Consider the following 57,671-nt stretch of genomic DNA (forward strand, 5'->3'; position numbering starts at 1 on the left):
AACCCTAAACCCTAAACCCCAAATGTCAAAAATAGAAATAGCCTGTTTTAACCCCGAATCTGCGATTATCGCTTTCGAAAACGGAGCCGACAGAATAGAATTGTGTGACGGATTAAACGAAGGCGGAACAACGCCAGACTTTGAAACAGCAAAAGAACTTAGAGAAAAAATAAATATTCCGATTTTTGTAATGATTCGTCCTCGTGGTGGAGATTTTACCTATTCTGAAGCCGAATTTGAGCAGATGAAAGAAGAATTAATTCAATTAAAATCATTGAATGTTGACGGTTTTGTTTTCGGAATTTTAGATGAAAATGATGAGGTGAATATGGATCAAAATAAAGAATTAGTTGAATTGGCAAACCCTCTTCCGTGCACATTTCATCGGGCTTTCGACAGAGCGAAGGATCTGGAAAATTCTTTAGAAAAAGTAATCGATTGTGGTTTTAAAACAATTCTTACTTCGGGTCAAGAACCAAATGTTTCTGAAGGGAAAGAAAACCTTAAAAAGTTGGTGGAATTGTCCAACGGAAGAATCGAAATTCTTGTCGGTGGAGGTCTGCGTTCAACAAATATTGAAGAAATCAGAGAGATTACAAAAGCCGGATATTTTCATTCTTCTGCGATTACGGATGGTGGCGCTTTTGCAAATGCGGATGAGGTTGTAGCTTTGAAAAATAGATAATCTTAAAATCAACGGTTTTTTTGTCATTCAGAACGGAACAAAGTGAAGCGAAGAATCTCCACTTAATATTCTTAAAAACTTAACTTTAATCTTAATGGTTAAATAGTAGTTTAGATTCTTCCTTCGTCAGGATGACAAACGTTACGTTACTCAAATACAATAATTCATGAACAAAACTATCCTTTTTGCTTTCCTTTTCATCCAGAATATAGTATTTGCACAGCTTTCAGAGAGAAATTTATCCTCTGGAAAATGGCAGTTCAAAAATGCAAAAGAAAATTCTTGGATGACCGCCTCGGTCCCGGGAACGGTTCATTTGGATTTGATGAATCATAAAATCATTCCCGACCCTTATAAAGATGAAAATGAAAAGAAAGTGCAATGGGTAGAAAATGAAGATTGGGATTATCAGACTTCATTTATAATTTCATTGAAGGAATTTGAAAATCAGAATATGGATTTGGTTTTTCAAGGATTAGATACGTTTTCAGAAATTTATCTGAATGGAAAACTGTTGAAGAAAACAGATAATATGTTCAGAAAATGGGAAATTCCGGTTAAACAAAATTTGAAAATAGGAGATAATTTACTGCAAATTAAATTCAAATCTCCGGTAAATGTAGGAAAGGAATTGGCGAAAAAAGTTCCCTTTACGATGCCTGAATCTCCAAGAAGTTTTGTAAGAAAAGCACAATATCAATTTGGATGGGATTGGGGACCGAGATTAGTGACAGCCGGAATATGGAAAGATGTAAAGTTGAATTTCTGGAATAACGCTAAACTTGAAAATGTAAAAATTGAGCAAAAAAAATTAACGAAGCAAAAAGCAGAATTAAATATTCAAACTGAAATTTTCGCTCAAATTGAAGGTAAATATTCGTTATCGATTAACAACAAAAAAGAAAATGTTCAATTAAAAAAAGGAAAAAACACAATTCAGGTTCCTTTTACAATTGATAACCCCAAGCTTTGGCAACCAAATGGTTGGGGCGATCCGAATTTATATGAGATAAAAATTTCTCTTCAAAAAGATGCAAAAATTATTGATAATAAAACTGAACGAATTGGTTTACGAACAATCGAATTAATCCAGGAAAAAGATGCTAAAGGAAAGTCTTTCTACTTTAAAGTCAACGGAAATCCAATGTATGCAAAAGGAACCAACTGGATTCCTTCCGACAGTTTTACACCAAGAATTACCAAAGAAAAATATCAGAAACTCATCAAAGATTCCAAAGAAGCGAACATGAATATGATTCGTGTCTGGGGAGGCGGAATTTACGAAGACGATGAATTCTATAAAGCCTGCGACGAAAACGGAATTTTAGTTTGGCAGGATTTTATGTTTGCGGGAAGTTTTTATCCATCTGATGAAGAATTTTTAAACAATGTAAAAGAAGAAGTAAAAGATCAGGTCAACCGACTTCAAAATCATGCCTCGATCGCTTTGTGGTGCGGAAATAACGAAATTGACGAAGCTATTGTTAATTGGGGATATCAAAAGCAATTCAGATATTCAAAAGAAGATTCTTTGCAGGTTTGGAAGGATTATAAAAAACTTTTTCATGAAGTGATTCCAAATGCACTCAATGAAGTTGCTGTAAAAGATAAATCGATTTACTGGCCAAGTTCGCCCTCAATTGGTTGGGGACACAAAGAAAGTTTAACAGAAGGAGATTCTCATTATTGGGGAGTTTGGTGGGGCGAGTTTCCATTTGAAATTTATAACGAAAAAGTAGGAAGATTTATGTCTGAACATGGTTTTCAGGGCATGCCGAGTCTGGAAGCTGTAAAATCGATGTTTTCGGAGAAAACTGTTTTAAGTTTAGAAAATCCAACAATAAAAGCACACGAAAAAAATGCCCGTGGTTTTCATATTATTGATGAATACATGAAGCGTGATTATATCGTTCCGACAGATTTTGTGAAATATAATTACGTTTCACAATTGCTTCAGGCTCGCGGAATGCAGATTGCGATAGAAGCACATCGCCGGGCAAAACCTTACAATATGGGAACGTTGTATTGGCAACTCAACGATTGTTGGCCGGTTATTTCCTGGTCATCGATTGATTATCTGGGAAATTGGAAAGCGTTGCATTATCAGGTGAAAAGAAGTTTTGAAAATCAGGTGATTTTGATGTCGGAAGAGAAGATAGAGCAAGATGAAATCTTAAATTTTTATGTAATTAATGATAATTTAGAAAAGGTTGAAGATTTATATTTAGATTTTAATATTATGAAATTCAATGGTGAGAAAAAAGGTTCCGGAGGATTAGCAGAGTCTAGTACTATACAGCCAAACGGGATATTAAAATTTTCTTTTTCACTTGAAGAAATCATTGGAGATTCAAATAAAGATGAAATTTTTCTCGACATCATTGTTAGAGATAAAAATGAGAAAATATTTGCTAAATCTAATTATTTCTTTGCAAAACCAAAAGATTTAAAACTTTCAAAACCAGCAATTAAAATCAAGAAAATTTCAACAACAGAAATTGAAGTTTCAACAGATGTTCTGGCAAAAGATGTTTATTTAATCGGAGATACTCATTTCAGCGACAACTTTTTCGATTTGCTTCCGCAAACTTCAAGAAGAATCACACTTTCAAAACCTCTGGAAAAAGTTGAGGTAATGAGTTTGTGGGACACGATGAATGAATAATAGTATAGAATGACAAAAGTTATGTAAATAATATCAGTTTTTATTACAAACTAAAAAATCAACCGTAAATTTGTGCATATTTCAAGAAGATTATGGTAAATTTTGTTTTGATCGCCGTTTGCATTCTGGCAGGAATGATCTTAAAAGGAACAAAATCTATTCATCCGGATGCGCACAAAGGTATCAACACCTGGATTATTTATCTCGCTTTACCTGCCGTTTCGTTTAAATATCTTCCGAAAGTTCATTGGTCAACCGAAATGTTGTTTCCTATTATTTCTACGTTTATTATTGCATTCGGAAGCGGTTTGTTTTTCCTGATCTACAGCAGACGGAAAGGATATTCCGGACGTTCGAGAAGCACGCTCGAATTAGTAAGCGGATACTGCAATACCTCATTCATCGGATTTCCGTTAATTTCTGCTTTTTATGGTGAAAGTTATCTAAGTATTGCAATTATTTGCGATCAGACCATGTTTTTTGCCCTCTCAACGTTAGGAATCATTGCTGCTGTAAAAGGCGGAAGCAAATCGGGACAAGTAAGTGCAATATTTATTTTAAAAAGACTGGTCACTTTTCCTCCGCTTATCGGCTGTATTGCCGCTTTGGTTTTATCTCAATTTGTCGATTTCACACTTGCCGAACCTTTTTTTGATAAATTGGCGGCAACCGTAAGTCCTTTAGCATTATTTTCTGTCGGATTGCAATTAAAATTCAACGGATGGAAAAAACTGATTCCACAAATGTCAGCTTCCATGTTTTATAAACTGATTTTATCTCCGGCAATTATATTAGGATTGGCATTGCTGATAGGAATCAAAGGAGATATTGCGAAAATTACCGTTTTTGAAGCCGCAATGCCGACCGTTCTTACTGCAAGTATTATTGCCGAGCAGTTTAGACTAAATACAAAACTCACGAACTTAACGATTGGATTCAGTATTATTGTTGGGTTTTTTACAACGACAGCTTGGTATCACATCATTGAGTTCTTTTTCTAAAAACTAATTACATATAATTAATATTTTTAGGAGCTATTTCCAGCTTTCCGTTACAATCTTTTTTTTCAAAAAAGGATTTCCACTGCAATCTGGGCTAGGAGTTTCGTGATCATTTTCAACTTTTGTAATAACCATCACATTTGTCATTTATTTTTTAAATTAATCAGCGCCAAGTTTGTCATTCCGGAGGAATCTCAGCAATTATTTTGTACATCAATCTCTAAAAATTAAGCTTAGATTTCTCCGGATGACAAAAAGCGCAAATATTTAAAACCTCCAATCTTTTTGATTTAGATATTCAAGAGAGTTTAAAATATTTACATGAATAAAAGTCTTACGATTTTTGCGTTTAAATAAATTAAAATTTAATTTTACATTTTAATTTTCCCCTTGCGATACGCTCAGATTATTTTACCGCTCAATTTAAAAGGAACTTTCACTTATAAAGTTCCGGAAGAATTAGATACCAACATTCAAGACGGAATGCGTGTTCTGGTTCCTTTTGGCGGAAAAAAAATCTATACAGGCATTGTTTTCGAACTTCACGATCAGGCTCCTGAAAGTTTCGTGACAAAAGAAGTCATCAGTATTTTAGATGATTATCCGATTGTTCCTTTTCAGCAAGTTAACTTTTGGAACTGGCTTTCAAACTATTATCTCTGCAATTTGGGCGAAATTTACCGCTTTGCTTTTCCATCTTCTCTGAAACTGGAAAGTGAAACGTATCTGAAGCTAAAACCGAATGCAATTATAGAATTTGAAAACCTTGATGTCAACGAGATGTATCTCATTCAGGCTCTGGAAGTTCGGCAGCTGATTAATCTGACTGATATTGAAGCGTTTATCCCGAAAAAAGAAATCATCAAAACCATCAATTCTCTGATTGATCTGCAATACATTGAGATTGATGAAAAAGTTGCCGAAAAATACAAAGCCAAAGAAGTTGCTTACGTAAAAGTGAAAGATGAGGTTTTGGAAAATCAAAATCTTACCGAAATTCTTCTGCAGCTCAACAGAGCCAAAAAGCAGAAAGAACTTTTCCTGAATATCATTGAAAAACAAACGGAAAATCCTGATTTCCATATCAAAAAATCAGAACTATTCGAAGACGGATATTTCGGAAGTTCGCATTTCAAAGCTTTGGCAGATAAAAATCTGGTTGAAGAATATTATCTTCAGAAAGACAGAATCGAAAGTTACGAAGGTGAAATTGAACAAATAGAAGAACTTTCAGAAGCACAGAAAGAAGCAAGAATTGAAGTTGATGAAGCGTTTGAAGAAAAGAAAAATGTTCTTCTTCATGGCGTCACATCATCCGGAAAAACCCATATTTATTTAGAAAAAATTGAAGAATGTATCAATGAAGGAAAAAATGTTTTGTTTTTACTTCCTGAAATTTCTTTAACGAAACAAATCACACAAAGACTAGAAAAAAAATATGGTCGACAGCTTGGTTTTTATCATCAGAAACTTACTGATTTTGAAAAAGTTGAGGTTTGGCGAAGAATTAAAAATAACGATATTAAAATTCTCATTGCAACAAGGAATGCCCTATTTCTGCCTTATCAGAATTTAGGATTGATTATTGTGGATGAAGAGCATGATTCTGCATACAGACCGAGAGAGGTTTCTCCATTTTTTAATGCGAAAGATGCGGCTTTAGTTTTGGCAGGTTTTTATGATGCAAGAGTTATTTTGGGGTCGGCAACACCTTCCGTGGAAAGTTATTATTTAGCCAGAAAAGAAAAATTACAATATGTTTTTTTGAATGAAAGATTCGGGAATGTGAAATTGCCTGAATTTGAATTGATTAATTTCAAAGAAGCTCAGGACTCCAAAAAGGTTTCAGGAAACTTTTCATTGCAGTTAATTGATGAGATTAAGAAAACTTTAGAAGAAAAAAATCAGGCAATCATTCTTCACAACCGTCGCGGTTATGCAAGTGTCATAGAATGTGAGACTTGTGGTTACGTCAATTACTGTTCAAACTGTGACGTTGTTTTGACCTACCACAAAGCTGCCAATGAAATGAAATGCCATTATTGTGGTCAGAGAGCTTCAAAGCCAAGAGCCTGCCCGAAATGTCATTCTGAGAATCTGAACGAAAGAGGAGTGGGTGTAGAGCAGATTCAAGAGGAAATTTCAAAGATTTTCCCTGAAAATGAAGTCGACAGAATGGATGTCGATTCGATGCGGAAAAAATTTGCCTACGAAAAATTATACGAGAAAATAGAAGACCGGGAAACGGATATTATCGTTGGTACGCAAATGATTTCTAAAGGTTTGGATTTTGATCATATCGAATTGGTGGCAATCCCAAAAGCTGATTCTATGTTGTATGTGCAAGATTTCAGAGCAGAAGAAAGGGCGTATCAATTGATTACCCAGGTTTCAGGAAGAGCGGGAAGAGTTTCCGGAAACGGGAAGATTTTAATTCAGACTTATAATCCGGATCATTCTGTATTCCAATTAATTAAAATGAATAATGTTGCGAAAATTTATAAATATTTTCTCACTGAGAGACAGAAATTTCATTATCCGCCTTTCACGAAATTAATAATGATCGAACTGAAGCATATTAAAGACGATAAAGTTAACCGTGCTTCACAATTTTTAGGCTCAATTTTAAGAAAATATTTGCCTGAAGATTGTATTCTCGGCCCGGAAAGAGCGCAGATTGCAAGACTGAATAATCTGTATCAGTTCCAAATTTTACTGAAGCTTCCACGAGGTAAAAACTATGATAAATTTAAAAACCTTGTATTGTTAAGTTTAAAAGAATTTGACGAAATTACTGCATATCAAAGCATTAAAAAAGAGGTTTTTGTGGATTTTTAACAATTTTTAACAAACTTTAAGCGGTTTTAGTATACTTTTATAGACTCCATTCTAACAATAATATCTACATTTGAACGTTTATTATGTGTTTGGATAAAAGCAAATGGTTTAACTTATCATATTTTATGCCATCCAAAGTATAACAAAAAGAAAAAATTGATGATAAATTACAGAAAGTATATTTCAGGTATTACGGTTTTGGCCACTGGTTTTTTCCTTGCCCAGTCTACCGTATCTACAGTTCTTTATTCTCCAAATTTCGAAAGTCAAAAGAGCGGATTAAATTTGCCTTCTCCCGTTGCTGCGGTTGAAAAGGCTTTTTTGTCTCCCAAAGAACTTGTGGATGTAAATGTAAACACAATGATGGCAGATCCTGTGTTGAAAAATGCAACCTGGGGATTTGTAGTCTACGATCCGAAAACGAAGAAGATTATCTCCTCGTATAACGAAAATACTCCTCTTGTTCCTGCATCTACTACAAAACTTTTGACTACAGAAACAGCTTTGAATCTGTTGGGTGAAAATTACCGCTGGATGACTCAGCTGGAATATTCGGGGACAATCGATGAAAATGGAGTTTTAAACGGAAATCTTTACATTGTAGGAAGCGGCGACCCGTCGTTGGGAACCAATAAAGCGGGAGCCTGGTCTTACAAAGAAATCGTTTCAGACTTCGTAAGCGGAATGTCTCGTGAGGGGATCAAAAAGGTAAATGGTGATATTATTATTCAGACAGCGCTTTTCAAAGGTAACATTTCGAGACTTCCGGAAAATGTTGTTTGGTTAGAAAACAATAATTACTATCTTCCGGTTGGTACAACCCGCGAGATCAATCCTGCAAACGAAAAACTGATCGTTAAAAAAGGAGCAAATGCTACTTCAGACAAAAAATATTTCTACGTTTCACCTTATGCCAACCAAATGGTTTATGCTGAAAAATATGAAGGTGACGGAATTTTAACGACTAAACTTCCTGATGCTCCTGCATTTTTAGCCAATACTTTCAGAGCAACTTTGGTGAAAAGCGGGGTCGGCGTTACCGGAAAAGTAACTCCAAAAATGACCGATGCAGCTCCTGAAGTGAGAAAAATGATTTCTGCTTATAAATCTCCGACTTTGTCTGATATTATTTATTATACTAATCAGCGTAGTGATAACGGTTTGGCAGAAGCTTTATTAAAAACGGTTGGTTTCCAGAAAATGGGTGATCAGACTTCTGAATCGGGAAGAATTGTTGTAAACGAACATTTGAAAGATGCAGCTTTCGATGTAGAAGGTTTAAATTATATGGATGGAAGCGGATTGTCAAGAAGCAACAAAGTAACTCCGATTTCTCAGGTGAAATATTTAACTTCATTGATGAATCAGAAATATTATAAAACTTATTTTGATTCTCTGCCGATTGCAGGACAGTCGGGAACTTTGAAAAGTATGTTTGTAACCGAAGGAAACGGACAGATTTTTGCTAAAACCGGAACTTTAAATAAAGTGAAAGCCCTTGCTGGTTATATTAAAACAAATTCAGGAAGAACATTGGTCTTCTCTCTGTTGGTAAATAACTACGCAGGTTCTGTAGCTCAGGTGAAAAGCAAAATGGAAAAAATTCTTCAGCCTGCTTTAGATCTTTAGAAAATTTATCGAATTGATATATAAACCTTTTAATCTCAGATTGAAAGGTTTTTTTTATCTTTAACCTCTAATTTGTTGATAATTAATTTGATTTATATTTTGATCAAAAACCATTTCATCTAGACAATCGTATATTAAATGGATATGAAAAAATTTTACTTTCTAATTTTAAGTGTTTTAGTATTTCAAAACGTCTTAGCCCAGGAAAATCTTGAAATGAAAGGATTGATGGCTAAAGAAATGAAGTCTTATGCTTCCAAAATGAATATCGGAAATACCAATCCGAATACTTTAAACTATGATCTGCAATATCAGCGAATGGATGTTTCTATCAATCCTTCTGTAGCTCAGATTTCAGGTTCGGTGACTTCTCATTTTAAGCCAAGTCAGGCAGTGAGCAGTATTTACTTTGATCTCAGCAATCAGCTGACGGTTTCTCAGGTAACTTTTCATGGTCAGCCTTTAGCTTTTCAGCAGTTGGCAACCAAAGAAGTTAAAATAGATTTTACATCTGCCCTTCCTGCTAACGTTTTAGATTCATTAACGATACAGTATAACGGGGCTCCTCCTACAAACAATAATGCTTTTTTTATCAATACACAAGGTGGAACTCCTGTTCTTTCTACTTTAAATGAACCTTATGGTGCACAAGACTGGTTTCCTACAAAGCAAAGTTTAAATGATAAAATTGAAAGATTTGATATAAAAGTGACTACACCTTCCCAATACAGTGTAGCGTCCAACGGAAAGCTGATGAGCGAATCGATTTTAGGAAACGGACAAAAATTAACATTCTGGAGAACTCAATATCCTATAGCTGCATATTTAGTGGCACTTTCAATTACCAATTTTGTTAAACTGAACGATACAATGGGAACTCCGCCTTTCCCTTTTGTCAATTATATTTATCCGGGAACAGCTGCTAATACGACGAGTATGGCAAATATCGAATGGACGAAAACGGTGATGAACATCTTTGAAACTTTCTTCGGACCTTATCCTTTCAGAAATGAAAAATACGGTCATATGGAATTTACTGCAGGTGGCGGAATGGAACATCAAACGATGACTTCAATGGGAGGCTGGACTAAGCAATTAATTGCTCATGAGCTTGCCCATCAATGGTTTGGTGATAAAGTTACCTGTGGTGCATGGAATGATATCTGGCTGAATGAAGGTTTTGCTACTTTTGGTGAGCATGTTGCCAATGAAAAGTTATTAATGACCAATACCCAGTTTCTGAATTATCTCCTCAATGAAAAAAATGTAATTACAAGCTCACCGGGAGGAAGTGTTTATGTTGCTGATGCCAATCTGGGTAACATAGGAAGTATTTTTGACGGAAGATTGTCTTACTCAAAAGGTGGATATGTGGTAAGAATGATCAAATGGATTTTAGGTGAAACCGTATTTTACCAGGCTTTGAAAGATTATCATGCAAGACCAAATTTAGCCTACAATTACGTGAAAACTTCAGACTTAAATGCTTCATTATTGCAATCAACCGGAAAAGATTTCACAGGATTTTTCAATGACTGGATTTACGGGCAGGGATATCCAACCTATGATATCCGATGGAAACAAACGGGGAATATATTGACTTTCAAAGCGGCACAAACGCAAAGTCATGCTTCTGTAAGTTTCTTTGATATGCCTCTGCCAATCAAAGTCAATGGAACAGGAGGACAGGTGGCTTATTTTGCTTTAAATAATACCTCTAATAATCAATATTTTACTGAAACGGTAGCATTTCCGGTTGCAAGTGTAGAATTCAACTATGAATATCAGATTTTAGAAAAAAACTCGACTGTGACGGAGGATAATACTTTGAGCACCTCAGAGATTAAATTTGATCAGTTTGCAATTTATCCAAATCCTGCAAAAGATGAATTATTTGTTTCAGGTTTGAAAAAAGTAACTGATTATTCGATTTTTACAGCCGATGGAAGATTGGTTAAAAAAGGAAATACTGATAAGAAAATTGATATTTCTTCTTTACCCAAAGGAGTTTACATCATTACTGTTGAACAAACCAATTTTAAATTTGTAAAAGAATAGCCTTTTAGAATTAATTAAAATATTTCAAAAAAAGAAAGCCTTCATTTTTGAAGGCTTTCTTTTATACTTTTAGTTTTCTCATTGCTCTTTGTGCGCGTTTTTCGGCAATTTTCACTTTGTAATTAAACCATTTTTCTTTAAAAATTTTTCTCATCGCATTATCAAAATGTCTGATGATAACCAGGTTTTTAAAGCCTCTCCATTTTTCAAGTGCGCTTGATGGCAACGCTCTTACAGACACAGAATAACCTTCCGTCTCATACTGAATATAATGCCACCATCCGGAAGGAATGTAAAGCGTTTCTCCGGGATGAATAAGGGCTTCGTAACCATTTAAATGTTTCAAAGCCGGATATTTTTCGTAATCCGGTTCCTGAAGATTGGTCAAACTATGGAAATTGTATGGCAATTTGTACATCAGATCAGACTGTTCCCACGGAAAAAGCCAGATTCTTTTCACTCCCTGAAACTGTGACAGAAAAACGTGTGACATATCAATATCAATGTGATTTCTCGTAATTGAACCTTGTCCTCCAAAAAACATAAAAGGCAGCCATTTTAAAATTTTTCCTTTTGTAACGTCTTTATAATGAATGTCATTTTTAAGTTCAGGTCTCAGACTTAGAAGATTGAATAAAAATAAGCGATGTTCAGTAATTTTGGTTGTAATTAAATCAAGATATTCTGCAAATGTAGTTTCACCAACCGGTTTGCTGGCAACACGATCGATAGATTCGATTTCGCTTCCGTAAACATTTACTTTTGTTTCTCCAGCAATTTCTTTAAAGTATTCATAATTCCATTTTTGAAATGCAGGACTGTCAGACTGTATAAAATCCTTTAATATAATTGGTTTCGAGACTTTCATATGATGTTGCAAAAAGTCATCGGCTTCTATATTATTGGCTCGGATAATCTGAGATAATTTCATACTTTAAAATTTAAAGATTCAAATATAATTATTATCCTATTAAATTAGTAGACTATTTGATTAAAAAATTCTATCAACATCAAATTTTACAATAATAAATAGGAAAAGCGAATAGTTTAAAGCCTTTTTGTTAAATTAGCAAACCTAAAAAATTATTATAATGATCTCTGAAAAGTATCTTGAAAATCTACAGAACGAACTTAAAAATATCGAAAACGACGGTCTTTTTAAAAAAGAAAGAATCATCACATCGCAGCAAAGCGCTGAAATCGAAGCCAACGGTAAAAAATTGCTGAACTTTTGTGCAAACAATTATCTGGGGCTTTCAAACAATCCGGAAGTGATGAAAGCTTCTCAGGATATGATAGAATCTCATGGTTATGGGATGTCTTCGGTACGTTTTATCTGCGGAACTCAGGATATTCATAAGCAGTTGGAAGAAAAAATCGCTCAGTTTTTAGGTCTTGAAGACACGATTTTGTATGCAGCTTGTTTTGATGCAAACGGTGGAGTTTTTGAACCGTTGTTCACTGATGAAGATGCGATCATTTCAGATGAATTGAATCATGCTTCGATTATTGATGGTGTGCGTCTTTGTAAAGCGGCAAGATACCGTTACAAAAACAATAATATGGCAGATCTTGAAGCGCAGTTGATTGCCGCTTCAGAAAAAAATCACAGGTTTAAAATCATTGTTACAGACGGAGTTTTCTCAATGGACGGAATTGTTGCTGATCTGAAAGGAGTTTGCGATTTAGCAGATAAGTATGATGCTTTGGTCATGGTTGATGATTCTCACGCAACCGGATTTATCGGTAAAACTGGTCGTGGAACTCACGAAGCCAACGAAGTAATGGGTAGAGTAGATATTATTACGTCAACGCTTGGAAAAGCTTTGGGAGGTGCTTTAGGCGGATTTACTTCCGGTAAAAAAGAAATTATAGATATGTTGAGACAACGTTCTCGTCCGTATTTATTTTCAAATTCATTGGCTCCCGGGATTGTAGGTGCAGCTTTGAAAGTTTTAGAGATGATTTCTGACGATACTTCGCTTCGTGATCAGGTGATGGAAAATGCAGAATATTTCAGAAAAGAAATGACGGCAAAAGGTTTTGATATTCCTGAAGGTGATGCTGCGATTGTTCCTGTCATGTTGTACGATGCAAAACTGGCTCAGAAAATGGCAGAAAAGTTGATGGATGAAGGAATTTACGTAATTGGCTTCTTCTATCCGGTTGTTCCTAAAGAAAAAGCGAGAATCAGGGTGCAGCTTTCTGCAGCACATACAAGAGAGCATTTGGATAAGGCAATTGTAGCTTTTGAAAAAGTAGGGAAGGAATTGGGAGTGATTTCATAAAATAATTTTCTACAATAGTGGAACAAAAACAGAATTTCTATATTTACAGAAATTCTGTTTTTTTATGATGAAAAATATTGTATTTACCTTGATCTCAATTTTCATTTTTACTTCATGTAAGACAAAGGAAATGAATCAATATATGAGATTTCCAGATAAAACACAAAAACGACAAGGCAAATGGAAAGAAGAATATTCTTCCGATAAAGGCACTTTAACGGCAGTCGGAAAATACAAGATAGGTGAAAAAGTAGGAGTCTGGAAAATCACTCTTGAAGATAAACTTTATCAAAAAGATAAAATCAGAAAAAGAGTTACCACAACAAAGCTGTATCATCCAAACGGAAAAATCATGGAAAGAGGTCAGTCGAAATTGGATATTTCAGATGCTGAAAGACATTGGTATTACTTTGGTGACTGGAAGTATTATGATGAGACTGGAAAATTAAAGTATATTAAAAAATATGCTGATGGGAAGAAAATTGACAGTATTTCTTTTTAAAAATAATTCTTTTTTTAAATTTAAATAATTCTCCCTCGAACACAGAATTATGTTATTTTTAGCAGATCAATTTGTTGAAAATATTCCATGAAAAAAATTCTACTTCTTATCTTTATTTTTGCTTTATCGAGTCCGTTTTCTGCGCAGTCTGAAGATTATAAATCTATAATAACCGTGAGTGCTTTTGCACCTTTGCGTGATCAGCGATATAATGTTGGCTACGTGCGAAAGTTATCAGAAAGATGGTGGATTGGTGCTGAAATAGCTTATGGTGCAGATGGTTTAACTCCTATAAATATTGGTAATTTTGAAGGTAAAAATCGAATTTTTGAGATCAGACCTGAAGTTTTTTACAGTTTGGCTCCACAATCAAGGCTAAAACATTTTGTTTCTGGAGAAGTATTTTATCTGAATCATGTCGGAAAAAGCGTTTCAGGGAATTATTATGACAGAAATAAAGATTATTATTATTTTAATTCAGCAGATTATAAGAGAGAAAAGTACGGATTCAATATCAACTACAGTATTTTACTGCATAGAGAAACGTCATGGTTTGGTTTTATGCCCAAAATTGGTTTTGGAATAAGACAGAGAAATATTTCTTACAAAAATATGATTGACAAAATGCCGGGTAATCCGTCGGTAGATGGTTTACCTTTTGACTATCAGATAAATCATGAAGGTCCAAATCTGGGTTTTAATTTTAATATTGATATGAAACTTATTTTTAAATTTTAGAATAATTCAATTATTATTCTTTAATCATCATTTTCTCATATAAAATTCACTTTTTTTCTGAAATAACCTATCTTTGCACACAAATTTTTACGATGCTGTACACCATCATCAAGGCGTTGCATATTATTTTTATGGTCAGTTATTTTGCGGGAGTTTTTTACCTCGTAAGAATTTTTGTGTATTATAAAGACACTGATGCTTTTGAAGAAGAGAAAAAGAAAATTCTCAGAGAACAGTATATTTTTATGGCTCGAAGATTATGGAATATCATTACCGTTCCTGCAGGAATTATCATGGCAGTTTGTGGTTTGGTTTTAATATTCCTGAACACAGGATTGATGAAAACACCGTGGTTTCATTTAAAACTGACATTCCTCATCGGATTAGCAATTTATCATTACTGGTGCTGGAAAAAAGTAAATCAACTTGCAAAACTTAACGGAAACACTTTAGAAACCCCCAACATAAAACTGAGACAGGCGAACGAAATTGCTACGTTTATTTTATTCCTGGTTGTTTTTACAGTGATTTTAAAATCCTCCGTAATCGAATATTGGTGGCAATTAATTACCGGATTTTTCGTTCTGGTGTTTTTGATCATGATGACAGTGAAATTGGTAAATAAGAATAAAAAAAATAAATAAAGCTTATAGCATATTGCTTACTGCAAATAAAAAAACTATGATTGCAATTTTTAAAAAAGAACTTTGGAGTTATTTCGGGAACTGGAGCGCATGGGTGATCATTGCGGCTTTCAGTCTGATAACAACCTTGTTTTTGTTTTTTTTCGAGAACGAATCTAATATTTTCGACATCGGTTTGGCTTCTTTACAAAGTTATTTTGTTTTGGTTCCGTGGTTATTGATGTTTATCATTCCGGCATTGTCGATGAAAACTTTTGCGGAAGAACAGCAGACAGGAACACTGAACTGGTTGTTTTCTCAGCCACTGAAAGTTTCAGAATTGGTTTTTGGGAAATTTCTTTCAGTTTGGGTTGTCGGCATTTTATGTCTGATTCCTTCATTGATTTACTTGTATACAGTTTACGTTTTAGGCGTTCCGGAAGGAAATATCGATTTTGGAATGACATTCGGAAGTTATTTCGGATTGATTATCCTGATCGCAGCATTTGCCGGAGTAGGAATTTTAGCTTCGTCACTTTCTCAGAATCAGATTATGGCTTATCTCTTGGGCGTTTTCATGTGTTTCATCATGTATTTCGGAATTGAGCAGTTGGCGAGTTACAAATTGTTGGGTGGAGCAGATTTTATCCTTCAGAATATAGGTTTTTACCAACATTTCTTAGGCTTTACAAGAGGTTTGATTGATTTTAAAGATGTCGCTTATTTTGTGTTTGTCATCGGTCTTACATTAGCATTGTCTAATCATTTTATCAATAAAAAGAAGTAAAAACATGAAGAAGATATCCCTAAAATCTCCATTCGGAATTTTACTGTTTGTAGTTTTACCTTTAAGCATCATTTTGATGTTTTCAGGAATTCGGTTGGATTTGACCAAAGAAAAAAGATACACGCTTTCAGAAAGTACGATCAAAGTTTTAGAATCGATCAAAAAACCGGTAACGGTAGATGTTTATTTGGAAGGAGATTTCCCGGCAAGCTTTAAACAGTTACAGAGCGAGACGAGATTTATGCTTGAAGAATTTAGAAAGATCAATCCTAAAATAGATTTTAAATTCATCGACCCCATCAAAACAAAAATGTCTCAGGACACTTTGATGGCAATGGGAATGCAGCCATCTATTCTCCCTGATATTAAAGACGGAAAAGTGTCTCAGATTACACTGTTTCCTTATGCGGTAGTAAAACAGGGACGAAACGGAGTTTCAATTCCTTTGGTTGTACAACAGGCAAACATCAATGCAGATGATCAGTTAAGAAAATCGATTGAAAATTTAGAATATAATTTAGTTTCAAATATTAAAGCAGTTTCAACCAATAAAAGAAAAAAAGTCGGAGTTTTGGTGAATCAGGACGAGTTGAGACCTGAAGAATTTCAGGGTTTTATGAATCTGGCTTTGGAAAGTTACGATGCAGGTCCGATCATTCCAAAAAATAGTGTCGAACTGACTTTAGCTGATTTACCATTATTAAAACAAATGAGCGCTTTGGTTATTGCAAAACCAAGAAAAGCCTTTACAGACGGTGAAAAAGTAATTTTAGATCAATACATCATGAATGGCGGGAAAACCCTTTGGATGATCGATGCCGTGAATGCCGAAATGGATACGTTGACAAGATCTAAAAAAGTAATGCCTTTCCCAGTTGATATTAATATGACGGATTTCTTTTTTAACTATGGCTTGAGAATCAATCCGGCTTTGGTAAAAGATGTGAAGAAATTTGCTTTGCTGAAATTGGTTACCGGTGAAGTAGGAGGGAATCCTCAATACACAAGTCTTCCGTGGCCATATTTTCCGTTGGGAATTGCTGAAAACAACAATCCGATTACCAAAAATATCAATCCTGTAAAACTTGAATTTCCAACTTCTATTGATACTTTAGGCGGAAAGAAATTTAAAACAAATGTTCTCTTTGAATCGAGCGAAAGAACTTTATTAAAGCAGGTTCCGAATTATGTTGAACTGAGCGAAATTGCAAGCGTCGACAGTCTCGGACAAATGGAAAAACCAAGCACACCGAAGATTTTTGCAGTTGCTTTAGAAGGGAAATTCTCTTCAGCATATGCATCAAGAATCGAAAGACAATCTTATCCCGGCTTTAAAGCAACAAGTCCGGAAAACAAAATGATCGTCATTGCAGACGGTGATGTTGGCAGAAATAAAACCCATAAAGGCGAACCTTTACCTCTTGGGGTAGATCGTTTGACCGATGAACAGTTTGGTAACGAACAGTTCCTTAGAAATGCCTTAGATTACCTTCTCGACGACAGCAATCTGATGGAATTAAGAAACAGAAACATCGAAGAACGTCTTCTCGACCGACATAGAATCAGTGAAGAGAAAAAAAACTGGCAATGGTTTAATTTATTACTTCCTTTAGCGATTATCGGACTTTTAGGAGGGTTGTTCTTCTGGTTAAGAAAAAAGAAATTTGGATAAAAATAGAAAAAGAGAAACCTTGGTTTCTCTTTTTTGTTTTAACTCATTTTATTTCAAAATTGCAGGTAAAATAAAATCTTTCACGATCTTTTCTGCTTGTGCATGTCCGTAAGGTTTGTTGTAAGCTTTTGAAGTAATAATAATCACAATCGGTAGATCCGTGAAGATGATAAACTCATTGCCACCATTTCCTGCACAGTAATAAGTTTCATAATGTTTTCCTTTGTACTCAAACGATTTATTCCAAAACAGATAACTATAAAATTCATTTTCTCTTTCAGGAATTTGAACCTGATGAGTGAAGGTTTTTTGTATCCATTCTTTGGGGAGTATTTGCTTTCCATTCCAGACACCATTATTTTTGTAGAGTTGGGCATATTTTGCATAATCCAAAGATCTCATTTGCAAACTTCCTGCTGTATTTGCCACATTTTGCGGAGTATATTGCCATTGATACTTTGTAATATTTAAGGGTTTAAAAAGTTTCTCATCTGCATATTTTTCTAATCCTTCAGGAACTTTTTTATCAAGAATGTCGCCTAAAAGTATTGTTCCTGCTGTGAAATAATCCCATTTTCCACCATTGGTTTTTGAAGGATCTATTGGTAGATCAAGTGTGAATTTCACCCAATTATCAGTAGGGTACATATTTTCTTCGTTGCCTGGAGATTCGCTGTTTGCATCAGAACCATTGAAAGCAGAACTCATCGTGAGGAGATCTTTTATTTTTATCTGATCTTTTTTAACATCATAATTTTCGAATAATTTTAAATTATAAAACTGATCCAGAGTTTGATCTTCATCTTTAATATAACCATCTTTTATGGCAATTCCCATCAAGGTTGAAGCGAATGATTTTCCTGCAGAACGGGGATCGTGTAATGTATTTCTTTCGGCTCCGTTAAAATATTCCTCAAGCAGAAGTTTATTATCATTAATTACAACAATACTCGTGATTTCTTTCAAATTATAAATTGCAATTTCTTTGTTAAGTGCCTCAATCTTCTTTTTATCAAATTTAAAATCTGAAATTTCCCAGCCACTATCGGCTTTTATAGATTGAGTGGCAATTTGCTCGGCTGTGGCTTCTGGAGTTTTTACAACAAGTTCTACCTGTCCTTCTGCAATTAAATTTCCGACTTTTGCTTCATCATTTTCATCGATTTTAATATAAGGTCTGATTTCAATTTTCAACTGATGTTGACCTTCTTTCAAAACTTTTTCGCCGCCGTTGAGTTGGAATCTTTCCCAAAGATGCAATGCCCAGAGATTTTCACCTTTAGAACTTGTCAGTGGAATTCTGAAAGTCGTTAATGTGTTTTTCAGTTCATTGGCATTACCAATCCAACATCCGGGATTGAGATTTTCTTTATAAATAAATTGACCATCAACATAAAATGCGAACTGCATATTTCCTTTTTCGAGTAATTGTTCTGCTGAAAGATCAGGAGCCAACTGATGAAGATAATTGGTAACCGAATTATCCATAAAAACTCGAATGTTGAGGTCAGATTTATACGTCAACGGAAAAGATTTCAGGAAGTCAGATTTTTTATATTGATCCAAAGAAATATTGCCATTCATAAAGGTAACTTTACCCACGTTGGCTTTGTGTAAAGTTGTAATAATTCCGTCGGTTTTTATCCAATCTTTCGATTGTCCGAAAGCTGTTAAACAAAGTACATTCATTAAAATAATAATCAAAATCCTTTTCATAATAAATTCAAATATTTACCGTAAAACTATGACTAAAGTCTGCTTTAAAAATAGAACAGAATTAACATTTTAGAATCTTAGCTGAAAAGGATTCTTCTGTATTGTGAAGGTGTGATTCCATTGATTTCCTTAAAGCAGCGTGTAAAATGACTTTGGTCTGAAAAACCGCATTCAAAAGCTATAGATGTCAAATCTAATTTTCTTTGAGAAATGAGTTGCAATGATTTTTGAACCTTGATTTTCCTGATATATTCTCCCAATCCTGAATTGAAATATTTAGAAAAATCTCTTGATAAATGAACAGGATGAATGTCTAATGTTTTTGATAAATAATCTAAGCTCAATAGATCTGAAAATTGATCATTCAGGATCAAATCTATTTCCGAAACCCAAGTTGGTTTTTTAACAGATTCTGTTTGATGATAACGAAGCATTTTTGACAAAGTTTCTAACAGTAAAGTTTGGATAGAAAGTAGAGTAGAGCTATCATCCGCTTTTGTTTCCCTGAAAATTCTGTACATAAGAAATTTCAGATCTGGGGTTGCAATCTTAATGCTGCCTTGTAAATCTGTGGTTTTAAAATCTAATTCATTAAACCATTCCTCTTCAATCTCAATGTGAAAACCTCTTGTAAATCCTTCAGGTTTTATGTTGTAATGAGGTTCCTGCCAATTGTGAAATAGAAGATCACCTGCAGAGCAATTGTAGATTTCCTTTTTATTTCCTTCGATTACATTTCCCTCAAGAATAAACGTGAAATAAGCATTTTTGTGATAGTGCCAATCTACTTTGTCGTGGGTGTAAACAGTATCGGTCAGAGTAATTCCTTCAAGATTGATGGTTTTATTGGTTTGTCCGTAGAATTCTCCTTTTTGAGACTGTTTCATTGTGATATTTTTATTTAAATTATTTCTCCAAATCATAAACAGGTTCAACTTGATAACCTGCCAGTCTCAACCTAGAAATCAATCCGCATTTTCCTGTAAGATGTGCATAGCCGACTGCGATAAAGCTGTTCTTCTCTGTAATATTCTTTTCAATAAAGGGAAGCCAGATTGCACTTCTGGAACTTATCATCAAACTTTCTGCACACTCAGAATCCAATTGATAATCTAAATTCTGTTTTTTGTAAAGTTCTGCCATGTTACAATGAATATTGATATCACGACTCATTTTGATATTGTCTAGCCAAAGATAAATATCTTTTTTTACCTCTTTCCAGTCTGTGCGATCTTGCTGATTGATGTAAGAAGTCATGAGATCATTACTTTCCAATCCCAGCAACTCAACAGAATTGAGTTTTGCCATTTTGATTAAATAGTTATCAAAAGTTTTGACAGAATCAGTCTTTTTAATTGTTCCGCACTGCGTTTCAAGATAAGTCTGCTGTATTTTTAAAAGTAACTCTGAAGGTGATAATTTTGAGACGGGAACTTTCCACTTTTCCGAAATTTTTTCTAAATAAGCCAAATGCTTTTTGTCTAATTTTTCCTTGTAAGTGAAATTTTCTTTTCTTGAATTTAAATATTTTGCCAATCCATCACCAATGTCAGTATTTTCAAATATTGCAATATCAGAAGATTTCAAAGCTCTAGTCACCATTTTAAGCGAATCTACGTAAGAATTTCCCATCTGATGATAGGTTCCCAGAAGATAGGAAATGTGGGGATTACCTTCTTTTTTAATTGTCCACAGGATGGTATTTTGAGCAAATGAAAAATTAATTAATATAATAAATGATAATAAAAATATTTTTTTCATTGCAGATTTTATTTTTAAAAATGGTATCAAAACCGTTTGGAATGCATTCAAATATAATAAAATGTTCATAAACTCATATAAAGAAAAATACATACTGCAAAAAAAATAAACAAAAATTGAAAGCAACAACAAAAATCAAAAAGATTTATCTTTTTTCCATTTTCTTATCTTATGTTAATGAGTTAAATCATAATTTTTTCCGAGGTTTGCAATGCTGAAATAATAAAACAGCACTTTTGTTGTTTATAAAGGCAATACTCGATCAATATTAATATTAAATTTAAAAAAAAATGAAAAAAATCAGTGTAATCGCTTTAGCAGGTATGGGTCTTTTACTTGCGTCTTGTGGAGATAAAAAAACAGAAACCGCAACTGCAGCACAGGAACAAACTGTAGCTGAAAAGCAGGGAGCTGTTTTTGCTGTAGATACTGCGGCATCAAAAGTAAACTGGAAAGCATTCCACAAAGGAGGTTTTGCTCCACGTTGGGGAACTCTTGCGATTTCAACAGGAGAATTATCTGTAGCTGAAAACCAGTTGACGTCAGGAGAGTTTGTAATCGATATGAAATCTATCAAAGTAGATCCTGCTTCAGTAACTGAAAAAGATAAAAAATATACAGATCTTGAAGGGCATTTAAAGAATCAGGATTTTTTTAATGTAGAAAAATTCCCGACTGCTGATTTTAAAATCACAAAAGTAGAAGATCTTGCTGCTGGTGCTCAAAATGCTGTAGAAGGTGCCAACAAAACTGTAAGTGGAAACCTTACTTTATTAGGTAAAACAATGAATGTTACTTTCCCTGCAAAAGTAGATATCGTAGATAAATCTGCAACTGTAAAAGCTCAGTTCACTGTGAATCGTGCAGACTGGGGAATCAAATTCGGAACTGACGAAACTGATCCGGCAGAATGGATGATCAGCAAAGATATTGAGATCGGTATCGATGTGAAAGCTGCTCAAAAATAATTTTTTCTCAAATATTTGAAAAGACATCTGCATTTTTGCGGATGTCTTTTTATTTGTACCGTAAAATTTAATGATAAGTACCATTAAAAAATTCCAGCATTGTACTTAATGAATCAGCAGAGTGCATCTTCTCACCGTTTTCAAGTGATTCCTTCGCTGCAGTTGTTGCTCTTCTGCGCATTTTTGTCTCATAATCTGAAATAGCTTCCTGCAAAGAATTATATATATCAGAAGTCAGAATTTCACTCAGTTCCAAAGCATCAAGCATCGCCATATTTGCACCTTCTCCGGCAAAAGGTGGCATCACGTGAGCTGCATCACCGATGATGGTTAGGTTTGGAAGGGCTTTCCATGTTTGGTCTAAAGGTGCACAATAAATTGGACGGGGAATAAACGGAATTGCTGCTTCCTCAAACAATTCATTCCAGATAGTGCTCCATTCCGAATATTCTTTTTTAAACCAATTGAGAACCTCTGTGCGATCTGAGAAATCAATTCCGCTTTCTTTTGCCCAGTTTTCATTGGTTTTAAAACTTACATAAAATCCGAGATCACCACCGCCTTTTTGTCCCATCAGAATGTTTTTTTCGTTTCCAAAAGCCATGATTTTTCCTCCGTTGATCAATGAATGCATTTGCGGAACTGCTTTTTCTGAATTATAAACATTGCCTTCCAACATCGTTATTCCAGAATAAAAAGGTTTAATATCTGTTAGGTAAGAACGGATTTTAGAATTGGCGCCATCCGAACCTATAACGAGATCTGCATAAACCGACAAACCATCTTTAAAATGCAGCATCCAACCTTCATTTTGTGGTTCCATCGAAATGAAATGACTGTTCCAGACAACAGTTTCCGGCTCTAAAGATCCGAGCAATATTTTTCTTAGAACGCCTCGATCGATCTCCGGACGAAAATGGTGGTTCCCGAAATCTTCCTCAATATTGCTTTCGTGATCACTAAAAAAGATTTCCGCCTGATCATTTAAGATGAGTGTTTTATCTCCACCCGGCATGAAATTATTTTTAAATTCGGTCAATAAATCAGCTTTAATTAAAGCTGCCAATCCCGATTCTTCGTGCATGTCGAGAGGTGCGCCTTGTACACGTGCATCTTTGTTGATGTCTCTTTCATAAACCTTCACATTTGCTCCTTTGAGCTGTAAAAGTCTGGCTAAAGTCAATCCACCGGGACCACCGCCGATAATTGCGATTTTTTTATTGTTGATTTGCATCTTATTTATTGTTTTGAATGATGCAAATTTATTCTGTCCTGAAAGATGATAATAGTATAAATCGGTCGTTTTTATTTTTAAATAATTCTTTGGGCACTGTTCCTGAAAATTTTTTTATTTCTTTGATGAAATGGGTTTGGTCTGCAAAATTAAGTTCAGGAAAGAGTTTCCCCTTTGCAATATGTTCCAGTGAAGCTCTAAAACGGAGGATACTGCAAAATGATTTTAATGAAATCCCAAATTGCTGATTAAAATACCGGTTGATTTGCCGGCTGCTCCAACCCACTTTTTCAGAAAGTTCGTTTACTGAAATAGAACCGTGATTATAGTAAATAAGATCAAACAGCTGCTTTTTGCGGTGATCAATTTCTTTGATAAGAAGAGATTTTATTTTCTCTGATGCCTTTTCGCAAAAATCTTCAAAATTATGAAGATCTTCAGGTTTAAAATCCCAGAAATCATCAGGTAATATTTTCCCTTTATCTACAATATCGGAAATGGTCTCATGAAAAATATATTCCACTGCAAGCAGCTTAAAACTGATTGCAAATCTCAGACTTTTAGCAGGAACTATACCTTCTTCATTATGTTGAGTGCCCAAACCAAGAAGTACAATCCTGAAAGGTTCATCGTCTGATTGTATAAGAAATAAATCAATGCGTCCGTCAGGTAAGCCTATCGTTTCTTTGTCATTTTCCGAATGATTATGCAACACCCAAAAACTTTCCACAAAGTCTGAAATCGACTCGTCTGGTTTGATGTTTTTGTAATAAATGTCGTTAGTCATATTTGATTCTGAAAAATGAAATCAAATCTAATGATATTACTGAAAACAAAAAAGAGAAACCCGAAAGTCTCTCTTTAAATATAATCTTAAATTTTTTTCTACCAAGGACTGATTCCTGTTTCGTCTTCGATATCGTTGCTGTAAAATTGTCCGGTTGGTGCGTTTTCGTCTGTCAAAGTATGTTTAATGATAAACGAAGCTGCACTTTCCACAGAACCCGGACCGCTGTGATGATTAAAGTCTGTGGCTGTATAACCGGGATCAATTGCATTTACTTTGAAAGGTAAATCTTTTAGTTCATACGCCAAAACAATCGTGTAAGCATTCAAAGCTGATTTTGAAGGACCGTAAGCTGCATTTTTAACCTGATAATATTTCCATGTTGGATCGCTGTGCAAAGTTAATGAACCTAATCCTGAAGTAATATTGCTGATTCTCGGGCTGTCAGATTTTTTAAGCAACTCTAAAAAAGCCTGAGTAACATTGATCACTCCGAAGAAATTGGTTTCAAAAACTTCCTTGATATCATCAACAGAAGTTTCTGCTGCAGTTTGAGGATTTACCCCAAGAATTCCCGCGTTGTTGATGAGGATATTCAGTTTTCCCTGTTCGTTTTCTACGATAGTTTTCGCTACCGAGATTGATTCCGGATTGGTAACATCGATTTCAATCGCTTTGATATTTTGAAATCCTTTTTCGTTTAATTCTTTTACGATTGCTTCCCCTTTTGCAAGATCACGGCTTCCCAAATAAACGAATAATCCTTTTTGTGAAAGTTGTTTTGCGGTTTCCAGACCAATGCTTCTGTTGGCTCCTGTTATTAATGCTGTTGTCATTTTTTTTATTTTAATTGATGGTGTAAAATTCCGCCAATTTAATAAGATAACATTTGCCAAATGACAAAAAGCGATGATGAGTCGGAAGTTTGATTATAGAAAGTTGGAAGTTTTTGAAATTAATAAACAGAATGTATATTATTGGTTTTTATAAATTAATATGCAAATCAATTAAAGTTTCAAATAAGTAAAGTCTAAAATCTGATATCTAATATCTTTAATCTAATTTAATATTTTTCCTGATTCTGCTTAATGAAGATTGTGTAACTCCTAAATAGGAAGCAACATATGAAAGTGGAATACGATTAACTGCGGTAGGATAGATTTCAAGAAACTTTAAATATCTTGTTGTTGCATCTTCAGAAACAAGCGGACTTCTTCTTTCCACTTTTTGCATCAATGCCCGTGAAATAATTTTATGGGTAATCGCATCAAATCCAACAATAGTCTGTAAAATTTCAAGCCAGTCTTTCCTCTGAAAAACAATCATTTTACAATCTGTTACCGCCTGAACGTATGAGCTGGAAGGAATTTCGTTATCAAAACTTTCAAGATCTACGACCAGATTATTTTCTTCGATGAAATATTTGGTAATTTCGTCGCCTTTATTGTCATAATAGCAAACCCGCATAATTCCTTCTACAACAAAGCCGACCCGCCTTGCAATTTTCCCTGCTTCTGAAAAATAATCGTCATTTTGAAGATTAATTTCATGTGCTTTACTTGTGATAAAGTCGATCTGCTGTTGATTGAGGCTTCCAAATCTTAGGATAAAATCGAAAAGTTCTTTCATGAGGGAAAGGTAAGGAAACTATATTTTTTAGGATTTGTCATTTGGTAAAAAGTGATGAACTACAATTTTCTTTTATTACCACATTTTGAACAAAAAGTTGCGGTTTTTGTTCGATAAGGTTTTCCACAATTTTCACAATCAGGACCATACATATCAATGAAATGATGCATAATTGCATTAGGATTTGTCTCTTCAAAACCTGTTACATCTTTGTAATAACTAAGTAATTTGCTAAAATGTGGAGGTTTCCTCAACTTTTTTGCTTCCTGAAATCCTTCAGATAATAATTTCGAAGCAATTTCTCCTTCTTCAGAATCCAGCATAGGAACATCCATTCTACATCTCCAACAATATCTGATTTTCATTTTTAAACATCTTTTATAAAATCCTCATATTCGTAATAAAACCTTTCAAAGCCATCCATTCTCTCCACAAAAAACTCGAAAATTTGCTGCCATGAATTTTTATTGAAGATAGAAACATTGTGTTTTTCTACCCAGATTCTGCTGATGACTTTTCCGTTTTCCAAAGTATAAAATTCTTCTTTGTGGAAATCGCCGATGAAATCTTTTAAAATATCTTCTAATGACCAGATCTTTTCATAGTAAGCATTCCGATATACTTCATCTTTCATTTCTATATCCAAAGAAACTTCTGCTTTTTTATTATCAGCATTGAATTTGAACGAAAAATCTTTGACTTTTGTGTCGTACAAAATCCATTTTCTCGGAAATGACTTTCCAAAAGCCGTCCAAAATTCTTTTTTTAACTGCTGTGCTTCCTGTTTACTGAACATATAAACAAATTTAGGAAATTTGGTGAGAAGTTTGGAGACCGAAGACCGAAGTTTTACAATAGAAATGACTTCTGACCCGAACTTCCCACCTTCTAAAACTCAATTTTATACAATTAAAACAATTTTCTTACTTTTGCTGTAATGCTGTCAAAGAAATCTCAATATGCGTTTAAGGCACTTTCATATCTTGTAGAAAAAAGAAATGGAGGTCCTGTTCTTATTTCTGAAATCGCGGAGCACAAAAAAATTCCGTTAAAATTCCTTGAAAATATTTTATTGGAACTAAAAAAAGCAGACATTCTCGACAGTAAAAAAGGAAAAGGCGGCGGATATTTTTTTAAAGAAAATCCTGAAAACGTAAAACTTGCTAAGATTATTCGTCTCGTAAACGGTCCGATTGCATTGCTTCCCTGTGTAAGTCTCAATTTCTATGAAAAATGTGCAGACTGTAACGAAGATCATTGTAGTCTGCATGATGTTCTGATCGAGGTGAGAGATGCTTCTTTAAAGATTTTGGAAGAAAAAACACTTCTCGACTTAATCGATTAAATAAATTCTAAATTTCGACTTTATAAGTCTACTTATTTGGTAGGATAATTATTTTATCTGATATTTGCATTACTTCAAATGAATAAACTATGATTTCAAAAGAAGATGCAGAGATAGTAAAACATCTTTCACCACTTGACGGACTGAAATTTATTTCACAAAAATTCCCGGAAGGAGTTGTATTTTCCACATCGCTTGGTCAGGAAGATCAGGTGATTACCGATATGATTTTTAAGAATCAGTTGCCTATAAAGGTTTTCACTTTAGATACCGGAAGACTTTTTTATGAGCATTACGATTTACTTTCACAGAACAATTCCCGATATAAAATCAAAACAGAAGTTTATTTTCCCGAAGTTGCTGATGTTGAAAAATATGTAAATGAAAAAGGGATCAACGCTTTTTATCATTCCATAGAAAACAGAAAAGAATGCTGCTTTATCAGAAAAGTAAAACCTCTGAACCGAGCTCTGGAAGGCGCAAAAGTTTGGATCACAGGACTTCGCTCTGAGCAATCGGAAAATCGTGAAAATATGCCGATCATAGAGTGGGACGAAGACCGAAAGCTTTTTAAGTACAATCCTTTAATCAATTGGTCTTATCAGGAAGTTCTCAATTATCTTGAACAAAATAAAGTTCAGGAACTGATCTTACACAAAAAAGGATTCATCAGCGTTGGCTGTCAACCTTGCACAAGAGCGATCGAAGAAGGCGAAAATCCTAGAGCCGGACGTTGGTGGTGGGAAAGTTCACAAAAAGAATGCGGTCTGCATACACATTAATTCAAATTTTTCAGAAATAAAAATGAGTACATATAAACTAGACTATCTGGAACAGCTGGAAGCCGAAAGTATTTATATTATGCGCGAAATTGCAGCGCAGTTTGAGAAACCGGCTTTGCTATTCAGTGGCGGAAAAGATTCGATCACATTGGTACATTTGGCTAAAAAGGCTTTTGCTCCGATGAAAATTCCGTTTCCTTTGGTGCATATCGATACGGGACACAATTTCCCGGAAGCATTGCAGTTCAGAGATTATTATGCTGAAAGTATCGGTGCAGAACTGATTGTAAGAAAAGTTGAAGATACCATTAAAGCTAAAAATTTAACCGAACCCAAAGGAAAATTCGCTTCAAGAAACTGGCTGCAGACCCATACTTTATTAGATACAATTGAAGAATTTCAGTTTGATGCCTGTATCGGAGGTGCGAGAAGAGATGAAGAAAAAGCGAGAGCGAAAGAACGTTTTTTCTCCGTGCGTGACGAGTTCGGACAATGGGATCCGAAATTACAGCGTCCGGAATTGTGGAATATCTACAACGGAAGAATTAATAAAGGTGAAAATGTAAGAGTGTTCCCGATTTCGAACTGGACGGAGCTTGATGTCTGGAATTATATCAAAAAAGAGAATATTCAGTTGCCATCCATTTATTTTGCTCATGATCGTGATGTGATTGAATATGACGGACAGTTAATTGCGGTTTCAGATTTTATTCAGATTGATGAAAATGATGAAATTGTGACTAAAAAAGTGCGTTACAGAACAGTTGGAGACATGACTTGTACTGCCGCAGTTGAAAGTGCAGCTGAAACTTTGGATGAGGTTGTCACTGAAATCACGGCCTCAAAAATTTCCGAAAGAGGAGAAACCAGAATTGATGATAAAGTGACGGAAGCGGCGATGGAAGACCGGAAAAAAGGAGGATACTTTTAATATAAGTAATGAGTAATTGGTAATAAGTAATGCAAAACTTACTGCATATTTTACTCATAGCTTAAAATAAAATTATAAAAGAAATGAGCGGTTTGAAAAAATTACTCATTACCAATTACTCATTATTAATAAAAAAAATGTGGACATACTAAGATTTATCACTGCGGGAAGTGTAGACGACGGGAAAAGTACCCTGATCGGAAGGCTTCTTTATGACAGTAAAAATATACTGATTGATCAGCTTGAAGCTTTAGAAAAACAATCAAAAAACAAAAACGAAAATGGTGTTGACCTTGCAATTCTTACCGACGGATTGAGAGCGGAAAGAGAGCAGGGAATTACCATTGATGTCGCATATCGGTATTTTTCGACACCAAAAAGGAAATTTATCATTGCAGATGCTCCGGGACATATTCAATACACCAGAAATATGATTACGGGAGCTTCAAATTCACAACTGATTGTGATTCTGATTGATGCAAGACAGGGTGTGATCGAACAGACCAGAAGACATTCAATCATCGCTTCATTGTTGAAGATGAAAAATGTTGTGGTTGCTATTAATAAAATGGATTTGGTTGATTATTCCGAAGAAATTTATAAAGACATTAAAGCTCAATATGAATTGGTAGCGCAGAAATTAGGTCTGGAAAACGTCAGTTATTTCCCGATTTCTGCCTTTCATGGAGATAATATTGTGGATAAATCTTCTAAAACCGATTGGTACGATGGTCCTGCACTTTTAGATTTCCTGGAAACTGTGGAAATTGCTGAAAATAAAGATGTTGATCATCCGAGATTTCAGGTTCAGTACGTGATTCGTCCACAAACCGCTGAACTGCATGATTACAGAGGTTATGCCGGAGAAGTAATTTCGGGAATTTATAAAAAAGGGGACGAGATTACTATTCTTCCACAAAATATTCAAAGTAAAATTTCAAAAATTGAAACTGGCGGAAAAGAAGTTGATTTTGTCTTTACCAATCAACCCGCTGTTTTGCATACTGAAGATGATATTGACATCAGTCGCGGTGATTTTATAGTTAAAACAGACAGTCATCCCAAAGTTGAAAATGAGTTTGAAGCTGTTGTTTGCTGGCTTGATAAAAAAGAACTGATGGAAGGAAATAAATATTTTATTCAGCATAAAAGCAAAACTCTGAAAGCAATTATCAAAGAAATTGAATATAAAATTGATGTGAATACTTTAGAAAAAACGCCCACTACAGAAAGCATAAAGTTGAATGAAGTGGTGAAAGTTCGTTTGAAAACTGCTTCACCATTGGTTTTTGACAGTTTTGAAAACAGTAAATCAACCGGAAATGCCATTTTGATTGACGAAACAAGCAATTCTACAGTGGGTGCTGTAATGATTTTATAATATGGAACTTACAAGGAAAGTTCAGATAAGATTAAATATATTTTTAGTCACTATTGCAATATTATTTGTTGTGGTCTTTTCGATGTATGAATTAGGATATCTTGATGAGCTTCAATTAATTTTAGCTAAAGACAATCATATTTTCTACTGGATGATGTTGGTCGGTTTTTTGGCAGAAATCGTTGCCGGATCAATGGGAATGGGATATGGTGTCATTTGTACCACAACACTTTTGTTCCTTAATATTCCGCCACATATTGTGAGTGCGAGTATTCACTCGGCAGAAAGTTTTACCACAGCTGCAGGAAGCATCAGTCATATCAAACTGAAAAATGTAAGTAAAAGTCTGGTGAAAAAGCTTGCGATTCCTGCAATTATCGGAGCAATTGTTGGTGCTTTATGCCTGACTTATGTCGGTGAATACTATTCTAAAATCACCAAAACAGTTATCGCTTTTTATACTTTGTATCTTGGCTTTCAGATCTTATCAAATGCTTTTAAGCCAAAACAGAATAAGTCTTTAAAAAAGAAAACAAACTTAACAAGATTAGGATTGATCGGTGGTTTCATCGATTCTTTTGCCGGTGGAGGATGGGGACCTTTAGTTACCGGAACTTTGATTAAGAATAGTTTCACACCCCGGTTTGCGGTTGGAAGTTCTACAGTTGCCAAATTTATTCTCACGATTACGGCAGCAATTACCTTTATTTTTACATTAGGAATTCAGCACTGGAACATTATTTTAGGACTTTTAATCGGTGGAATCATTACTGCGCCGTTTTCAGCAATGCTAACAGCAAAACTGCCCGTGAAAAAAATGTTTATTGTGATCGGAATATTAGTGATTGTCATGAGTTCTATAACAATTTACAAATCTGTATTTTAATAAAAACTTCATGCTTATTAAAGAAATTTAGGAATTAAACTTAAAACAAGCAGCGAAATTATTTACATTTACACCCTAAAAATAAAGCATGAATTTACACATTGTAGCGCTTTTCAAATTTAACGAAAGTTATCTGATGGAAGCGGTAGAACTTTTCCAGACATTGGTGAGAGAAACAAGAAAAGAAGAGGGCTGTCTTCAGTATGATTTGATAGAAGATAATGAGCAGAAGGGAACTTTTTTCCTGACGGAACTTTGGGAAAGTGTAGAACACCACAATCATCACAACGGAACAGATCATTTGTTGAATTTCAGAAGAGATGCCTCAAAAATTATGACAAGCAGCATCCAGGTTTATAAAGGATTTAAGGTTTATTAATTTACTTCAATAGCTTCAAAAAATGCAAAGGCAGTTTCATCATTTTTGAAACTGCCTTTTATAGAAAAAATAGAAAGTATTAATTTTAATTGTGAATAGCAGACAATCGCTAATTTAGAATTATCATTGACAGCAGAATGCTGATTCACTATTCACATCGCTTATTTTACGATTAATTTTTTAGTTTCTGTCTGTCCGCCGAAAGTGATTTTCACAATATAGTTTCCGGATGGAAGGTGAGATAAGTTTAAGTCTTGTTTATAGAAACCTGCTTGATTGGTCAATTCGGCATTATAAACTTTTTTTCCGGTAAGGTCATATACTTCTACATTTCCTTTGTTAGTTGATTTTTCTTTTACATCAAATAATACAGTAACTCTTTTGTCTGCAGTCGTAGGGTTTGGATAGATCCCGAAAGATGCTTTTTTACTCACCTCAGTTACATCCAAAACTGAAGTAATGTTTTTATACTTAAAATACATATTACCCGTCGTAGCCCCACCATTTTGTGTGAAATACATTCTGTAATAAGTACTTCCCTGCTTCACATAATAAACTGCATCGCTGTGAACTCCTGTTGTTGGTTTCCAGGTGTGTCCTATTGTTGTAATATTACCTGAAAATGCTGTTGTTGCAGGTAAAGTTGCGGCTGAAGTATCCTGAGTTTCAGGCTGTACTTTTGCGATTGTTACGTTTGGACTCTGGATAACTCCTGATAATCTGTACATCATAATATTGGCATAAAAAGACCAATATCTTGTAAACATAAGATCCCAGTCTGCTTTTGGCGGTTCAAGATTGGCAACTTTATCACCCGTTGTAAAAGAGAAATAATTAAAAAATGCATCATCTGTTCCGTTAGCTACGGTTTTAGTTTGGGTTGCATCCCAAGTAGAAGATGTAGCATTCCATTTAGAATATTTGAACGTATATCCTCCAAAATAATCCTGAATCATGAATTTAATGTATTCTCCCGTAGATAAATATTTTAAAACAAAAATGACATTTCCTTCAATATGATGATTTCCGGGATTGTAAGATCCCCATCCGTAAGGTGCAGATCCCTGTTCGAAAGCACCGTCCTGAAGTGTCGTTGTCACATCCGGATTATAAAGCGGTGCGCCCCAGGAAGCTATATTTGAAATGTTGATATTGTCCCAATTTGCTGCTACATTTGAAGCTTCATAAACTTCTATATTTTGAGCATCATTGATTCTTGTTCCGAAACTCATTGATGAATTTCTATAGAACGCAACATCCCAGGTATTTGCAGGTTGTGAAACAATAGTATTTGTGCTAAAATCAAAGAATACACGATTTTGATAATTTGCTCCTGTCGTTAAATTTACAGAAGTGTATCCGTTTGCATCAGTTTGTGACAAAACAGTCTGTTGAACTGTTAAAGCAAATAAAGAAGCTAAAAGTAGTTTTGTCTTCATAATAGATTTCTTATTTAGAATTATTCTACAAAACTAAGTATTTATTTTTAATAAGTCTAAATAAAAACATGACATTTGTCTTATTTCTGTTGTTTTTATATTAAATTTAATTAATAATATATTGATTAATAGATTTTTATAAAATAAAAAAGCTGACTACAATTTGCAGTCAGCTTTTGAATTATTTTAAATAATTAAATTATTTCTTGATAATTTTAGATTTCACAGCTTTACCTTCTGTAGTTTCAATAAGAATATAATAAACTCCTGTCTGAAGTGCAGAAATATCAAAAAGACTGTTGTCAACTTTTCCTGAAGCAACTTTTTGTCCTGCAGCAGAATAAATTTCTACATTCTTAGGTTGTACTTTACCTACGAATTGAAGAGCAGTATTTTCTGTGTTTACAGCAAATTTAATAAGGTCTTTAGATTTTGTAACATCAGAAGTTGATAAAACAGAAAGTACATCATAAATAACATCATCTACATAAACCGCAGAATGATTTGCTGCTCCTACAAATTTCCATGCAATATATTGAGAGGCAGATGCCGGAACATCAAAAGTAAGAGTTTGTGCTGCAGAGCCTAAAGCTATCGTAGTTGCACTTCCTAAAGAGGTAAAAGTCGTCATGTCTGTAGGGTTTGAAACTAAACCAACTTCAAGAGTAGCATTTCCGTTAGAAGCTGCAGATACGCCTATTGTGTATCTAACTTTCTTGCTACCGTTGGGAGCTACAATTTTTGGAGAAACAAGGTACGAAGTTGTACCGGCTGTATTGGCTGAATAAAACTGAATTGCATTACTCCCGTTATTCGCCGCTATATATACGTTGTGAGGAGCAGTAGCTATTACTTTGCTCCATCCATTTTGCGGAATTGCCGATGAACCTGCTGTGAAAGAATTGAAGCTTTCATTAATAGTTGCCAATGGCGGAGTGTCGTATACTACATTATCAATCAATGTTGCTGTATGGTTTGCAGATGGTGTAATCTTAAAAACAATATAAGTAGATGCAGAAGCGGGAATGCTTACTGTGTAAGTTTGTGCCGTTGTGCTTGAAATAGAAAATGCTGTTCCTACCGGTGTAAAAGTTGTCATATCAGCTGGGTTTGATGCCATACCGATTTGAATAGTTGAAGTTCCCGGAGAAGAAGCGACCAAACCTGCTGTAAAGCTTAAAGTTTTATCTCCTGTCGGTGCAACAATTTGTGGAGTTATCAAATGCGATGCTGTCGTTCCATTGTTACCTGCATAAGATTGTACAGCTTTATCAGTTCCTGTTGTCACAATCATCAAAGGTGCAGGTGGATAAGGTAAAGGATTGGGAGCAACAATAGCTGACCATCCGCTCTGAGGAAAAGTTGCATTTCCTTCAGTGAAACTATTAAAATTTTCGTTGATTGATGCCAACTGAGCATTTGCTACTGTTGCTGCAAAAGTAAAAGCTGCAAAAAGTAATTTTAATTTCATTTTTCTATTATTTAATTATGACGCAAAATTAAACATTTGTTTTTAATTGTTCTAAATAAAATAATGATTTTTATTTCTTTTTATTATTTATTAAACTTTCTGTAGAAATAAAAATTTCAGCAAATTACCATCAGGTAGATTGCATCAACATTATATCCTTGAAAAAAATCATATGACAAAATTCTAATTATTTTTAATTGTTCTAAATAAAGCACTATATTTGTCGAAAATTTTGAGTTTATGAAGAAGAAAGTGCTTTCCATCGTGTTATTATCAGCCATTTTTTGGATCAATGCGCAGGAAAAAGATTCTCTTAACCAGAAAAAAATAGAAGAGGTGGTTATCACTGGGCAATTTATGCAGCAGTCAATCAATAAATCCATCTATAAGGTTGAAGTAATTGATGCACAGCAGATAAAGAATATGGCGGTAACCAACGTTGCAGAAGTTCTTAATCAAAATCTTAACATCTTGATAGAACCAAGCAGAGGTTCTGGAAATTCAAATGCAAGTATCATGGGATTGAGTGGTGAATACACCAAAATCCTGATTGATAATATTCCCGTTGTGAGTGATGAAGGGATGGGGAATCTGGTAGATCTCACCAAAATCAATGTCAATAACATTGAAAGAATTGAAGTGGTAAAAGGATCAATGGGTGTTGAATACGGTAATAATGCCGTAGCTGGAGTGATCAATATTATTACTAAAAAAAATTACGGAAAGAAGTTTACAGCAATTGCTTCGTTACAGGAAGAAACTGTAGGTAAAGATTACGACTGGTTCAAAAAGGGAAATGGGCGTCACATTCAGTCTTTAAATATCGGATATAAAATTAATGATAACTGGTCTGTAACAGCAGATATTAATCACAATGATTTTCAGGGATATAAAGGTATTTTGAACGGGTACAAATATTTCAGCGAAAACAACGATGGAAATCGCGGTTACGAATGGCAGCCAAAAGATATGTTGACCACCAATGGAACCATCAGATACGGAAAAGGTCACACAAGCTTCTTTTATAAATTAAATTACCTTACGGAAAAAATAAACTATTACAATCCTTTGGTTGTGGAAGATTATTTGGGTGGCGGAAACAGAACCTACACTTCAAATGATATCGACTACAATACAGAGAGATGGATTCATCAGTTTAATATTCAGACTAAATTAGGAAGAATCAATTACAACGGTGATTTTTCTTATCAGACTCAGGAAAGAAAATCTCAGGATTATCTTTATGATGTGCCAAACAGAAAAGAACTATCCAGAGACTCTGAAATTACTTTCTTTAAATCGGATGTCCTATATTCAAGAGGAATGTTCAGCAACTTTTTAAACAGTGAAAAAATCAATTTTCAGCTTGGTTACGAATTAGACAGAACAAAAGGTTTTGCCGATGCAACAACTTTTGAAAGCAATAATAATGGAAGAAGCATTGAGAGGTCAATCTTCAACTATGCAAACTTCCTTTCGGCAGAATGGAATGTTGTTGACTGGTTTTCGGTACGTCCCGGAGTAAGATTGGCTTTGAGTGACAAATTTGATTCTCAGTATAATTATTCTACAACTTTTAGATTCAAAACTTCAGAAAAATCAGATATTCGTACAGTTTTCGGGACAGCAAACAGATTCCCGACTTATGATGAATTGTATACTTATGTTGTAGATAATAACCACGATATCAGAGGAAATGAAAATCTTAAGCCGGAAAAAGGATATTCAGCGAGTGTATTTTGGGATTATGCCACCACTTTGTCAAGCGACTGGAAGTTAAATTTCAGTGCATCGGCAATGTATCTTGATGTACAAGACAGAATCGAAGATGTTGTGATCAATAACAGCCCTTTACAAATCACTTATTTGAATGTTGACAATTATAAATCTTTATTATTCGGAGGAGGTTTTAATGTAAGAAAAGGAGATTTATCGTTCAATGCAGGAGTTTCGGTGATGGGAATTTCGCAGTCTCTGAATTCAGGAAATATTTCTTCTCCTGACGATTTTAATTACTATGCTGAAGCCAATTTAGCTGCAAATTATACTCTGCCAAATACCAAAACTTTATTTGCGCTTTACTACAAATACACAGGCGAACAGAGAAAATATACATTACAGACTAATGCTCAAGATCCTCAGGATCCGGGACAATATGTTTTAGGAGAAATCGGTGATTTTAATATGCTGAATTTTACACTAAGTCAGCCTTTTTTCAAAAATCATTTCGAAGTGAGTTTAGGGATCAAAAATATTTTTGATGTAACCAGTATCAGAAATACAGTACAGGCTGGAAATTCTCATAACGGAGCAGCAAATCAACAGAATCTATTCTACGGCAGAAGCTATTTTGCCAGATTAAATTATAATTTTTAAATAAATTAAAATGAAAAAAATACTATTTTGCTTATTAGTAGGCGCTTCATTCATTTCTCAGTCGTGTATTAATGATAACGAAGATCCCGTAGCAGTAGCACCTTCAGACGGAGCAATCGCAGATCCTGGTGTAGGTGGTGCAAAACAACCAAATCAGGTTTGGATAGATCTTAGTGATATTGATCCTGTAACTAAAAAACCAAAAGAAACTCTTACCAAAAGAACAGATTGGGATCTTGCATTATATTCCGGAAATGAGTTTAAAGTAGTTTTAAATTCTTCAATTATGATGGCAGCAGGGAAAATTCCAAATGCTACCAATATTGATTTGGTTACTGAAGCCAATGTTGCATCACTAAAAGATATGGTTCAAGTAGCAAATTTCAATCCCGCAAATGTTGCTTACATTGACGATGTAAAAGGCGATTTTCCTGCCGGATATACCGCAATTGAAGAAATAAAGGCAAATGAATCTGATAACGCAGTCTACCTTGTCAATATGGGTAAAGAAATTTATACAGGATCAGTTCCTACAGGTTCAGTAGCAACTGGTGGTAGTGACAGAGGCTGGATGAAAGTACAGGTCGTAAGATCAGGAACTGGTTACAAAGTGAAATATGCTGAACTTAATTCAGCTACTCATAAAGAATTAAGTGTCAATAAAAACGCTGCTTACAATTATAATTTTGTCAGCTTAAATAATAACAAAGAAGTTTTTATTCAACCCGAAAAAAAGAAATGGGACATCTGTTTTACTGTTTTCACAAACACAATTACAGGAGCAGGAAGTTACATTTATGCTGATTTTGTAGCACTGAATAATGTAGCTGGAGCAGCAGCTTATGAAATTATGGTTCCGTCAACATCTTCAGGAGTTGAAGCCTATACCAATTTCAAAACTTCAGATATTGATCAGTCAAAGTTCGTTTATAATGATCAGAGGGTAATCGGCGCAAACTGGAGAAATCCTGTAGGAACCAATGGACTTGAAGTATATGGTGACCGTTTTTATGTTATAAAAGATCCCGAAGGATTTTATTTTAAATTAAGATTCACAAGACTTACAAAAGCAGCTACGGATCAAAATGGACAGGCCGGGGAACGTGGTTTTCCTCAATTTGAATACAAACCTTTATAGAAATAAATCAAATAATAGTAAAACATGAAAAAATTCATTCTTGCAGTTTCTGTACTTGCAGCTGTATATTCTTGTAAAAAAGAAACTTCAAAACCGACTGAAAATAAAACAGAAGTTTCATCTGAAACTCCGAAAACAAATAATAAGATCGTTTCTCTAAGCGGAGGGATTACAGAGATTGTTGCTGCTTTAGGACACGAAAGCGAAATCGTTGCTACAGATGTTACAAGCACTTATCCTGAATCATTAAAAGCCACTGCTAAAGATTTAGGTCATGTAAGATCAATGACGATCGAGCCGATTATGGCAGTAAGTCCTACTTTGATTTTAGCATCAGATAAAGATATTAATCCGGATTTATTAGGGAAAATCAAAACTTCAGGCATCAAAACAGAATTATTCAAGCAGGAATTTTCTGTTGATGGAACCAAAAAGCTGATCGCTGATGTAGCAAAAGCTGTCGGAAATACTGATTATCAGAAATTAAACGATAAAATAGATGCAGACTTAAAACAGGTACAGCCGATTGCTAAGAAACCAAAAGTATTGTTCATCTACGCAAGAGGAAATATGATGATGGTTTCCGGGAAAAATACTCCGATGGCAGCTTTGATCGGTCTTGCAGGAGGTGAAAACGCAATCAGTGATTTTGAAGATTTCAAACCTCTGACTCCTGAAGCGGTTGTAAAAGCAAATCCTGATGTATTGTTCTTTTTTACAAGCGGATTACAGGGTTCAGGTGGAAATGAAGGTGCTCTGAAAATGCCGGGTGTTTCTCAGACCAATGCCGGAAAAAACAAAAAGATTATTGCGATGGACGGAGGTTTGGTTTCCGGTTTCGGTCCAAGATTAGGAGAGGCTGCAGTTGCACTAAACAAACTTTTAGTTGAAAGCACAAAGTAAATTATATTCTTATGTAATATTAAGTGCCCTTTTGCTGGTTGCACTGGCGATTGCGGCACTTTACATTGGAGTTTATGATTTTAATGGAGTCTCACCTTTCACGGTTTTAAAACAGTTTATAATACGTGATCCCAATTTAGCTTTAAGCGACAAATATGTCATTTGGGATGTGCGTGCAGCACGGATTATCATGGCGATTTTAGTAGGAAGTATGCTCGCAGTTTCAGGAACGAGTTTGCAGGGATTGTTTAAAAATCCTTTGGCAACCGGTGAAGCAATAGGTTTAACTTCCGGAGCAACTTTACTTGCGGCAATTGCAATTGTTTTAGGAGGGCATTTCAAACAGTATCTTCCTGAAATGGTTCAGTTTTCACTGACGGGTATTTCAGCTTTTATAGGAGCTTTATTGGCAATGATGCTGGTTTACAGAATCTCAACGAGTGCAGGGAAAACCAATGTAGTGATGATGTTATTAAGTGGTGTTGCCATTACATCCATCGGTTTTTCAATTACAGGATTTCTGATTTATATTTCTAAAGACGAGCAGTTGAGAGATTTAACGTTTTGGAATATGGGAAGTTTAGCCGCTGCAACATGGACGAAAAACATTGTTTTAGCCATTGTAATTGCAGTTTCATACACCATTTTACTCCCAAAAGGGAAGGCTTTAAATGCAATGATGCTGGGAGAAAGAGATGCGCAGCATTTAGGAATCAATGTTGAAAGACTAAAGAAGCAGATTGTGATAATTACCTCTTTAATGGTAGGAACCTGTGTGGCATTTTCCGGGACGATTGGTTTTGTAGGTCTTATTGTACCTTATATTTTAAGGCTTTTATTTAAATCAAATTATACGTTTATTTTGCCGTTGTCAGCGGTTTTGGGAAGTATTTTACTGTTGATTGCCGACACGATCAGCAGAAGCATTGTGGCACCGTCAGAATTGCCCATCGGTATTTTGACATCACTGATTGGAGGTCCGATTTTCATTGCTATTTTAATTAAATTTAAAAAATCACTTTAATGTTAAGGGCAAATCAGATCAGTTATAAGCATAAAGATTTTTTTATTCTTGATGAGGTTGATGTTTCTTTGAATTACGGAGAATTTTTAGCGATTGTCGGTCCCAACGGAGCCGGAAAATCTAGTTTGCTCAGTGTTTTGGCAAATGAAATCAAGCAGGGAAAACAAGAGATTTTATTTAAGGAAAAACAGATTTCAGCATGGGAAGTACGTGAATTATCAATGCATAAAGCCAAATTTTCACAGCACAATTCCAACGAAATTCCTTTGCAGGTAAAAGATGTCGTGATGATGGGTCGTTATCCTTATTTTGATTCTCAACCACGGAAAGAAGACTTCGAAGCGATGAATAAACACCTCTACGAAACCGATGTTTATCATTTGAAAGACCGAGATTATAATACATTATCAGGTGGTGAAAAACAGCGTGTACATCTTTCGAGAGTCATGGCGCAGGTGGAAAATGAGATTGAAAAAAAACTGATTTTCTTAGACGAACCTTTGAATAATTTAGATATAAAACATCAGTATAAAGCTTTAGAGATCATCAAAAAATTTACACAAAAGGAAAATTCGGCGATCGTGGTTTTACATGATCTGAATTTGGCAGCCCAGTTTGCAGACAAGATTTTATTGATGAAATCTGGGAAAGTTTCGGCATACGGAACGCCGGAAGAGGTTTTCACGGCTGAAAATATTACGAATGCTTATCATTTCCCCTGTACGATTTGTCCGCATCCCGTAAACTCAAACCCGATGATCATTTTTGGATAATATGGAAATAGATCAACTTAAAATATTAGCACAAAATCTTGCCAATCCGCAAGGTGAAAAAGGAATCGAAATTGGCGAAATGATGAATGCCACCAATATCGGCATGACGCTGGAAAGTATTCATGCCTTGCTGATCGAAGACGACGAACATATTCTAGAAATCGGTCACGGAAACGCAGGTCACCTGAAAACTATTTTAAGCAAAGCTAAAAACTTAAAATATACAGGAATCGACATCTCTGAAACGATGCACAATGAAGCGGAAAAAATAAATTCTGAATTTAAAGATCAGGCTGATTTTGTATTGTATGAAGGTAAAAAACTTCCTTTTGAAGATGATTTTTTTGATAAAATATTTACAGTAAACACCGTTTATTTCTGGGAAAAACCTGTGGAATATTTAAATGAAGTTTACAGGGTTCTAAAAGACAATGGAACGTTTGTTCTCACGTTCGGACAGCGTGATTTCATGGAAACATTACCTTTCACCAAATATAATTTTAAACTTTATAATAATGACCAAATGGAAGAATTGATTTCAGAAAGTCATTTTAAAAGAATGAAGATCTCCGAAAAAAAAGAACAAATAAAAAGCAAAACCGGAGATGAAGTAATCGAAAGAATTTACACAGTTTTAACCATAAAAAAATAAAATAATGAGCACATTAGTTAACGAACTGAAAGAAAAATGGGAAGCTCTTAAGGCAGAAAACCCACATTTGAGAATAAGAAATGCCGCAGAACAATTGGGTGTAAGTGAAGCAGAATTATTATTAACTAACGTAGGAGAGGGCGTTACTGTTCTGAAACCTGAGTTTGCAAACATCTTGACAGAAGTTGAAAAATTAGGAAAAGTAATGGCTCTCACAAGAAACGACGAGTGTGTACACGAGAGAAAAGGGACTTACCTGAATGGTGATTTCAGCAGTCCTCATGCACAGCTTTTCGTAGGTGAAGATATTGACCTGAGAATTTTTATGAATCACTGGAAATTTGCTTTTGCAGTAGTGGAAGGTGACCGAAAAAGCCTTCAGTTCTTCGGAAAAGACGGTTTGGCACTTCATAAAATATATTTAACAAAAGACAGCAATGTTGAAGCTTTTGATCCGATCGTGGCTCAGTTTAAAGCTGAAAATCAGACTGAAACTTTTGAATTTGAAGCAGTAGCTCCAAAAGCTCCTGAAAAAGCTGATTCTGAAATTGATGCTGAAGGTTTCAAAAAAGCATGGACTGAACTGAAAGATACCCATGATTTCTTTATGATGACCAGAAAATTCGGAGTTTCAAGAACCCAGGCTTTGAGATTGGCTCCTGAAGGATACGCTAAAAAAATAGAAACTTCAAAAGTGGTCAACGTTCTTGAGGATGCGTCTGAAAAGAATTTACCAATCATGATTTTCGTGGGTAACAGAGGAATTATCCAGATCCACACAGGTGAAGTGAAAAAAACAATGTGGCACCAACAATGGTTCAACGTGATGGATCCTGATTTTAATTTACACCTTGATGTAACGAAAATCGCAGAAGCGTGGATCGTGAAAAAACCAACGGAAGACGGTGAAGTAACGGCGATTGAAGTATTCAACAAAGAAGGTGATTTTATCGTTCAGTTTTTCGGAAAAAGAAAACCTGGTATCCCGGAATTACAAGAATGGAAAAACCTTGTAGCAGATTTAGAAAAATAATTGATAATTGATTTGTTAAAGGCCGTTTTGTTTTTTCAAGGCGGCTTTTTTCTTAAGTTAAATTGTAAATTTGCTTAAAAGCAAAGGGTCATGAATTTCCATTTATCCACTTAGTTTGTCATCCCGTAGGCATCTAAACCAAATTATTAGATATTGAATTGGAAGATTCGTGTCTAGATCCTTACGGGATGACAAACATGATGTTTATTAAAAACGATTAAAAGAAATAATAATGAAAAATATTTTCATCACCATATTGTTGATCAGTTTTTGTTTTGTAAATGCACAAAACCTGAAAGCTTTTCAGTTTTACAATCAAAAAGGAAAGGAAATAAAAACAGATAAATTAGTCAATGAATTGGCTGAGTATGACATTGTTTTCTTTGGTGAAAACCACAACAGTTCGATCAACCACTGGTTACAATTAAAAATCACGGAAGCATTATTTGCAAAGAAAAACGGAAAGTTAATTTTAGGAGCCGAAATGTTTGAAAGGGATAATCAATCACAGCTGAATAATTATTTAAGCGGAAAATTTGATGCTAAAACATTGAAAGATTCAGCACGTCTTTGGAGTAATTACACAACAGATTACAAACCTTTGGTTGATTTTGCGAAAGATAAAAAATTGAAATTTATTGCTACTAATGTTCCGAGAAAGTATGCTTCTCAAACTGCAAAAGAGGGTATGGAATCATTAAGTAAACTGAATGAAAAAGATAAAAATTATATTGCTCAACTACCAATAAAAGTAACTTTAGACACACCCGGTTATCCTGAAATGAAAACCATGATGGGTGAACATGCAGACGGAACAAAAGTGATGAATTTTATTTCTGCACAAGCCATCAAAGACGCAACAATGGCAGAATCTATCATGAAAAATTTTGAAGCAGGAAAAACATTCATTCACTACAACGGAAATTTTCACAGCAAAGAATTTGGCGGAATTTATTGGTACATCAAACATAAAAACCCCAACCTAAAAATGGCGGTCATCTCTGTCTTCGAATCTGAAGATCCGGAATTAAAAATTCCTGAGAAAGATTATATTCCGACAGATTTTAATCTGATTATTCCGGCAGATATGACGAAGACATATTAAGATTTTATAAGTGAAAAATATTTCCAAAGTTTGTCATTCCTGAGGAATCTCCACAAAGAATTATGACAGTTTAGATTTCTCCGGAATGACAAACTTTATGTTTTAAAAAAACATTCTATATTTGTTTAACATTCCAACAAAAATGAATAAACTCTCTTTACTTCTCATGTTTTTCATCAGTTTTATCAACGCCCAAAAACTGACTTCCACCGAAATTTCCCTGATTAATCAAGGCGATATTAAAACATTAATGCCTATCTTTCAATCAACAGATTCTCATCAGCACACCACATTATTAAATCAGTCAAAAGAAATCGATCCTACCGATCCGAATACCGCAACATTGGTTTCAAGAATGAAAGAATCTCTCTTGTCGACAGACGGTGGAGTAGGAATTGCTGCGCCACAAGTAGGAATTAACAGAAAAGTAATCTGGGTTCAGCGTTTTGATAAAGAAGGAGAGCCGCTGGAATATTTTATAAATCCTGTGATCACATGGAAATCTGAACTTCAAAATCTCGGACCGGAAGGTGATTTGTCGATTCCTGATTTCAGAGGACAGTTTTACAGAAGCAAAGTGATTCAGCTTCAATATGTAGATTTAAAAGGACAAAAATATTCTGAAATTGTAGAAGGCTTTACTGCCGTTATTTTTCAGCACGAGATCGACCATCTTTTTGGAATTTTAATTTCAGATAAAAAGGAAAAAGAACTGAATAATGAGTATATAAAAGTGGATGCTTATAAGAGGAGTGATTCTGTGACGAGGTAAATATAATGCTATATAAAGAATAATCTAGATGCATTTTATGCTTATTTAAAAATACACTTAAAAGTTATAATTGGTTACTTAAATCTCTAAGAAATTGATCATCATTTATACTCAAATCGTTTAAATTCCATAAATCATTTACTGAAAGAATCATGTTAGCAATAAATTGACTGACATAGTTCATTGAAATAAACATAAATAATATCTCAAATTCTTCTGAAGTCTTTTCTGTTTTTGATGCGGTTAAATTCTTAATAGCTGTAGGTGAAGAATGTATATAAGTTGAGAAAATTTTGTAATATGCTTTAAAATAATCTGAAGCAATTCCTCTTTTTTGGATTATTTCAAACTGAGTAATAATTGTGCTTTTATTACCATTTATTATCTGTTTTTTTGTATTTTTATCCAATAAATTAAAGCTTTTACTATTTTCAATTTCTGCTAATTGCTTTATTTCTTTCTTTTTGAAATATTCTGCATTTTCTTCTGTGAAAAATAATGAATTATAAATTATTTGAGATGAAATTGTATCATGGTATTCAAATATTGATAGTTTTAAACCTAAATTTTCTTCACTTGAATAATCATCAATTAAGTACCAATAAATATTACATGTTTCCAGTTGATTACGTAATAAAGAATAAATTGAAGAAAAATCTAAAGAATCTGAGACTCCCTCAATACCATTAAAGCTCCCATTGATAAGACTTAAAATTGTCATATTAGTATTTAAGACCTTTGCAAGGTAATATGTAGATTTTGTTTTTCTTTGATCTTTTTCAAATATACCGTCAAATTTATAAGAAATGGATGCACCAATTCTTGTTAAATTGTCAAAATCTTCTAATGGAGTTGCTTTATCGTTGATATTCATATGGCAGATAATAATTAGTTAAATCTTAAAAATGATAAAAATAAATAATTTCCCTCGTAAAGCACTATAATACTATTGAAACAAAAAAAATCCGCTTCCAAAGAAGCAGATTCATATAATTTAAAGAAAAAAAATCTTAGTTATTGGTAACCGAAAGTTTCACCTCAATATTATTTCTTGTCGCATTAGAATACGGACAAATCTGATGAGCTTTTTCAGTCAATTCCTGAGCTTCTTCAAGAGAAACTCCTGGAATATTTACATCTAATTCTGCAGCCAGGCCGAAACCGCCATCTTCATTTTGACCGATGCTTACTTTTGCAGCTACAGTAGTTTCCCCAGTTTCAATTTTAGATTTACTGATGATCAAATTTAATGCGCTGTCAAAACAAGCGGCATATCCTGCTGCAAAGAGCATTTCAGGATTGGTGAAGTCGTCATTGGCTCCGCCTAATCCTTTTGGCATTCTTACTTCAAGATCCAAGACTCCGTTATCGCTTTTTACCTGTCCGTTTCTTCCGCCTTTTGCGGTAACGTTGGTGGTATATAATGTTTTCATTTATTTTTGAATTTTATTTAAAATTTTCTGAACGGTTTCTTTTAATTCCAAAAGATCTTCTGTCGAAAGGTTCAGCTTTTCCTGCATTTTCCGTGGAATTTCACAGGCTTTTTGTTGTAAATTTTTTCCTGCATCATCCAAAAAAACTTCTACCACCCTTTCATCTTCTTTTTTCCTTTTCCGGATAATAAAACCTTTAGATTCCAGTCTTTTGAGAAGCGGAGTTAAAGTTCCGCTGTCGAGGTACAGTTTTTCACCGATTTGATTTACGGTCAGTCCATCTTTTTCCCAAAGCACCATCATCGCAAGATATTGCGAATAGGTAATGCCAAGCTCATCAAGAAACGGACGGTATAAACCTGTGATTTCTTTTGCGATAACATAAAGCGGAAAACAAAGCTGATTTCCTAATTTGGGAGGATGATTTTCCATAATTAAATAAGGGTGTTGAAACGAAAACTATTTTCTAATAATAAATTCCTCCATAGGAATTCTTACTTTTTTCATGTGAGAAAGATAGTCGTTTTCGAGATCTCTGTAACCAAGATATAAAAGTGTAACACTCTTTAAACCTAATTCTTTTAACTCAAGAATTTCGTCAACAACCTGATTGTTGAACCCTTCTGCAGGAGTAGAATCAATTTTTAATTCAGCCGCCTGAGCCATTGCCAACCCTAATGCAATATATGTCTGTCTTGCAGTGTGGGCAAAATGCTGTTCCGGAGTTTGCGCATTGTATAAATCTTTTATCATATCGGTATAGCTGCTGAAACGCCCTCTTGGCAAGTCTCTTACATCGGTATGATGATCATAAACTTTATCAATTTTCTCATTTGAATAGCTGTCCCATGCAGCAAAAACCAAAACATGAGAAGAATCTCTCATCACTTCAGGATTAAATGCGCCACTCACCATTTTCTCCTTCAGTTCCTGACTTTCTACTACAATTACACGAAAAGGCTGTAAACCTGATGAAGTAGGAGCCAATCTTGCAGCTTCTAAAATTTTATTTAAATCTTCTTCTGATACTTTTTTGGTTGAGTCATACGCTTTTACGGCATGTCTCCAGTTTAAATCTTCTATTAACGACATTGTTTGTTATTTTAAAATTAAAAATTTGATTCTAAATATTGTCTGAATCAAAATAATAATGCAAAGTTAAAGAACAATTAAATTGTGTGCAATTTAATTTTAGGAAATGTATTTTAGATAAAATCTATGAAGGAATTAAAGATAAAAAAATGATTGTTGAAGTAAGTACTATGATTGAATAGGATATTTAAAATCGTAAAATTCTATTAAATTATTATTTTCTCCAAATTCAAAGTAAAAGTCATCAGTTTGACTTAGCTTTTTTCTGAATTCGTCTTCCAATTCAAGTTCATCAATCTTACTACCTCTGAAGCTATTGCGATTAATCCACATAAGTGTAAACGTGCCATAGAAGCCATCACAGTAAAACTTAGCTTCTTCGAAACTCATATTTTTGAGAATTTCTTCTATTTTTAAAATAAAATTATTAATGTCTTCTACTTCGAAACCAAACTCCTTGTAAGTGGCACCAAAACTAAAAATTATGTTATCATAGTAATAGGGAATTTCATAATCACCAAAACTAAACATATTTGTATTTATAAAAGGATAAGAGTTATCAAATCCCAAATCTTTAATATAATTTACAGCTTGAAAATAATCTGATCTTAAAAGTATATATCCATGAATTTTCGACATAATAAAAGTATTGAATTATTCACTCACTAATTCCGCCCCAAAAACATCCGCAAAATGCTTTCTGATCTTTACTTTAATATCTTCAACTTCTTGTGATGTCAATTCTCTTTCTAATTCTCTTTTCAAAGAAGTCACCTGTTTATCTTTAATTCCACACGGAATAATGTATTCAAAATAGCGCATATCTGTGTTGACATTGAAAGCAAAACCATGTAAAGTAACCCAACGCGAAGCTTTTACACCCATTGCGCAGATTTTTCTGGCGTAAGGTTTTCCCACATCCAGCCAAACCCCGGTTTCTCCCGGTGAGCGTTCGCCTTTTAAACCAAATTCAGCCATCGTTCGGATAATCACTTCTTCAAGATTTCTCATGTATAAATGAATATCGGTAAAGAAATTTTCAAGATCTAAAATAGGGTAGCCCACAATTTGTCCGAAACCATGATAAGTAATGTCTCCGCCACGGTTTACTTTTACAAAAGTGGCTTCGATTTCCTTCAATTTATCAATTCCGGCAAGCATATTTTCCTCATGGCCGCTTTTGCCCAAAGTATATACATGAGGATGCTCTACCAAAAGAAAATGGTTCGGAGTGGTAAGATGTTCTTCAGCAGGTAAGTCGCGGTTTTTGATTTTGGTATCGATAATTTCTTTCATCAGTTTTTCCTGATAATCCCAGGAAGACTGATATTCTTTTACCCCTAAATCTTCAAATGCTACGACTTTATTTTGATGTGTGTTCATGTCTTTTATTAACAGACAAATTTAGTGATTTTTAATTTTTTATGGAATGAATAAAATCTATGGCATTTATCTTCCAATCTTTATCGTTCAGCAAAATATTGACGAATGCAGTTCCGATGATTCCGCCGTCTGCTTTTTCGGTGACATTCTCAAAATCATCTTTAGATTTAATCCCAAAACCAATCATTACAGGATTTTTTAATGGGAGAGAATGAATTCTAGAAAGATAGTCTTCGTTTTTTAAAACTGCATTTTCATTTCCCGTTGTGGAAGACGAACTTACCGCATACAAAAACCCAGAACTTAAAGAATCCAAATACAAAATCCTTTCGTCCGAAGTTTCAGGGGTAATCAGAAAAGTGAAATTCAAATTATACTTTTCTAAAATTTTCTGATAAATTTTTTCGAATTCTATAGGCGGAAGATCAGGAATAATTAATCCCGAAACGCCACTTTCTGAACATTCTCTACAAAATTTTTCAAAACCGAAACTTAAAACCGGATTGATATATCCCATCAAGATAATCGGAATTTTTATTTCATTTTTAATTGATTTCAACTGAGAAAAGAGTTTTTCAATGGTCATTCCGTTTTTCAAAGCCAATTCATGTGCTTTTTGAATGACTGGTCCATCTGCAACAGGATCAGAATAGGGCATTCCGATTTCCATCATATCTGCACCAGAATTTTGAATGAGTTGTATCATGTCGGCAGTGTCTTCCAGATTTGGAATTCCTGCTGTGAAGTATATATTGAGTTTTTTTTGAAGTTGGGAGCTAGAAGTTGGGAGTTTGACGTTTTCTGAATTCATAATTTAATAAATTTAAGTTGACAAATTTTTATTTTTAACGGAACTAAACTTCCATCTTCGGACTTTCATCTTCCAGCACTTTCAGATACGTTTCCATATCCTTATCTCCACGACCACTCAGACAAATCACCACAATATCATTTTTATTAAACTTTTTCTTATTTAAAACTGACAAAGCATGAGCACTTTCCAAGGCAGGAATAATTCCTTCTAATTTTGTCAGTTCAAATGCAGATTCTAAAGCTTCATCATCATTAATACTGAAAAATTCCGCTCTTTTTTCTTCAAATAAATTTGCATGGAAAGGTCCGATTCCTGGATAATCCAAACCTGCTGAAATAGAATGAGGCTCAATAACCTGTCCGTCTTTTGTCTGCATCACCAGACTTTTACTTCCGTGAAGAACTCCTAAAGTTCCAAGAAAAGTTGTTGCGGCAGATTTTCCGGATTCAACGCCGAAACCTCCTGCTTCAGCAGCAATGATTTTTACATTTTCTTCATCCACAAAATGATAGAAAGTTCCTGCCGCATTACTTCCACCGCCAACACAGGCAATCACATAATCAGGATTTTCTCTTCCTGTTTGTTCGTAAAGCTGTTCTTTAATTTCTTTAGAAATCACACTTTGAAATCTCGCCACCAAATCAGGAAAAGGGTGAGGACCAACTACGCTTCCTATCACGTAATGCGTTGTGGTTGCGTTGTTAATCCAATCTCTTAAGGCTTCGTTCACGGCATCTTTCAAGGTTTTCGAGCCAGAAGTTGCCGGAATAACTTTTGCTCCCAACATTTTCATTCTTCCAACATTCGGAGCCTGTCTTGCAATGTCTATTTCGCCCATGTAAACAATACATTCTAGCCCTAATAATGCACACGCTGTAGCGGTTGCAACCCCATGTTGTCCGGCTCCTGTTTCAGCGATAATTCTATGTTTTCCAAGACGTTTTGCCAATAAAACTTGTCCTAAAGCATTGTTTATTTTATGTGCTCCCGTATGATTAAGATCCTCTCTTTTCAGATAGATCTTTGTATTATATTTTTCACTTAAATTTTTCGAAAAATAGAGTGGAGTAGCACGACCAACATAATTTTTCAATAAATCCTGATATTCAGCTTGAAAATCTTCAGATTCAATGATTTTCAAATAATTATTTTGAAGTTCTTCAACATTCGGATACAGCATTTCCGGAACGAAAGCTCCGCCAAATTCACCGTAATATCCGTTTTGGTCTGGGTTTTTATAGCTCATAAGTAGTATTTTTTAAACCTTGACAAGGTTGATAAGTCTTTTTATTTTTTCTACATCTTTATTTCCCGGTTTGATTTCAAATTTTGAATTGATATCAAATGCAAAAGGTTTTTGATTTAGGAATTCAATATTTTTAATATTTCCTTCAGAAATTCCGCCGCTTAAAAAATAAGGAAGTGGGATTTCAATTTCGTTTAAAATATTCCAGTTAAATGTTTCTCCCGTTCCTCCAAATGCTTTTGAATCGGTGTCGAAAAGTAAATAGTTGATGGTTGACGGTTGCCTGTTGATGGTTTTTCGCAATTTGTCTGAAGATTGGTTTCCCATTCTGATTACTTTTATAATTCCAATTCTAAGGTTCAGTTTTTTCCTTAATTCAGAAACAAATTCTTCATTTTCATCGCCATGAAGTTGTATGAAATTCAGATTCGATTTTTCTGCAATTTCTATTATTTTATCTAAATTGTCATTGACAAAAACTCCGACTTTTCCAGAATGATTTATTTTTGAAATTTCTTCTAAACTCAAATGATTCAAAACATATCTTGGTGATTTTTCGTAAAAAATAAAGCCAAGAAAATCTGTATTCATCGAAATTAATTCCTGAATCTGATCCAATTTTGTTAAGCCGCAAACTTTGAGTTTCATGATATTTTATTTGTAAATTCTTCAAAAGCTTTTGCAGGATTTTCATTTTTCATAAAATATTCTCCCATCAAAAATCCGTGGAAACCTTTTTCTTTTAAATAATTAAAGTCTTCAATGTTGTAAATTCCACTTTCGGCAACGGATAAAACATCTTTTGGAAGCTGATTTTTCAGATTAACAGAATGTTGCAAATCAACTTTAAAATCTTTTAAATTTCTGTTGTTAATTCCAACAAAATCAATGTTTTTGTTGATATGTTGAAGTTCTTCTTCTATATGAATTTCCAATAAAACTTCAAGACCTAATTGATGAGATAATTCTGTGAACTCTAGAATCTGGGAAGGTGAAAGACAAGCCGCAATCAACAAAATAATATCTACTCCAATGCTTTTTGCCTCATAAAACTGATATTCTTCAATCATGAAATCTTTTCTCAGAATCGGAATATTGATGTGATTTCGCACATTCAAAATATCTTCAAAACTCCCGCCGAAAAAATCATTATCAGTTAAAATAGATATTGCGCTTGCTCCGAAGTTTTCATAGGCAGAAACAACTTCTATTGGAGAAACTGTATCATTAATTATTCCTTTTGACGGCGATTGTCTCTTAAATTCAGCAATAATTCCGGAGCTTAATTGTAATGTTTCTTTTAACGATAACGTTTTTCTGTTGAAAAATTCTGAATCTTTCAGTTGCTGCAGAAAAATTTTAGATTTTGATTCTTCAATTTCCTGTTTCTTTCTCTCTATTATTTTGTCTAAAATTGTCATGTTGTTGATCGATTTCTAATTCTTACACATTGCGACCCGGCTTGAACGGAACTCCTTTTGCAAAGCAAAAGAGTGGGAGTGGAAGACGGAATTTGTCGCCATAAAAAAATTAATGAATTAAATTATTCAGACTTCTCAAAGCTTTTCCGCTTTCAAGACTTTCCTGAGCGAGAAGAAGGCAATTTTCATATTTTCCAAACTTTTGAGTGTGATGAAGCGCAACCGCAGCATTGGCAAGAACTACCGCATTTTGCTCAAAAGTTCCGTTTCCTTCCAAAATATTTCTGAAAATTTTTGCCGATTCGTAAGGAGTTTCTCCGGCAATGATACTTTTGGGATCTAAAGTATTAAAGCCTAAATCTTTCGTGGAATAAATTTCTTCGCTGTTTTTTGTGATGATTTTGCTGTCGCTGGTTAAGCTTATTTCATCATAACCATCCAATCCGTGCACAATTGTGAATTCTCGATTGTCTTTTTGAAGGAGATATTGATAAATTCTGGCAATTTCTAGATTGTAAACTCCAATCACGGAAAATTGAGGCTTTGCAGGATTCACCAAAGGTCCGAGTAAATTGAAAAAGGTTCGTAACCCTAAAGATTTTCTCAACGCTCCCACCGATTGCAAAGCAGGATGAAAATAAGGTGCGTGTAGAAAACAAATATTTGCTTTTTCTAGATCCTCATTCAGACTTTCTGAATCATTATGAAACTGATAACCAAGTTCTTCCAGAACATTAGAAGAACCGGTAATCGTTGATGCACCATAATTACCATGTTTGGTAACTTTTTGTCCGGCTCCTGCAATGACAAAGCCTGCCAAGGTAGAAATATTGATGGTATTTTTTCCGTCACCGCCTGTTCCGACGATATCCAAAGCATCACTCGAATCGATGTCTACAGGAACTGCCATTTGCAGCAAAGCCTGTCTGAAACCTTCAAGTTCATTCAGGGTAATATTCCGCATCAGAAAAACGGTGGTGAAAGCCGTAACTTCTGCGGTATTGAATTTATTTTGGGCAATCTCAATCATAATCGCTTTTGCTTCAGATTTTGATAACGTATGATGATTGAAAAGGTATTCTAGGATTTCTTTCATTTCTATGATAATTATTTTTTTGATTGTATAGTTAAGTACAATCTTTTAAATGAGTTAAAATCTTCATAATCTTCAACATTTATATATGTTTCAAGCTTTACTAATAAAGCTAACTTTTGCAATGTTTCTAAATTTGCCAAACTTAAATCCAATTCCAACCAAGAATCAAAAATTCCAATTAAATCACAATTAACAGTAGATGCTTTCTTACTAAGTAAAAATATGAAGAACTCTAATCTTTCTTGTACTAATTCTTTTTCGGGATATTCGGGATAAGATATTATTAAACTTTGTGCAAATAATTCAACTTGAAATCCACTCCAATTTAAAATGTCGTTTTTTAATTTAGCCCAAATACCATTTCCAAAAAATTTTATTTTAGAAATTATATCTGAAGAACCGTGTCCTTCACTCCACCAATCGCTATCCGTATTTTCATATATTAATATATAAGAATATATATCTAACACTCCTTCATCATTACTTTTAGTTGATGAATTTTTCAGATAAATATCTTTCATTAAAAGAAATTTATTAAATTCTTCTATTGTCATATAATTAATTTTTAAGAAAATTCCGGATAATAACATCTCCTTCAGGTGTTAGAATACTTTCTGGGTGAAACTGAACTCCGTGCACATCATAAGTTTTATGTTGCAAAGCCATGATCATTCCGTCATGATCAACTGCGGTGATTTCTAATTCGTCAGGAAAATTTTCATTATTCACCGCCCAGCTGTGATATCTTCCGACTTCAATTTCTTCGGGTAAATTTTTGAAAAGTTTTGCGTTCTTTTTAACTGTTTTGGAAGTTGTAGCCACACCATGGAAAATTTCTGAAAGATTAATCAGATTTCCGCCAAAAGTTTCTGCAATTGCCTGTTGACCAAGGCAAACTCCGAGAATGCTCTTCGTTGGAGCATATTTTTTAATTAAATCCAATAAAATTCCAGCTTCTTCAGGAATTCCGGGACCTGGAGAAAGAATGATTTTGTCGTATCTCTCTATTTCTTCTAATGAAATTTCGTCATTTCTGTAGACATCGACTTGCTGATTTGTGATTTTTTCGATCATCTGAACAAGATTGTAGGTGAAGCTGTCGTAGTTGTCGAAAACCAGTATTTTAGTTGTTGGTTGTTGGTTGTCGGTTGTTGGTTTTATATTGTGTGTCATTTTGTTCTTTTGTAATAATTAATTGGTAACAAGTTTTTCCGCCTTTTCAACCGCTTTTTTCAAAGCATTCAACTTATTGTTGACTTCTTGAAGTTCGTTTTTGGGAATTGATTTTGCGACCAATCCGGCTCCGGCTTGATAATATAAAGTATTGTTTTTGCTTAAAAATGTTCTGATCATAATTGCCTGATTGCAATCTCCATTCAAACCAATCATGCCAATACAACCCCCATAATAACCTCGTGAATCTTTTTCGTATTCATTAATCAGTTCAAGAGCTTTATATTTTGGAGCTCCACTTAAAGTCCCCTGTGGAAAAGTTGCGGAAACCACCTCAAACGGATTGGTATTCTTTTCTAAATCGGCGGTAACTTCACTCACCATATGAATAACGTGAGAAAAAAGCTGAATTTCTTTCAGTTTTGTTACCGTAATATTTTTTCCGAGTTTTCCGAGATCGTTTCTTGCCAGATCTACCAACATGGTGTGTTCGGCGTTTTCTTTAGGATCTTTTTTTAAAGCTTCAGCAGATTTCAGATCGGTTTCAAAATCATTTGTTCTTTTAAAAGTTCCTGCGATGGGATGAATGATGGCTTGATTGTTTTTAATAATCAATTGACTTTCAGGACTTGATCCAAATAATTTGTAGTTTCCGTAATCGAAAAAGAAAAGATAAGGTGAAGGATTGATATTTCGCAAAGCACGATACACATTGAATTCGTCACCTTTAAATTTCTGCTCAAATCTTCTGCTCAAAACCAACTGAAAAACATCGCCTCGCATACAGTGCTTTTGGGCAACTTTTACCAGTTCAAGATATTCTTCGTCAGTAAGATTAGATGTCTCCTTATCTATTTTTTCAAAAGGAAAAACGACAGAATTTTTGTTTTTAATTAAATTTTCCAAAGTGTAGGCTTCAGATTTTAAGCCATTGATTTCATTTTCTATCAAATGCATTTCGTCATTGTAATGATTGATCGCAATAATGTACTGATACAATCTGTAACGCAGAATCGGGATTTCAACTTCTTTGCTTTGTGGTTTAAAATCAATTTTCTCAAACAAGGGAACGGCATCAAAACTTGTGTATCCAAAAAGACTTTGAGCGGTTTCCTCTATTTTTTCATTTGTTTTTTCACAAACAAAAACTTTTGAAAAATCATTAAGCAAATCTGTGACTTTAATGTTTTCTAAAGTTCTTTTCTCCGGATTTTCATTTGGAAATTTTATTTCAAATTCATGATGATTTCTGATCTCAATTCCGGCAATGGCATTGATCGCAATAAATGAAAAATTGTTGTCTGTACTTTTGATATCAGCGCTTTCAAGTAAAATAGTGTCTCTGAATTTATCACGGATCTGCAAATAAATATTCATCGGAGTCTGTAGGTCGCCCAATGATTTTCTGGAGGTAGTTTTTATGTAGATTTTGTTTGTAAACATTTTATTTTTTTTTAAATAATTGACAAAAAAAAAGACTTCAACGCAATCGTCAAAGTCTATATATTTTCTATAATAATCTAGTCGTAAATTAACAACAGGATAATAGCATCAGACCCGACGAAGAGTTTGAGTGCCACCACCAAAATTTGTTAACTGAATTATTCATGTGACAAATGTAGAACTTTTTTTAATATCAGAATCAAAAATCTGAGAAAATTTCTTTATGATTTAAAAAATCTCTGAAGTCTCTTATTTGAAACTTTATTTTTATATTTTTGTGAACGAATTAAAAAACAAAGAATCGCATTGCGGTTCTCTTAAATAGTAGAAAATAATAGAAATTACCTATGAAAAAAGTATTAGCAATCGCATTTATCGGAAGTTTATTCGCAGTGAGCTGTTCAAAAAAAACTGACAAGTCTTTGCAGGATAGTAACATTATGCTTGAAGAACCTTCTGCTCCTACAGTTGTTACAGATTCTGCCGCTAAAACTGACAGTACACCTGCTGCAATTCCTGCTCCGTCACCGTCTACAGATTCTACGGCTACAAAATAATGAAAAAACTGTTTTTAACGGGATTAGTTAGCTTACTTATCATTTCCTGTTCTAAAAAAGAAAATTCAGAAATACAACCTTCATTAGATGCTTCTACACCTGTCACGACCAATGTTTCGGGACAAAGCTTGATAGAAGCATCTGACTGTATGGCGTGTCATAATGCTGATGAACGTTTGATCGGACCTTCATATAAAGAAATTTCTGCAAAATATTCTGAAAAGGATATTGAAATGCTGGCTTCAAAAATTATAGAAGGAGGAAGCGGAGTTTGGGGAAGTGTTCCGATGCAGCCTCATCCGCAAGTGTCAAAAGCAGACGCAAAAAAAATGGTGGAATATATTTTAAGTCAGAAAAAATAATTGATGACCACCGAAAAATCAGGACTGCACACAAGGAATCTTCACCGAAATTTTTACGATTTTGAACCGTTAATTTCCTGTGTGCCGGAACTGAAACATTATGTTTTTACAAACACCTACGGGAATTTAACCATCAATTTTAGCATTCCAAAGGCGGTGAAATTACTCAACAAAGCTTTGTTGCAGCATTTTTATCAGGTTAATAACTGGGATATTCCTGATGAAAATCTTTGTCCGCCCATTCCGGGACGTGCAGATTATGTGCATTATCTAGCAGATTTATTAGCGGAAGAAACTGGCGAGATTCCAACCGGGATTTCAGTTAAAGGTTTGGATATTGGAACAGGGGCAAATCTTGTTTACCCGTTGATTGCCCATCAAACTTATGGTTGGGAAATGATCGGAACAGATATCAATCAAAAATCTTTGGAAAACGCTCAGCAGATTTTAGATGAAAATCTAAGTTTTTCTGAAAATATTCAATTAAAATTTCAGCCGGATTCTAACTTTATCTTTAAAAACATTCTCAATTCTGAGGATCAATTCACTTTCTCAATGTGTAATCCGCCATTTCATGATTCTGAAGAATCTGCAATGAAGGGAAATCTCAGAAAAACAAAAAATCTTAAAAAATCAAAGACTCAAAAACCAAATTTCAATTTTAGCGGACAACAATCTGAGTTGTGGTGTGAAGGTGGTGAACTGGCTTTTATCTCAAGAATGATTGAGGAAAGTACTTTGTACTCTACTCAAATTCTTTGGTTTACATGTATGGTTTCCAAAAAAGAGAATCTTTTTAAACTGAATTCAATTTTAAAGAAAGTAAAAACCGTCGAAGTGAAAACAATTGATATGGCTCAAGGTCAAAAAGTCAGCAGAATTTTAGCATGGACTTTTGTGCTCCCGAAAGAAAGAAAAACTTGGGGCTAAATTTTTTTTGGCAGCAATGAACTTGGTTCGTAAACTTCGATAAAATCGTTCGCTTATATCTCATTTATGCCTTCCGATCCCAATCTTTTGCTGTGCAAAAAGATTTCCGCTCAAGTCGGGCTGAAAATTGAATGTTCATATCTTGTTTCGAGAATTAAATCTCACTTTGTCATTCAGGAGGAATCTCTAAAGCTTTGTCTAGATCCCTTAGGAATCACAAAGTGTGTATTGAAATAAATTGCAATAAGTAATCTTTATTATTTCGTGGTTGCTCGAAAATTTAAGTTTCATAAACACTTAAAATTCACTATTTTTGCAATTCGAAAAAATTGAATTATAATGCAATTATCAGAACAGGAAATCATTAGAAGAGAAAAGCTGAATAAGCTTGTTGAAATGGGAATCAACGCATTCCCGGCAGAAGAATATGTCATTACAGATACTACAGGATCTATAAAACAGGATTTTTCTGAAAGTAAACAGGTGAAGATTGCGGGAAGATTGATGTCCCGCAGAATTCAGGGGAAGGCTTCTTTTGCTGAATTGCAGGATTCTACAGGTAAAATTCAGGTATACTTCAACAGAGACGAGATCTGTACAGGAGAAGACAAAACTTTATACAACGATGTTTACAAGCATTTATTAGACATTGGTGATATCATCGGAATTGAAGGCGAATTGTTTACGACTCAGGTTGGTGAAAAAACAGTTTTGGTGAAAAATTTCACATTGCTTACCAAAGCATTACGC

58 protein-coding genes (1 of these 58 running past the window's edge) are annotated in these 57,671 nt (G+C 34.4%); 32 read left to right on the forward strand and 26 right to left on the reverse strand.

Annotation, left to right across the window (positions count from 1 at the left end):
- Positions 1 to 22 precede the first annotated feature (22 nt).
- The 6 genes from AC4FQ5_RS01220 (at position 23) to AC4FQ5_RS01245 (ending at position 10,876) form a co-directional block, all read left to right on the forward strand.
- The gene (locus AC4FQ5_RS01220; protein ID WP_491140677.1) at positions 23 to 685 is read left to right on the forward strand and encodes a copper homeostasis protein CutC; all 663 of its coding nucleotides are present in this window, start codon (positions 23 to 25) and stop codon (positions 683 to 685) included.
- Between the two features lie 166 nt (positions 686 to 851).
- Positions 852 to 3,350: a beta-mannosidase gene (locus tag AC4FQ5_RS01225; protein WP_491140678.1), complete on the forward strand. Its 2,499-nt coding sequence runs from the start codon at positions 852 to 854 to the stop codon at positions 3,348 to 3,350.
- Positions 3,351 to 3,442: 92 nt separating this feature from the next.
- The gene (locus AC4FQ5_RS01230; RefSeq protein ID WP_491140679.1) at positions 3,443 to 4,351 is read left to right on the forward strand and encodes an AEC family transporter; all 909 of its coding nucleotides are present in this window, start codon (positions 3,443 to 3,445) and stop codon (positions 4,349 to 4,351) included.
- Positions 4,352 to 4,741: 390 nt separating this feature from the next.
- On the forward strand, positions 4,742 to 7,189 hold the full coding sequence (gene priA, locus AC4FQ5_RS01235) for a replication restart helicase PriA (RefSeq protein WP_491140680.1): 2,448 nt from the start codon (positions 4,742 to 4,744) through the stop codon (positions 7,187 to 7,189).
- Between the two features lie 159 nt (positions 7,190 to 7,348).
- Positions 7,349 to 8,818 (forward strand): D-alanyl-D-alanine carboxypeptidase/D-alanyl-D-alanine endopeptidase, encoded by a 1,470-nt coding sequence (gene dacB, locus AC4FQ5_RS01240; protein ID WP_491140681.1) that lies wholly within the window; start codon positions 7,349 to 7,351, stop codon positions 8,816 to 8,818.
- Positions 8,819 to 8,962: 144 nt separating this feature from the next.
- The gene (locus AC4FQ5_RS01245) at positions 8,963 to 10,876 is read left to right on the forward strand and encodes a M1 family metallopeptidase (RefSeq protein WP_491140682.1); all 1,914 of its coding nucleotides are present in this window, start codon (positions 8,963 to 8,965) and stop codon (positions 10,874 to 10,876) included.
- Between the two features lie 61 nt (positions 10,877 to 10,937).
- On the opposite strand, the gene AC4FQ5_RS01250 is transcribed toward AC4FQ5_RS01245, so the two are convergent.
- A complete protein-coding gene (locus AC4FQ5_RS01250) occupies positions 10,938 to 11,807 on the reverse strand; it encodes a cupin-like domain-containing protein (protein ID WP_491140683.1) in 870 nt (289 codons plus the stop codon).
- Positions 11,808 to 11,967: 160 nt separating this feature from the next.
- Between AC4FQ5_RS01250 and kbl the strand changes: the two genes are divergently transcribed.
- The 6 genes from kbl (at position 11,968) to gldG (ending at position 17,486) form a co-directional block, all read left to right on the forward strand.
- Positions 11,968 to 13,164 (forward strand): glycine C-acetyltransferase, encoded by a 1,197-nt coding sequence (gene kbl / locus AC4FQ5_RS01255; RefSeq protein WP_491140684.1) that lies wholly within the window; start codon positions 11,968 to 11,970, stop codon positions 13,162 to 13,164.
- Between the two features lie 142 nt (positions 13,165 to 13,306).
- Entirely contained in the window at positions 13,307 to 13,666 is a 360-nt protein-coding gene (locus AC4FQ5_RS01260; protein ID WP_491140685.1) for a toxin-antitoxin system YwqK family antitoxin, read from the forward strand.
- An 87-nt stretch (positions 13,667 to 13,753) separates the two neighbouring features.
- On the forward strand, positions 13,754 to 14,404 hold the full coding sequence (locus AC4FQ5_RS01265) for a hypothetical protein (RefSeq protein ID WP_491140686.1): 651 nt from the start codon (positions 13,754 to 13,756) through the stop codon (positions 14,402 to 14,404).
- 92 nt (positions 14,405 to 14,496) lie between these two features.
- The gene (locus AC4FQ5_RS01270) at positions 14,497 to 15,048 is read left to right on the forward strand and encodes a CopD family protein (protein WP_491140687.1); all 552 of its coding nucleotides are present in this window, start codon (positions 14,497 to 14,499) and stop codon (positions 15,046 to 15,048) included.
- 37 nt (positions 15,049 to 15,085) lie between these two features.
- Complete coding sequence (locus AC4FQ5_RS01275) at positions 15,086 to 15,814, forward strand: ABC transporter permease (protein ID WP_491140688.1); 729 nt, start codon at positions 15,086 to 15,088, stop codon at positions 15,812 to 15,814.
- Positions 15,815 to 15,818: 4 nt separating this feature from the next.
- Positions 15,819 to 17,486: a gliding motility-associated ABC transporter substrate-binding protein GldG gene (gene gldG, locus AC4FQ5_RS01280; protein WP_491140689.1), complete on the forward strand. Its 1,668-nt coding sequence runs from the start codon at positions 15,819 to 15,821 to the stop codon at positions 17,484 to 17,486.
- Positions 17,487 to 17,534: 48 nt separating this feature from the next.
- Here gldG and AC4FQ5_RS01285 read toward each other — a convergent pair whose 3' ends face one another.
- The 3 genes from AC4FQ5_RS01285 to AC4FQ5_RS01295 form a co-directional block, all read right to left on the reverse strand.
- Positions 17,535 to 19,202 (reverse strand): serine hydrolase domain-containing protein, encoded by a 1,668-nt coding sequence (locus AC4FQ5_RS01285; protein ID WP_491140690.1) that lies wholly within the window; start codon positions 19,200 to 19,202, stop codon positions 17,535 to 17,537.
- Between the two features lie 77 nt (positions 19,203 to 19,279).
- The gene (locus AC4FQ5_RS01290; RefSeq protein WP_491140691.1) at positions 19,280 to 20,089 is read right to left on the reverse strand and encodes a helix-turn-helix domain-containing protein; all 810 of its coding nucleotides are present in this window, start codon (positions 20,087 to 20,089) and stop codon (positions 19,280 to 19,282) included.
- A gap of 19 nt (positions 20,090 to 20,108) precedes the next feature.
- A complete protein-coding gene (locus AC4FQ5_RS01295; protein WP_491140692.1) occupies positions 20,109 to 20,963 on the reverse strand; it encodes a TraB/GumN family protein in 855 nt (284 codons plus the stop codon).
- 290 nt (positions 20,964 to 21,253) lie between these two features.
- Between AC4FQ5_RS01295 and AC4FQ5_RS01300 the strand changes: the two genes are divergently transcribed.
- Positions 21,254 to 21,931, forward strand: a complete 678-nt coding sequence (locus AC4FQ5_RS01300) for a YceI family protein (protein WP_491140693.1) — start codon at positions 21,254 to 21,256, stop codon at positions 21,929 to 21,931.
- Positions 21,932 to 21,998: 67 nt separating this feature from the next.
- Here AC4FQ5_RS01300 and AC4FQ5_RS01305 read toward each other — a convergent pair whose 3' ends face one another.
- The 6 genes from AC4FQ5_RS01305 to AC4FQ5_RS01330 form a co-directional block, all read right to left on the reverse strand.
- Complete coding sequence (locus AC4FQ5_RS01305; RefSeq protein ID WP_491140694.1) at positions 21,999 to 23,165, reverse strand: FAD-dependent oxidoreductase; 1,167 nt, start codon at positions 23,163 to 23,165, stop codon at positions 21,999 to 22,001.
- Positions 23,166 to 23,193: 28 nt separating this feature from the next.
- Entirely contained in the window at positions 23,194 to 23,952 is a 759-nt protein-coding gene (locus tag AC4FQ5_RS01310) for a helix-turn-helix domain-containing protein (protein WP_491140695.1), read from the reverse strand.
- A gap of 98 nt (positions 23,953 to 24,050) precedes the next feature.
- A complete protein-coding gene (locus AC4FQ5_RS01315; protein WP_491140696.1) occupies positions 24,051 to 24,788 on the reverse strand; it encodes an SDR family oxidoreductase in 738 nt (245 codons plus the stop codon).
- Positions 24,789 to 25,005: 217 nt separating this feature from the next.
- Entirely contained in the window at positions 25,006 to 25,581 is a 576-nt protein-coding gene (locus AC4FQ5_RS01320) for a Crp/Fnr family transcriptional regulator (protein ID WP_491140697.1), read from the reverse strand.
- Positions 25,582 to 25,640: 59 nt separating this feature from the next.
- Positions 25,641 to 25,946, reverse strand: coding sequence for a hypothetical protein (locus tag AC4FQ5_RS01325; protein WP_491140698.1), 306 nt, complete (start codon positions 25,944 to 25,946; stop codon positions 25,641 to 25,643).
- Between the two features lie 2 nt (positions 25,947 to 25,948).
- The gene (locus tag AC4FQ5_RS01330; protein ID WP_491140699.1) at positions 25,949 to 26,377 is read right to left on the reverse strand and encodes a DUF4268 domain-containing protein; all 429 of its coding nucleotides are present in this window, start codon (positions 26,375 to 26,377) and stop codon (positions 25,949 to 25,951) included.
- A 141-nt stretch (positions 26,378 to 26,518) separates the two neighbouring features.
- Between AC4FQ5_RS01330 and AC4FQ5_RS01335 the strand changes: the two genes are divergently transcribed.
- The 6 genes from AC4FQ5_RS01335 (at position 26,519) to AC4FQ5_RS01360 (ending at position 31,285) form a co-directional block, all read left to right on the forward strand.
- The gene (locus tag AC4FQ5_RS01335) at positions 26,519 to 26,926 is read left to right on the forward strand and encodes an RrF2 family transcriptional regulator (RefSeq protein ID WP_491140700.1); all 408 of its coding nucleotides are present in this window, start codon (positions 26,519 to 26,521) and stop codon (positions 26,924 to 26,926) included.
- 89 nt (positions 26,927 to 27,015) lie between these two features.
- Positions 27,016 to 27,708, forward strand: coding sequence for a phosphoadenylyl-sulfate reductase (locus tag AC4FQ5_RS01340; protein WP_491140701.1), 693 nt, complete (start codon positions 27,016 to 27,018; stop codon positions 27,706 to 27,708).
- A gap of 22 nt (positions 27,709 to 27,730) precedes the next feature.
- Positions 27,731 to 28,639 carry a sulfate adenylyltransferase subunit CysD gene (gene cysD / locus AC4FQ5_RS01345; protein ID WP_491140702.1) on the forward strand — a complete coding sequence of 303 codons (909 nt, stop codon included), beginning with the start codon at positions 27,731 to 27,733 and terminating at the stop codon, positions 28,637 to 28,639.
- Positions 28,640 to 28,778: 139 nt separating this feature from the next.
- The gene (locus AC4FQ5_RS01350) at positions 28,779 to 30,020 is read left to right on the forward strand and encodes a sulfate adenylyltransferase subunit 1 (RefSeq protein ID WP_491140703.1); all 1,242 of its coding nucleotides are present in this window, start codon (positions 28,779 to 28,781) and stop codon (positions 30,018 to 30,020) included.
- 1 nt (position 30,021) lies between these two features.
- Positions 30,022 to 30,906, forward strand: coding sequence for a sulfite exporter TauE/SafE family protein (locus tag AC4FQ5_RS01355; protein WP_491140704.1), 885 nt, complete (start codon positions 30,022 to 30,024; stop codon positions 30,904 to 30,906).
- Positions 30,907 to 30,994: 88 nt separating this feature from the next.
- Positions 30,995 to 31,285 (forward strand): putative quinol monooxygenase, encoded by a 291-nt coding sequence (locus AC4FQ5_RS01360; RefSeq protein ID WP_491140705.1) that lies wholly within the window; start codon positions 30,995 to 30,997, stop codon positions 31,283 to 31,285.
- 161 nt (positions 31,286 to 31,446) lie between these two features.
- Here AC4FQ5_RS01360 and AC4FQ5_RS01365 read toward each other — a convergent pair whose 3' ends face one another.
- Together AC4FQ5_RS01365 and AC4FQ5_RS01370 are read right to left on the reverse strand one after the other, a co-directional pair.
- Positions 31,447 to 32,724, reverse strand: a complete 1,278-nt coding sequence (locus tag AC4FQ5_RS01365) for a T9SS type A sorting domain-containing protein (RefSeq protein ID WP_491140706.1) — start codon at positions 32,722 to 32,724, stop codon at positions 31,447 to 31,449.
- A 199-nt stretch (positions 32,725 to 32,923) separates the two neighbouring features.
- The gene (locus AC4FQ5_RS01370; RefSeq protein WP_491140707.1) at positions 32,924 to 34,195 is read right to left on the reverse strand and encodes a T9SS type A sorting domain-containing protein; all 1,272 of its coding nucleotides are present in this window, start codon (positions 34,193 to 34,195) and stop codon (positions 32,924 to 32,926) included.
- Between the two features lie 240 nt (positions 34,196 to 34,435).
- Here AC4FQ5_RS01370 and AC4FQ5_RS01375 point away from each other — a divergent pair, with 240 nt between their 5' ends.
- From AC4FQ5_RS01375 to AC4FQ5_RS01415, 9 genes are all read left to right on the forward strand, one after another.
- Entirely contained in the window at positions 34,436 to 36,571 is a 2,136-nt protein-coding gene (locus tag AC4FQ5_RS01375; protein ID WP_491140708.1) for a TonB-dependent receptor plug domain-containing protein, read from the forward strand.
- Between the two features lie 10 nt (positions 36,572 to 36,581).
- Positions 36,582 to 37,709: an HmuY family protein gene (locus AC4FQ5_RS01380; protein ID WP_491140709.1), complete on the forward strand. Its 1,128-nt coding sequence runs from the start codon at positions 36,582 to 36,584 to the stop codon at positions 37,707 to 37,709.
- 24 nt (positions 37,710 to 37,733) lie between these two features.
- Positions 37,734 to 38,612 carry a heme/hemin ABC transporter substrate-binding protein gene (locus AC4FQ5_RS01385; protein ID WP_491140710.1) on the forward strand — a complete coding sequence of 293 codons (879 nt, stop codon included), beginning with the start codon at positions 37,734 to 37,736 and terminating at the stop codon, positions 38,610 to 38,612.
- Positions 38,596 to 39,636, forward strand: a complete 1,041-nt coding sequence (locus AC4FQ5_RS01390; RefSeq protein WP_491140711.1) for a FecCD family ABC transporter permease — start codon at positions 38,596 to 38,598, stop codon at positions 39,634 to 39,636. Before AC4FQ5_RS01385 ends, AC4FQ5_RS01390 begins: the two co-directional genes overlap by 17 nt.
- A complete protein-coding gene (locus AC4FQ5_RS01395; RefSeq protein WP_491140712.1) occupies positions 39,636 to 40,409 on the forward strand; it encodes a heme ABC transporter ATP-binding protein in 774 nt (257 codons plus the stop codon). The genes AC4FQ5_RS01390 and AC4FQ5_RS01395 overlap by 1 nt, the downstream gene beginning before the upstream one ends.
- A gap of 1 nt (position 40,410) precedes the next feature.
- Positions 40,411 to 41,061 carry a class I SAM-dependent methyltransferase gene (locus AC4FQ5_RS01400; protein ID WP_491140713.1) on the forward strand — a complete coding sequence of 217 codons (651 nt, stop codon included), beginning with the start codon at positions 40,411 to 40,413 and terminating at the stop codon, positions 41,059 to 41,061.
- A gap of 4 nt (positions 41,062 to 41,065) precedes the next feature.
- Positions 41,066 to 42,094: a hemin-degrading factor gene (locus AC4FQ5_RS01405; RefSeq protein WP_491140714.1), complete on the forward strand. Its 1,029-nt coding sequence runs from the start codon at positions 41,066 to 41,068 to the stop codon at positions 42,092 to 42,094.
- A 232-nt stretch (positions 42,095 to 42,326) separates the two neighbouring features.
- Positions 42,327 to 43,199, forward strand: coding sequence for a ChaN family lipoprotein (locus AC4FQ5_RS01410; protein WP_491140715.1), 873 nt, complete (start codon positions 42,327 to 42,329; stop codon positions 43,197 to 43,199).
- A 142-nt stretch (positions 43,200 to 43,341) separates the two neighbouring features.
- The gene (locus AC4FQ5_RS01415; RefSeq protein WP_491140716.1) at positions 43,342 to 43,971 is read left to right on the forward strand and encodes a peptide deformylase; all 630 of its coding nucleotides are present in this window, start codon (positions 43,342 to 43,344) and stop codon (positions 43,969 to 43,971) included.
- A 64-nt stretch (positions 43,972 to 44,035) separates the two neighbouring features.
- Here AC4FQ5_RS01415 and AC4FQ5_RS01420 read toward each other — a convergent pair whose 3' ends face one another.
- The 14 genes from AC4FQ5_RS01420 to AC4FQ5_RS01485 form a co-directional block, all read right to left on the reverse strand.
- Positions 44,036 to 44,845: a DUF5677 domain-containing protein gene (locus AC4FQ5_RS01420; protein ID WP_491140717.1), complete on the reverse strand. Its 810-nt coding sequence runs from the start codon at positions 44,843 to 44,845 to the stop codon at positions 44,036 to 44,038.
- 136 nt (positions 44,846 to 44,981) lie between these two features.
- Complete coding sequence (locus tag AC4FQ5_RS01425) at positions 44,982 to 45,404, reverse strand: organic hydroperoxide resistance protein (RefSeq protein WP_491140718.1); 423 nt, start codon at positions 45,402 to 45,404, stop codon at positions 44,982 to 44,984.
- A complete protein-coding gene (locus AC4FQ5_RS01430; protein WP_491140719.1) occupies positions 45,405 to 45,836 on the reverse strand; it encodes a MarR family winged helix-turn-helix transcriptional regulator in 432 nt (143 codons plus the stop codon). It lies immediately after the preceding gene.
- Positions 45,837 to 45,863: 27 nt separating this feature from the next.
- Positions 45,864 to 46,496, reverse strand: a complete 633-nt coding sequence (locus AC4FQ5_RS01435) for an NAD(P)H-dependent oxidoreductase (protein ID WP_491140720.1) — start codon at positions 46,494 to 46,496, stop codon at positions 45,864 to 45,866.
- 168 nt (positions 46,497 to 46,664) lie between these two features.
- On the reverse strand, positions 46,665 to 47,135 hold the full coding sequence (locus AC4FQ5_RS01440; protein ID WP_491140721.1) for a hypothetical protein: 471 nt from the start codon (positions 47,133 to 47,135) through the stop codon (positions 46,665 to 46,667).
- A 15-nt stretch (positions 47,136 to 47,150) separates the two neighbouring features.
- Entirely contained in the window at positions 47,151 to 47,879 is a 729-nt protein-coding gene (gene lipB, locus AC4FQ5_RS01445) for a lipoyl(octanoyl) transferase LipB (protein ID WP_491140722.1), read from the reverse strand.
- 31 nt (positions 47,880 to 47,910) lie between these two features.
- Complete coding sequence (gene trpA / locus AC4FQ5_RS01450) at positions 47,911 to 48,690, reverse strand: tryptophan synthase subunit alpha (RefSeq protein ID WP_491140723.1); 780 nt, start codon at positions 48,688 to 48,690, stop codon at positions 47,911 to 47,913.
- A 43-nt stretch (positions 48,691 to 48,733) separates the two neighbouring features.
- Positions 48,734 to 49,939 (reverse strand): tryptophan synthase subunit beta, encoded by a 1,206-nt coding sequence (gene trpB / locus AC4FQ5_RS01455; RefSeq protein ID WP_491140724.1) that lies wholly within the window; start codon positions 49,937 to 49,939, stop codon positions 48,734 to 48,736.
- A 12-nt stretch (positions 49,940 to 49,951) separates the two neighbouring features.
- Positions 49,952 to 50,587 (reverse strand): phosphoribosylanthranilate isomerase, encoded by a 636-nt coding sequence (locus AC4FQ5_RS01460; RefSeq protein WP_491140725.1) that lies wholly within the window; start codon positions 50,585 to 50,587, stop codon positions 49,952 to 49,954.
- Positions 50,584 to 51,360: an indole-3-glycerol phosphate synthase TrpC gene (gene trpC / locus AC4FQ5_RS01465; protein ID WP_491140726.1), complete on the reverse strand. Its 777-nt coding sequence runs from the start codon at positions 51,358 to 51,360 to the stop codon at positions 50,584 to 50,586. The genes AC4FQ5_RS01460 and trpC overlap by 4 nt, the downstream gene beginning before the upstream one ends.
- Before the next feature lie 109 nt (positions 51,361 to 51,469).
- Positions 51,470 to 52,456: an anthranilate phosphoribosyltransferase gene (gene trpD / locus AC4FQ5_RS01470; RefSeq protein WP_491140727.1), complete on the reverse strand. Its 987-nt coding sequence runs from the start codon at positions 52,454 to 52,456 to the stop codon at positions 51,470 to 51,472.
- A gap of 11 nt (positions 52,457 to 52,467) precedes the next feature.
- On the reverse strand, positions 52,468 to 53,010 hold the full coding sequence (locus AC4FQ5_RS01475; RefSeq protein WP_491140728.1) for a hypothetical protein: 543 nt from the start codon (positions 53,008 to 53,010) through the stop codon (positions 52,468 to 52,470).
- A 4-nt stretch (positions 53,011 to 53,014) separates the two neighbouring features.
- A complete protein-coding gene (locus AC4FQ5_RS01480; protein WP_491140729.1) occupies positions 53,015 to 53,629 on the reverse strand; it encodes an anthranilate synthase component II in 615 nt (204 codons plus the stop codon).
- An 18-nt stretch (positions 53,630 to 53,647) separates the two neighbouring features.
- A complete protein-coding gene (locus AC4FQ5_RS01485; protein ID WP_491140730.1) occupies positions 53,648 to 55,072 on the reverse strand; it encodes an anthranilate synthase component I family protein in 1,425 nt (474 codons plus the stop codon).
- A gap of 347 nt (positions 55,073 to 55,419) precedes the next feature.
- On the opposite strand from AC4FQ5_RS01485, the gene AC4FQ5_RS01490 reads away from it, so the two are divergent.
- From AC4FQ5_RS01490 to lysS, 4 genes are all read left to right on the forward strand, one after another.
- The gene (locus tag AC4FQ5_RS01490) at positions 55,420 to 55,629 is read left to right on the forward strand and encodes a hypothetical protein (protein ID WP_491140731.1); all 210 of its coding nucleotides are present in this window, start codon (positions 55,420 to 55,422) and stop codon (positions 55,627 to 55,629) included.
- Positions 55,629 to 55,991, forward strand: a complete 363-nt coding sequence (locus tag AC4FQ5_RS01495) for a c-type cytochrome (protein WP_491140732.1) — start codon at positions 55,629 to 55,631, stop codon at positions 55,989 to 55,991. The genes AC4FQ5_RS01490 and AC4FQ5_RS01495 overlap by 1 nt, the downstream gene beginning before the upstream one ends.
- Positions 55,992 to 55,994: 3 nt before the next feature.
- Complete coding sequence (gene rlmF / locus AC4FQ5_RS01500; protein WP_491140733.1) at positions 55,995 to 56,921, forward strand: 23S rRNA (adenine(1618)-N(6))-methyltransferase RlmF; 927 nt, start codon at positions 55,995 to 55,997, stop codon at positions 56,919 to 56,921.
- Positions 56,922 to 57,260: 339 nt separating this feature from the next.
- On the forward strand, positions 57,261 to 57,671 hold the beginning of the coding sequence (gene lysS, locus AC4FQ5_RS01505; RefSeq protein WP_491140734.1) for a lysine--tRNA ligase. 1,287 nt of this gene lie beyond the right edge of the window; 411 of the gene's 1,698 nt are visible here — the first part of the coding sequence; it begins with the start codon at positions 57,261 to 57,263; its stop codon lies off the right edge, out of view.

This window comes from Chryseobacterium sp. DT-167 (genome assembly GCF_058310155.1).

Bases quoted from the DNA above. Each gene is read 5' to 3' on its own strand.
- AC4FQ5_RS01305 (WP_491140694.1), bottom strand. From the start codon at position 23,165: ATGCAAATCAACAATAAAAAAATCGCAATTATCGGCGGTGGTCCCGGT.
- AC4FQ5_RS01220 (WP_491140677.1), top strand. From the start codon at position 23: ATGTCAAAAATAGAAATAGCCTGTTTTAACCCCGAATCTGCGATTATC.
- AC4FQ5_RS01335 (WP_491140700.1), top strand. From the start codon at position 26,519: ATGCTGTCAAAGAAATCTCAATATGCGTTTAAGGCACTTTCATATCTT.
- AC4FQ5_RS01275 (WP_491140688.1), top strand. From the start codon at position 15,086: ATGATTGCAATTTTTAAAAAAGAACTTTGGAGTTATTTCGGGAACTGG.
- AC4FQ5_RS01295 (WP_491140692.1), bottom strand. From the start codon at position 20,963: ATGAAAAAAATATTTTTATTATCATTTATTATATTAATTAATTTTTCA.
- trpB (WP_491140724.1), bottom strand. From the start codon at position 49,939: ATGAGCTATAAAAACCCAGACCAAAACGGATATTACGGTGAATTTGGC.
- trpC (WP_491140726.1), bottom strand. From the start codon at position 51,360: ATGACAATTTTAGACAAAATAATAGAGAGAAAGAAACAGGAAATTGAA.
- AC4FQ5_RS01300 (WP_491140693.1), top strand. From the start codon at position 21,254: ATGAAAAAAATCAGTGTAATCGCTTTAGCAGGTATGGGTCTTTTACTT.
- kbl (WP_491140684.1), top strand. From the start codon at position 11,968: ATGATCTCTGAAAAGTATCTTGAAAATCTACAGAACGAACTTAAAAAT.
- AC4FQ5_RS01340 (WP_491140701.1), top strand. From the start codon at position 27,016: ATGATTTCAAAAGAAGATGCAGAGATAGTAAAACATCTTTCACCACTT.
- AC4FQ5_RS01495 (WP_491140732.1), top strand. From the start codon at position 55,629: ATGAAAAAACTGTTTTTAACGGGATTAGTTAGCTTACTTATCATTTCC.
- AC4FQ5_RS01375 (WP_491140708.1), top strand. From the start codon at position 34,436: ATGAAGAAGAAAGTGCTTTCCATCGTGTTATTATCAGCCATTTTTTGG.
- AC4FQ5_RS01490 (WP_491140731.1), top strand. From the start codon at position 55,420: ATGAAAAAAGTATTAGCAATCGCATTTATCGGAAGTTTATTCGCAGTG.
- AC4FQ5_RS01315 (WP_491140696.1), bottom strand. From the start codon at position 24,788: ATGACAACAGCATTAATAACAGGAGCCAACAGAAGCATTGGTCTGGAA.
- AC4FQ5_RS01250 (WP_491140683.1), bottom strand. From the start codon at position 11,807: ATGAAATTATCTCAGATTATCCGAGCCAATAATATAGAAGCCGATGAC.
- AC4FQ5_RS01415 (WP_491140716.1), top strand. From the start codon at position 43,342: ATGAATAAACTCTCTTTACTTCTCATGTTTTTCATCAGTTTTATCAAC.
- rlmF (WP_491140733.1), top strand. From the start codon at position 55,995: ATGACCACCGAAAAATCAGGACTGCACACAAGGAATCTTCACCGAAAT.
- AC4FQ5_RS01460 (WP_491140725.1), bottom strand. From the start codon at position 50,587: ATGAAACTCAAAGTTTGCGGCTTAACAAAATTGGATCAGATTCAGGAA.
- lipB (WP_491140722.1), bottom strand. From the start codon at position 47,879: ATGAACACACATCAAAATAAAGTCGTAGCATTTGAAGATTTAGGGGTA.
- AC4FQ5_RS01365 (WP_491140706.1), bottom strand. From the start codon at position 32,724: ATGAAGACAAAACTACTTTTAGCTTCTTTATTTGCTTTAACAGTTCAA.
- AC4FQ5_RS01290 (WP_491140691.1), bottom strand. From the start codon at position 20,089: ATGAAACAGTCTCAAAAAGGAGAATTCTACGGACAAACCAATAAAACC.
- AC4FQ5_RS01360 (WP_491140705.1), top strand. From the start codon at position 30,995: ATGAATTTACACATTGTAGCGCTTTTCAAATTTAACGAAAGTTATCTG.
- AC4FQ5_RS01475 (WP_491140728.1), bottom strand. From the start codon at position 53,010: ATGACAATAGAAGAATTTAATAAATTTCTTTTAATGAAAGATATTTAT.
- AC4FQ5_RS01425 (WP_491140718.1), bottom strand. From the start codon at position 45,404: ATGAAAACATTATATACCACCAACGTTACCGCAAAAGGCGGAAGAAAC.
- AC4FQ5_RS01265 (WP_491140686.1), top strand. From the start codon at position 13,754: ATGAAAAAAATTCTACTTCTTATCTTTATTTTTGCTTTATCGAGTCCG.
- AC4FQ5_RS01380 (WP_491140709.1), top strand. From the start codon at position 36,582: ATGAAAAAAATACTATTTTGCTTATTAGTAGGCGCTTCATTCATTTCT.
- AC4FQ5_RS01400 (WP_491140713.1), top strand. From the start codon at position 40,411: ATGGAAATAGATCAACTTAAAATATTAGCACAAAATCTTGCCAATCCG.
- AC4FQ5_RS01325 (WP_491140698.1), bottom strand. From the start codon at position 25,946: ATGAAAATCAGATATTGTTGGAGATGTAGAATGGATGTTCCTATGCTG.
- AC4FQ5_RS01270 (WP_491140687.1), top strand. From the start codon at position 14,497: ATGCTGTACACCATCATCAAGGCGTTGCATATTATTTTTATGGTCAGT.
- AC4FQ5_RS01485 (WP_491140730.1), bottom strand. From the start codon at position 55,072: ATGTTTACAAACAAAATCTACATAAAAACTACCTCCAGAAAATCATTG.
- AC4FQ5_RS01230 (WP_491140679.1), top strand. From the start codon at position 3,443: ATGGTAAATTTTGTTTTGATCGCCGTTTGCATTCTGGCAGGAATGATC.
- dacB (WP_491140681.1), top strand. From the start codon at position 7,349: ATGATAAATTACAGAAAGTATATTTCAGGTATTACGGTTTTGGCCACT.
- AC4FQ5_RS01330 (WP_491140699.1), bottom strand. From the start codon at position 26,377: ATGTTCAGTAAACAGGAAGCACAGCAGTTAAAAAAAGAATTTTGGACG.
- AC4FQ5_RS01310 (WP_491140695.1), bottom strand. From the start codon at position 23,952: ATGACTAACGACATTTATTACAAAAACATCAAACCAGACGAGTCGATT.
- AC4FQ5_RS01355 (WP_491140704.1), top strand. From the start codon at position 30,022: ATGGAACTTACAAGGAAAGTTCAGATAAGATTAAATATATTTTTAGTC.
- AC4FQ5_RS01405 (WP_491140714.1), top strand. From the start codon at position 41,066: ATGAGCACATTAGTTAACGAACTGAAAGAAAAATGGGAAGCTCTTAAG.
- AC4FQ5_RS01480 (WP_491140729.1), bottom strand. From the start codon at position 53,629: ATGACACACAATATAAAACCAACAACCGACAACCAACAACCAACAACT.
- AC4FQ5_RS01285 (WP_491140690.1), bottom strand. From the start codon at position 19,202: ATGAAAAGGATTTTGATTATTATTTTAATGAATGTACTTTGTTTAACA.
- trpD (WP_491140727.1), bottom strand. From the start codon at position 52,456: ATGAAAGAAATCCTAGAATACCTTTTCAATCATCATACGTTATCAAAA.
- AC4FQ5_RS01395 (WP_491140712.1), top strand. From the start codon at position 39,636: ATGTTAAGGGCAAATCAGATCAGTTATAAGCATAAAGATTTTTTTATT.
- AC4FQ5_RS01260 (WP_491140685.1), top strand. From the start codon at position 13,307: ATGAGATTTCCAGATAAAACACAAAAACGACAAGGCAAATGGAAAGAA.
- AC4FQ5_RS01410 (WP_491140715.1), top strand. From the start codon at position 42,327: ATGAAAAATATTTTCATCACCATATTGTTGATCAGTTTTTGTTTTGTA.
- AC4FQ5_RS01385 (WP_491140710.1), top strand. From the start codon at position 37,734: ATGAAAAAATTCATTCTTGCAGTTTCTGTACTTGCAGCTGTATATTCT.
- trpA (WP_491140723.1), bottom strand. From the start codon at position 48,690: ATGAATTCAGAAAACGTCAAACTCCCAACTTCTAGCTCCCAACTTCAA.
- cysD (WP_491140702.1), top strand. From the start codon at position 27,731: ATGAGTACATATAAACTAGACTATCTGGAACAGCTGGAAGCCGAAAGT.
- AC4FQ5_RS01440 (WP_491140721.1), bottom strand. From the start codon at position 47,135: ATGTCGAAAATTCATGGATATATACTTTTAAGATCAGATTATTTTCAA.
- AC4FQ5_RS01435 (WP_491140720.1), bottom strand. From the start codon at position 46,496: ATGTCGTTAATAGAAGATTTAAACTGGAGACATGCCGTAAAAGCGTAT.
- AC4FQ5_RS01225 (WP_491140678.1), top strand. From the start codon at position 852: ATGAACAAAACTATCCTTTTTGCTTTCCTTTTCATCCAGAATATAGTA.
- AC4FQ5_RS01370 (WP_491140707.1), bottom strand. From the start codon at position 34,195: ATGAAATTAAAATTACTTTTTGCAGCTTTTACTTTTGCAGCAACAGTA.
- AC4FQ5_RS01430 (WP_491140719.1), bottom strand. From the start codon at position 45,836: ATGGAAAATCATCCTCCCAAATTAGGAAATCAGCTTTGTTTTCCGCTT.
- gldG (WP_491140689.1), top strand. From the start codon at position 15,819: ATGAAGAAGATATCCCTAAAATCTCCATTCGGAATTTTACTGTTTGTA.
- AC4FQ5_RS01320 (WP_491140697.1), bottom strand. From the start codon at position 25,581: ATGAAAGAACTTTTCGATTTTATCCTAAGATTTGGAAGCCTCAATCAA.
- AC4FQ5_RS01420 (WP_491140717.1), bottom strand. From the start codon at position 44,845: ATGAATATCAACGATAAAGCAACTCCATTAGAAGATTTTGACAATTTA.
- AC4FQ5_RS01245 (WP_491140682.1), top strand. From the start codon at position 8,963: ATGAAAAAATTTTACTTTCTAATTTTAAGTGTTTTAGTATTTCAAAAC.